This is a genomic window from Fusibacillus kribbianus (assembly GCF_030053595.1).
GTDB classification, from domain to species: Bacteria; Bacillota; Clostridia; order Lachnospirales; family Lachnospiraceae; genus Lientehia; species Lientehia kribbiana.
This window is the reverse complement of sequence record NZ_JASGBQ010000008.1, coordinates 1-56,762: the sequence shown is the minus strand read 5'-3', so window position 1 is coordinate 56,762 and position 56,762 is coordinate 1. Positions and strand designations below refer to the sequence as shown.

The following is a 56,762-nucleotide window of genomic DNA, read 5'->3' as shown; positions in this document are numbered from 1 at the left end:
GCTCGATGGTTCAACCTGATCGGGGAAATGAATGCCAATACGATCCGGGTTTATAAAATACAATCGCCATGGTTTTATAAAGCCTTTGCCCAATATAATGAAACTCATGAAAATAAAATTTATCTCGTTCAAGGTGTAGATTTTAGTGAGGATTTGATGTTTTCGGAAGAAAATTTGCTGAATCCGAAGCAGAAAAACAAAGTCTTTCAAGAAACCAAAAAGACAGTTGATGCATTACATGGGGAAAATATAACGTTTGATACAGACACAGGAAAAATGTATTACTATAGTAATGATGTTTCCGACTATGTATTAGGATATGTTTTAGGCGTGGAATGGGACGAAATGTTTGTAGATTATGTATGTCGTTTTAATGAAGGGATTGCGCCTTATCAAGGAACCTATATATCCAGTAGGCAGGAGGCAAATGCCTTCGAGATTTTCTTCTCTCAGTGGGGAGATTATCTTTTAAAATATGAAGATGAAACTTACGGAACCCAGAAACTTCTCTCCTTTGCCAACTGGCCGGAAACAGATCCACTGGTAAATGAGGTATCCCCCAAACTATCGGTTGCATCAGTTACAGAAAATACAGAAGCCTTTATTGACCTTGAAAATCTACAACTTTCCGATAAGGTGGAGAGTGGGATGTTCGCTTCTTATAATGTCTATCCCTACTTTCCTGCCAGCCTTCAGTATGGAAAATATACGGAGTATATTGATGACGAAGGTAATCGAAATCCCTATCGGAAATATCTGATGGAGCTTGTTGATCATCATTCCTGTCCGGTTATTATCACCGAATACGGAGTTCCTGCTTCCAGAAGCCCAGCATATAAAGATGTGTGGAGAAATTTATCGCAGGGTGGAAATAACGAAACCGAACAAGGTATTGCCTTGCTGAAGATGTATGAGGATATTCAGAAAGCGGGTTGCGCTGGAGGGATGGTATTCACATGGCAGGACGAATGGTTTAAGCGTTCATGGAATGAAAAAAATTTGTCCGATCCGGATGGCAGAGCAAGCTGGAGTAATGCACAGAGTATAGAGCAGTTTTACGGATTGCTTGCATTTGAGCCGGGAGATGGCAAGGTTGAAAACTATCCGGATGGAAAAATTTCAGAATGGTCGAAAGAAGATGTTGTATTAGAAAATAATGATACGAAACTCAGTATGAAATCGGATGAAAAATATATTTATTTTATGGTGCAGGGGTTATCTGATATTAAAAGTGGCAATTCTATTAATCTTGCACTGGATGTTCTGCCAAACGCAGGAACAACCTATACAGAAAACTTAGACTTTGCCATCCCGGTGGATTTTTTGATTCAAATCAATGCAGAAAAAGGCAGTAAGCTATTGGTTCATGACGATTCGGATTTGGCTGTTTATTCGATTGCAGTCAAAAACAAAAGTGCGGCAGTTGACGAAATTTATAAAAAAGCTGAGGAATTAATGCTGCCGTTGAAAAATAATACCGATACATTTCATGTTGCTTCCAGAGCAAGTGGCAGTGTAAATAACTTCCTTTTGAATGAAAAGCCTCTTGAAAAGGTTGGGATGTTAAAGCATGGGAACGCTAATCCGAACAGTGAGAATTATGATTCCAACGCAGATTACTGCATCAACGGTGATATCGTAGAGGTTAGAATCCCGTGGGCGCTTCTGAATTTTTATGACCCTTCTAAATGTATGGTAATTGATGATTATCACAAAAACGATTTTAATATCAAGGGTTTGAAAATCGAGGAGATTTATGCGGCTGTCTACTATGACAATCAGGAAAGCGTGACTGATTTCGGTACATATAAATTAAAAGGCTGGAAAACCCCGCAGTTTCATGAACGGTTAAAGGAATCATACTATCTGCTTCAAAAAGCGTTTGGAGGTGACTGATATGGTGATTCATAATTTTTATATGGTTATATTGTATACTCTATGTGGATATAGTTTACTTTGTTTATGTGTTAAATTGCTTTTGGATAGGAACAGAGAAAAAAAGGCAGAGAAAAAGAAAAAAATAATTTGTGATTTTTTCCTTTTTCGTTCCAAAAAAGAACCTGCAGAAGCATCCCTCATTATGAGGTTAGCACAGGACGATTTCCTGTTCGCTTATATCTGTGAATGTTACATAAAACTCAGTTCGCAATATACATTGCATAAACAACAAAAAATGTCAAAATATATGCAGTCTCTTATGGAATATAAAATTGACTCTCTGGTAAAAGAGGATGTGCAGACACGATGTTTGATTTTGAAATACCTATGTCAAATGGGAATTCATTCGGATACAATTAACCAATTCATCTATAAGTGCAGTCAGCAATCTAAGCTGGAACAGGCATGGGTAAAAGCAATTGGCCTAAGCGAAAATAAAGTTTCCGAAGAAGTTCCTGTAAAGGCTGTGTGTAAGGTGGGATAAAAAGATGATGCTGATTTATATGATACGTGTTTTATTTGTCTTGTTTTTTGTATATACAGTAATCTATCTTTTCCAAATGGGAATCAGTCTCTGTATCTCGATTTATCGCCTTGAAAAATATAAGAAAAATAAAACGCTTAATCGAGAACTATTTCCCACCGCATTTGCCAAACGGATTCCGGTTAGCGTTATTATTCCCGCATACAACGAGGCGGCTTGTATAACAGAAACAATCGAAGCTTTATTTGAGGAAGATTATCCGAATCTGGAAATTATTGTAGTAGATGATGGCTCAAATGATAACATGGAATCTCTTGTAGTAAAGAGATTCGGACTGATAAAAGAACCTGTTTTGTCTGAATTTGAATTGAAGGCAAAACCGATTCTTCGTCAATATCGAAAAGTATTTGATGAAAAAACGCTTATTTTTATACATAAGGAAAACGGTGGAAAATCAGATGCGCTTAACTGCGGACTAAATATTTGTCATAGCCCATACTGCGTTATGCTGGACGCTGATACAAAAGTTCAACGAGGCTCCATCCGCATAATGATGAGTTGCTTTTTGATGAATCCCAAAACCATTGTTTGTGCAGGTGCTGTTGGCAGTGAAAATTTGAAAAATTATCCAAAACTTACTTTTTTGAAGAAAGCACTGGTTGTTTTCCAAATATTAGAATATTATCGGACATTTTATATGCAAAGAATAATGTTCGATCATATCAATGCGAATATTATTGTCTCCGGTGCGTTTGCCATGTTTGATACTGATTTAGTGAAACGGGTTGGTGGCTACCAAGTAAATACAATTGGAGAGGACATGGAACTGACCATGCGTCTCCATGCGTTTTGTGCTTCACAGGGAAAAGAATATCACATCGCATATGCTCCGGAAGCAAAGTGCATGACGCAGCTGCCGTTTACATATAAAGACTACTATCATCAAAGGCGGCGTTGGCATATCGGGCTGCTGCAAAGTATGAAATTTCATAAATATATGCTTGGAAATAAAAATTATGGATGGGCTGGAATCACATCCGGTACATTTTTCATTTTGTATGAACTTCTTGCACCGTTTTTGGAGATCATTGGGGTGGCTACCTTAATCGCAGCCAATTTACTGGATATTTTGAATCTTCAATTCACCATACAGGCAACTATCCTATATACGTTGATTGTTATATGGATACAGGCAATTCTTGTAAGTGCTGTTAATTGGTATAAAGTGGAACCGATTAACAGCAAACAGCGATGGATTTTGTTTCTGATTTCTATATTTGAGATAGTATTTTTTCATCCGCTCAATATTGTAATAAAAATAATAGCGACAGCTATGAACTATTGGCACAGAAAAAGCTGGGAACATATTCAGCGTATTGAAACGAACCGGTAAAGACTTTTTGATTCTTTATCACATCCGCTCAGAGATTTCGAAGATAAGCTAAATAAAATAGCTATAAAAAATCCATCAGATTTCATTTTTCCTATTAGGATGAAGGCTTATGGATTATTTTATTTTTGGAGAATTTATGAGCTGTTTCATCGATTTTATAGATATAAATTTGTTGGAGAAATACACCTTGACAAATCTCGTCTCAAAAAAGGATACTCGAAACCTACGCAAAACAGAACGGCTTTACCAATCTGCGCTGGTACACCGACGACGGTTTTTCCGGCGCGAACTTCCAGCGGCCCGGATTTCAAGCCATGCTTGCGGACATTGAAGCCGGGAAAGTGGGTACGGTCATCGTCAAGGACATGAGCCGGTTAGGGCGAAACTACTTGCAGGTAGGGTTTTACACGGAAATGCTGTTCCCTCAAAAGGGTGTGCGTTTTATCGCTGTCAACGATAATGTGGACAGTGCCAGCGAGGGCATGGACAACGATTTTACCCCGCTGCGAAATCTGTTCAATGAATGGCTGGTGAGAGATACGAGCAAGAAAATCAAGGCAGTGAAAAAGTCAAAAGGCATGAGCGGCAAGCCTGTTACCAGCAAGCCGGTTTACGGCTATGTGATGGACGAGGACGAGAATTTTATTATAGACGAGGAAGCCGCCCCGGTGGTGCAGCAGATTTACCAGCTTTGCCTTGCCGGGAACGGCCCGACCAAGATTGCCCGTATGCTGACGGAGCAGCAAATCCCCACGCCGGGGACGCTGGAATATCAGCGGACAGGCAGCACCCGCCGTTATCACCCAGGCTATGAGTGCAAATGGGCGACCAACACCGTCGTTCATATCCTCGAAAACCGAGAGTACACCGGATGTCTGGTGAACTTCAAAACGGAAAAGCCTTCTTATAAGGTCAAGCACAGCATAGAGAACCCCGTCGAGAAGCAGGCCATTTTCGAGAACCACCATGAGCCGATCATCGACAAGGAAACATGGGAACGGGTGCAGGAGTTACGCAAACAGCGCAAACGCCCGAACCGCTACGATGAAGTGGGGCTGTTCTCCGGGATTTTGTTCTGCGCCGACTGCGGCCATGTGCTGTATCAGCAGCGGTATCAGAACAAAGACCGCAAACAGGACTGCTACATCTGCGGCAGCTACAAGAAGCGCACCCGCAACTGTACGGCGCACTTTATCCGCACCGATCTGTTGACCGCTGGTGTCCTGGCAAATCTCCGGCAAGTGACCGAATACGCAGCCAAGCATGAGAGCCGGTTTGTGAAACTACTTGTCCAGCAGAACGAGATCGGCGGCAAGCGAAAGACCGCCGCAGCCATCAAGCAGCTTGAACAGGCGCAGGAACGCATTTCTGAAATCAGCCGCATTATCAAGCGGCTGTATGAGGACAATGTAAACGGCAAAATCAGCGATGAGCGTTTCATGGAACTGTCGGCTGACTACGAAGCCGAGCAAGCGGAGCTGAAAAAGAGAGCCGCCGCCCTGCAAGCCGAACTGGACAAGTCACAGGCAGCTACCGTCAACGCCGAGAAATTTATGGGCATTGTCCGCAAGCACCTTGCCTTTGAAGAACTGACCCCCACTCTCTTGCGGGAAATGATCGAGAAAATTGTGGTGCATGAGTGCAGCTATGATGAGAACGGCACCCGCAGGCAGGACATTGAGATTTATTACAGCTTTGTCGGCAAGATTGACTTGCCCGAATAACCGCCCGACCTATCCGACACAATGGCCAAGTGTCGGATAGGAACGGCAAAATTTTTTGCACTTCTATTGCTTCTTTATCACACATAAGCAAAATCCCAGGGCATGAAGCAGTTCATGGCTAATTAAAGGGAACAAAAAGAAAGGAAAAGCCAATCCAGACGGTATCAGCGGCAGGCTACAAGAATAAATTGTGATTTCACAAGATTGGTGCTATAATAAGAGAAAAGTTCCTGCCGGGGCAGCCGCTCCGGTGGTATGGATAGAAAGGCAGGAAAACAATATGCACATCAGCTATAAACCACTCTGGCACACACTGTTAGAGCGCGATATGAGAAAAGAGGATTTAAGGCTTGCCGCTGGTATGACAACAAATATGATTGCCAACATGAGCAAAGAGGGAAAGCACATCAGCATGGATACATTAGCCCGTATCTGCGAAACGCTGAATTGTGAGATTACCGATGTGATTGAGTTAGTACCAGACGAGCCTGCTTCCACAGGAGGTAAGGAACATGAGCGAATTGAAACCAAGAATAAAAGAAAACGGAATTGATTATATCCTTGTTGGAGATTACTACATCCCGGACTTGAAGTTGCCGGAGGAACACCGCCCCATCGGAAAGTACGGACGGATGCACCGGGAATATTTAAGAGAAGTCTGCCCAGCCAGATTACACACATTGACCCTGACCGGGGAATTGTGGACATATCTTGCAGACCTGAACGAACAGGCACAGAAACGGTTAGACACCATCATGGAGCAGATGAAAGCTGCCGAGGGCGTGACCGAGGAATTGAAGCGTACCCGTCAAATGGAATGGGTGCAGCGTTGCAATAACATTCACAACCGGGCAGAAGAAATTGTTTTACATGAGATGATTTATTCATAACGGTATGGTAGAATGATTATTACAAATTAGAAGTTGTAAAGGAGACTTTGTATGGGTAGAAAAGAAATAACAACAAAAGAAGATTTAATGAAAGTAATAGAATTATTCGAAAATACTGGAATTACATACTGGTTGGATGGCGGATGGGGTGTAGATATTTTAGCTGGTAAACAAACAAGAATTCATAGAGATATAGATATAAATTTTGATGCTCAACATACGGAAAAATTGTTAAATGTGCTTTTGAATCTGGGCTATAAAATTGATACAGACTGGAAACCGGTTAGAATAGAGTTATATAGTGATGAACTTGGTTACTTAGACATTCACCCGTTCGTTTTAAGTGAGGACGGAACTTCAAAACAAGCTGATTTAGAGGGTGGCTGGTATGAGTTTGAAAAAGATTACTTTGGTAGTGCTTTTTTTGAAGGAAAAACAATTCCTTGTATATCCTTAAAAGGCCAAAGAGTTTTCCATTCAGGTTATGAATTAAGAGATAAAGATAAGCATGATATTTCAATTCTTGAAAGTTTATCAAAATAACATTGCTGTAATTTCTAAGATAAATTCCACTTTATCGCTTTGAAATTTTAACTGAATAAGTATAGCACCAACCGCTGCTACATGGAAGCAAACACAACCATGCAACAGCGGTTTTTCTTTACCGTTTTTTCCTTTGACTGATAGGAGTTCCTGTTTTCTTTGATTTTTGTAGAATCCGAATGAGCCAGCGAAATTCTTCGTCTGACAGATTTTTATAGTTGATGCCGAGCTGCTTGCAGTAAAGGACAACCAGCTTTTCATCCCGACTGCCCTTGAAATTTTCAACCGCTTCCAAATTTTCTTTCAATTCATCGGCAACGGTGGTCTGGGGCGCACTCTCGCTGTCCTTTTTGTGGGCTTCCCGAATATCCCGGATAATGAGATTGAGGTCATCAAGAACCATGTGGCTGAAATATTCATCATCGCTGATATGGGCGGCTTGCAGCACTTTCAAATGCGGGTCGTCTTCGCCGGGGCGATACCGTTCAATGATTTCATGCCGGACAGTATCGACAAGGGCGTTGAGGTTTTGAATCTGCATGGTGGCAATCCCATCTACATAAATCTCAATGTCCGCAAGAAACTTGATAAAGTCCTTATGAGTGGCAAGCTCACAGAGCAGACGGTTGTTAATCCGACCGCCTTTCAGAAGTGCCACCATCTCATCATTCAAATGCAGCTCTGTTAGTGGCGTGTTGATCTGCTCCCGGTTCTCTGTCCGGCACAGCAGATAATCAACGGAAACCCCATAGAAGTCTGCCAGCGTGATAAGGTTGCCATGATTGATTTCCTTATAATCCTCTTTTTCATAACTGCCAAGAGCTGATTTGGAAATGCCCGTCAGCTCTGATAATTCTTCCAGATTTAAGCCTTTGTCCTTGCGGAGTTCCCAAAGGCGTTCCTGTATGCTTGTCGCTCCTTTCATGGGCGCACGCTCCTTTCCGGCGGTTTCATTACTGCCGCTTAACTGGATTATATCATACTTTCCGCAATCGTGGAAATTTCTGATTTTTACCCTTAATTCCTACTTTGTGGACATACGGCACAGGGCACAAAAATGTTCTATGATACAGGTAGTTCATCGATGGATTATTCCAATCGAATGACCAGCCTGTGTGGGATATGCTTCCCCGGCGATGTAGCGCCATGACTTTTGGCAGGGATATGGAGGAACCCTGACCGAAACGAGCGTACCAAAGGGAGCAATACGCCGCTGTGAGATTCAGGGGAGGAACGACACCGGGGAGAACTGGCGAACTGATACCGAAATGATACCGAAACACGACAATCTGATAGGGGGATAGTCTACCCTATTGCTGATACTTCTGGAGATTTTAGACGGCTCTATGACCGTAATTTTGCCGAAAATCGCCCCGAAACTATACACTAAAACGGGAGGAAACGCAATATGCCGAGAATGAGCAAAAAGAGGAAGCATGAGCTTTCTTTTTACCTCAATGACCGGGGGCGTGTCACTTACAACGAATTATGCCGGAAATGCAAGCATGGGTGCAAGCAGAGCTTCCGGGCGGTTGTGGTTGACTGCCCCCGTTATTTATCCAAAAGAGCAAAGAAAAAGGAGGAACACACCGAATGAATTTTGAATTTATGACGATAGGCACACCGTTGCCGCCCTGTATGCCCTTTCCCAGAGCGTTGACAGGATTTCCAGTCAGCAGCACCGCAAAGGTCATGTACTGCCGGATGTTGGACGCTATGCTATCCAACGGACAGGAGGACGAGAACGGAATCCTGTTTATCTGCTTCCCTGTCACAGCCATTGCCGCAGTCCTGTCCCGCAGCCCCATGACGGTCAAGCGTTCTCTGAATGAACTGGAAACCGCCGGACTGATCATGCGAGTGCGTCAGGGCGTTGGAGAACCAAACAGGATTTATGTGCTGATACCGGGAAAGGAGGACGCTGCCCTTGCCTGATACCTCAAAGCTGGAAAAGCTCAACCGAGAGTTGGAAAAGAGTGAAAAGAAACTGCGGAAAGCCATCAATGATGAAAAGGCATTGCAGCACCAGCTAAAGCAGCTTACCCGAAAAGAACGGACACACCGGCTCTGTACTCGTGGCGGTATGCTGGAAAGTTTTCTGCAAGAGCCGGAACGCCTGACAGATGATGATGTCATGCTGTTGTTGACACTCATTTTTCACAGGCAGGACACGCAGGAACTATTGAAGAAACTGCTGGAACGTGAGAAGCCGGAAACCCCTTAGTTTACTAAGGGCGCAATTATACACCACCCAAAGGTTGGTGCATTGCGTTCTCCGAAGGCTCCTTGCCGGAGGGCTGTGATTTTTCGCAGTCATGGTCTGCTCCAAATCATACAGGGGACGCTACGCTTCCCCTGCGCTGGCTACCGCCAGCTACCCTTTTGTGGACTTGTCATCTGGGGACACCTTGCGTTGCAAGCTGTTCCCAGCCGACAAGTTTCATAAAATATGCTATCTTTTCGATAGGCAATAAAGTATAATAAAGTCAGCAATAAATCGGAATTTTACGGTCAGTAAGGAATGCGTAAAGTTATATGATTGTATTATAAGCGATTTGTTAAATTTTTATAACCACTTGTATTTGCCTGCGATTTATGGTATAATATTTTGAAATTTAGAAAGAGGTGGGAAGATGATTAACTTTTCTTGCAAATAAAATCAAAATATGCGGTAGTGCTATACTTTGGCATTATTGTGTCTATTGCAAGAAAGTTATATGTCTATCTTACTCAATATAGTGCTGTTGCCACTTTTGCTTAGTGGTGTTATTTTATGCTATGACGAGCTGCAAGGATAAACTTTCTTGTGGCTCTTATTTTGTTTTGGAGGTGCTTTATGAATAGTGCAGAACAGATAGTTACACATGATTCACTCCGTATAGTGTCGGTTCCTTTTGGTGAAATCTATACGTAGTAAACATTCACCGAACCGACTTTGTATCGTATGACATGCAAAGGAGGATAATATTTATGTCAATGATTAAAATTGAAAACCTTACGTTTTCATATCCGACAAGTTATGATAATGTTTTTGAAAATGTCAGTTTCCAGGTTGATACCGATTGGAAGCTTGGTTTTGTGGGCAGAAACGGACGAGGTAAAACAACCTTTCTGAATCTTCTGCTTGGGAAATATGAGTATAGTGGAAAAATCCTATCATCCGTACAGTTTGATTATTTTCCTTATCCCGTTTCAGATAAGAATCGTATTACAGAGGATATATTGCAGGAGATTTGCCCACTTGCGGAAGAATGGGAACTTATGCGAGAACTTTCTTATCTTGATGTTGATGTCGATGTGCTTTGGCGACCTTTTGAAACACTTTCCAACGGAGAGCAGACAAAGGTTTTGATTGCCGCTCTTTTTCTTAATGAAGGGCATTTCCTACTGATTGATGAACCTACCAACCATTTGGATGCCAAAGCGAGAAAAAGTGTGACGGCATATCTGAAAAAGAAAAAGGGATTCATCTTAGTTTCTCACGATCGTCGCTTTCTTGACGATTGTGTTGACTATATTCTATCGATTAACCGAGCGAATATCGAAGTGCAAAGAGGAAACTTTTCATCATGGATGTCAAATTTTGAGCGACAGCAAGAATTTGAACTGGCTCAGAACGAACGTTTGCAAAAGGACATCAGACGATTACAGCAGTCGGCAAAACGCGCTGCAGTATGGTCTGAACGTGTAGAAGCTTCCAAAATTGGGGCAGCAGATAAAGGTTATGTCGGTCATAAAGCCGCCAAAATGATGAAGCGTTCAAAATCTATAGAAGCGAGACAACAACAGACAATCGAACAAAAATCAGCATTGCTGAAAAATATGGAAACCGCAGAAGCCCTCAAGATACAACCGCTTAATTACCATACAGATTTGCTTGCATCATTATCGAATGTAGTAGTTTATTATGATGGCATTTCAGTTTGTGAACCCGTTTCGTTTGAAATAAGACAGGGAGAACGCATTGTGCTTGATGGAAAGAACGGCAGTGGCAAAAGTAGCCTGTTAAAGTTGGTAGTCGGGCAGTCCATAGATTATACGGGTACAGTAACACTTGGCTCTGGGCTTGTAATTTCTTATGTGCCACAGGATACATCGTATTTATGTGGAACCCTTTCCGAGTTTGCAGAAGAAAACAACCTTGATGAAAGTTTGTTCAAGGCAATTCTTAGGAAAATGGACTTTGAGCGTGTACAGTTTGAAAAGGATATTAAAGACTTTTCTGGCGGGCAAAAGAAGAAAGTCCTAATTGCGAAAAGCCTTTGTGAAAAGGCACACTTGTATGTATGGGATGAACCGCTCAACTTTATTGATGTGTACTCACGTATGCAGATTGAACAACTCATAACGGAGTTTGCCCCGACCATGCTCCTGGTAGAACATGACAGTGTTTTTCGAGATACTGTGGCAAGTAAAATTGTGAATATCTAAATTGGTTCTTCCGCAATTTTACGTTTTTCGCTTTAATAAAAATGGAGAATGCTGATTTACACTGGCATTCCAGTATTGAAAAATTACAAAATACGGATAATTGCGTAAGAACCTCTAAATTAAAATAATTGTATGGGTTAATTCCAGCTTTACAGAGACTCAAATTCTTTAGGCTACAATCAATAGCGGTGTAAACGAAAAAGCAGTCTTAAACTATAGAAAAACTGCCCTTTCGTTTGCACCGCGTTTGATTTTGCCAAAGTGAACAAAGTCGCGTCCGTGTAGCCGATATGTATGGATTTTCAATTCTTGCTTTTTTTATGAATACAAGTGAGATACAAGAATTCTCTGCATTGTTACATGGTGCTTTTGCAAAATCTTGGCACGACAAATAAACCTCATTGCTGAGGCTTTTTGAAATTATTTAGTTAGTCGATTCTAAATGCGCAAAGGTATTCTCTGCTGTGGTTTTCCAAGATGACCACCACAGCATTTGCAAACAGTAACCTTGATACCATAAAGGGTTTCAAGTATCTGAGGTGTTTCCATATCTTTCAGTCGTGATAGATACTGCTTACAACCAAGAAGATTCCGACATAATGCCAGATGCTTGGTCTTGCTTCGAGTACATAGTAATCCGTAGTGTCTTATTCTAACAAATCGTTTCGGCGGTACATGCATCAGGAATCTACGGATGAATTCAACTCCGGAAATGGTGAACTCTTTCCACTTACCTTTTTCACGATAATCTTTCACATAGTATGTAACAGTATTTTCGTCCATACGGATGATGCGGTGATTACTGATAGCGATTCTATGTGTGTACTTACCAAGATAGTTAATAACAGACTGGGCACCATTGAAGGTTTTCTTGCAGTGAGGAATCCAGTCTTTTTCATAGCAGGTGTTAAGAAGCTCTTTGAAGGCATAGTGGTTGAGATATTTTACACTGCTACCATGAAACTGAAGTTTATTTTCTTCCCATAAGATCTTAAGTTCATTCAGATATTTACCCCGGAACAACTTTGATAAAACTTTTACGGGAAGAAAGAATTCTTCACCTTTATCACGCCACTGATTTTTAGCAGTCAGACCACCACCAAGTAGAATGACATGAATGTGAGGATGAAAGTTCATTTCAGAGCCCCAGGTATGTAATACACAGATATATCCAACCTTTGCACCCAGATGCTTCGTGTCTTCTGTTAACTCATTGATTGTAGCTGACACAGAATGATACAGTGTATCGTATAGAAGCTGTTGGTTGCTGTAGATTAGTGGATTTAATTCTTGAGGTACTGTGAATACTATATGAAAATAAGGTGCATCCAATACATCTTCACGGCGTTTATCCATCCACATTTCTTTTGGTAAAGCCTGACACATGGGACAACATCTGTTACGACAGGAATTATAATGAATCTGGGTATGACCACAATCTTCACATATACTGATGTTAGCTCCATAGGCACCGGTCTTACAGTTGATGATACAGTTTGCGACCTTAGACTGCACCGGAGAAGGTGAGTATTTTTCAAGATATCCAGGATAGAATCTCAAAAAGATATCCTGTACCGTTGGTTTATCCAAGAGCTCCACCTTCTTCCTTGTCAAAAGGACTGACGATGCCAAGAACAGTTTTATTGCTCAAGTGCAGATAAATTTCAGTAGATTTAGGTGAACGATGTCCAAGTAATGATTGAATATATCGAATATCAACGCCATCCTCTAAGAGATGTGTTGCAAAACTATGCCTTAGACAATGGGAATGTACATCTTTGGGTAAACCTGCTTTTTTTACGGATTTACGCATTTCCAAACCAGTAGCTGAAGGAGTAAGATATTCACCTGTCCACTGATTCGGAAAGAGAATTCCTTTCGGCTTGCCACACTTAAACCAGTACTCAGTAAGAATGTCGAGAGCTCTTTTGGATAAAATAGCATAACGAGAGGAATGTGTTTTTGAATTGCGGATATAAATCTGCATATTTGTACGGGAAATGTCCTCATAGTTAAGGTGAATTACCTCCGATACACGTAATCCGGAAGAATACATAAGTGAAAACATTGCTTTATATTTTAAGTTAGGAGTAGCATCAAGCAGTCTTTCAACCTCTTCGCGAGTCAGTACACGTGGGATAGCATAGTCATTGATGGCTCTGGGAACAAGGTTATCATCCCAAAGTTTTCCTAAAACACGCTTATAGAAAAATACCAATGATCCATTTTTATTATTAAGTGTAGATGATTTATCGCCTTTGTCCTTTAAATATAAAAGGAAATCTCTTGCGTCTTCACAAGTGAGATCTTCAGGGTGTTTGTTGATAAATTTCAGAAAATCTCTGACATTATTTTTATAAGTTCGAATGGTGCCGGGTTTCAGATTTCTAAGCTTGCCAACATCTTCGATTTTATTAATATATGATTCGTACATAAAATAACCTCCATGAAATAAATGTGGTAATAACAATAGTAATTACCCATCATGGAGGTGCATTTGCAAAATAAAACTGCTTGTGTAAGCAGCCTAAAGATGATATTCTTTTCATAGGCAGTTGTCGGGACTAAGCCCGTGTTTGAAGTTTGTTATTGGTGGTACTTTAACAATACTATCTTGGGACAATCCTGTCACTGCCTTTTTTAGAAAAAGTAAAAAGCTGCGCCACAGCCTTGGCAGGCCATCGCGCAGCGATTTTGTTCAATTCCAGTTTGTAGAATTAAGAAAATCGTAATTTGTGGAGGTAAAATATAGATGAATCAAGGTAGAATTATTGTAATCACAGGTGCGCCGGGGACAGGAAAAACTACAACGGCATCTGCTGTTGCAAAAGAATCAGATTTGGAAAAGTCTGTGCATATGCACACAGATGACTTTTATCATTATTTGAGTAAAGGGGCAATACCACCGCATTTGCCAGAATCAAATGAGCAAAATTTGATTGTCATTGAAGCGTTTTTAGAAGCTGCGAAGCGATATGCTCGTGGTGGATATGATGTAATTGTTGACGGTATTATCGGACCGTGGTTTTTAAAGCCGTGGCAAAGTCTTGTTCGGGAACATTATGAGGTGCATTATATTATTTTAAGGGCAAGTAAGGAAGAAACCTTGAAGCGAGCTGTTGAACGCTCAAAGTTAGACCGAAAGACAAATATCGAATTGGTAGAAACCATGTGGGAGCAATTTTGCAATCTGGGAATATATGAATCGAATGTTATAGATACGACCACTTATTCCATTCAAGAAACTGTTTCCGCAGTACAAGAAAAAATCGCAAGTAGGGCAGCGTTGTTGTCTTAGATTGTTTTGGTGCAATTCCAGTTTGTTAGCTTTACATCGGGTCAACTTGTCCCGAACTTTTACAACTAAATACCCGCCGCTCACACAGTGGCACACCGAGCAGGAAATCTGAAAAAGGTCTCCTGCTTTTTTTCTGCCCAAAATGAGGTGGTAAAACGCCACCCCATCCACCAATTAGCGAAAGGAGGGACACGAAATGCCTTGTCCACACAACGAAATCACGATTGTTCAGCGCAGCCAGCGGCAGTCTGCGGTTGCCGCCGCTGCTTACCAAAGCGGCGAAAAGCTGTTCTGTGAATACGACCAGCAAGTAAAGCACTACCCGGAAAAGCGTGGTATCGTCCACAATGAAATCCTGCTCCCGGCAAATGCTCCACAGGAATATGCAGACCGCAATACTTTATGGAATGCCGCCGAAGCGGTGGAAAAGCAATGGAACTCCCAGCTTGCAAGGCGGTGGGTGCTTACCATTCCCAGAGAGATACCGCCCGACCAGTACGCTGTCCTTGTACGGGAGTTTTGTGAACAGCAGTTTGTTTCCAAAGGCATGATTGCTGATTTTGCCATCCATGACCCCCATCCGCCGGGACACAATCCCCACGCCCATGTCCTGCTGACCATGCGGGCAATGGATGAACATGGAAAATGGCTTCCCAAGAGCCGCAAGGTTTATGACCTTGACGAGAATGGGGAACGGATAAAGCTGCCGTCCGGCAGGTGGAAAAGCCACAAGGAGGATACGGTGGACTGGAACGACCAGAAGTATTGTGAAATCTGGCGGCATGAATGGGAGGTTATCCAGAACCGCTATCTGGACGCCAATGACCGCCCGGAGCGTGTGGACTTGCGTTCCTATGCCAGACAGGGGCTTGATATAGTCCCCACTGTCCATGAGGGGACTGCTGTCCGGCAGATGGAAAAGCGAGGTATCCAGACGAATATCGGCAACCTGAACCGGGAAATCAGAGCCGCCAACCGCCTGATGAAGTCCATCCGGCAGCTTATCCAAAACCTCAAAGGCTGGATTACCGAGCTGGGAGAAAAACGGAAGGAGCTGCTTGCACAAAAGGCGGCGGAGGAAGCGACACTTCTTCCCAATCTGCTGATGAAGTATATGGAGATACGAAAGGAAGAACGGAAGGACTGGACAAGGGCTGGACAGAACCGGGGAACTTCACAGGACTTAAAGGCAGTCAGCGAAGCCCTGTCCTATCTCCGGCAAAAGGGGCTTTCCACTGTGGAGGACTTAGAAGCGTTTCTGGAATCTTCCGGGAAATCAGCCGCAGATTACCGCAATCAGATGAAGCCAAAGGAAGCCCGGAGCAAAGTGATTGACGGGATTCTTGCCAGCCGGACAGACTGCAAGGAATGTAAGGCTGTCTATGAGAAGTACCAGAAGATATTTTTTAAGAAAATAAAGGGGAAATTCAAACAGGAACACCCGGAGGTTGCCCGGTATGAGAAAGCCGCTGACTACCTTGCCAAGCACCCGGACGATAAGGATAAAACGAAAAATGAGTTGCAACAGGAGCAGGAAACGCTTCTCAGCGAAATCGCAGAGCTGAAAGTACCACTGACCGAGGTACAGGAGGATTTGAAGAAGCTGCGGGACATCCGCTACTGGGTACGGAAAGCCACACCCGGCACAGAGGAAAGCAAAGAGCCGCCCAAGAAGCAGCCCATCAAAGAAGTCTTGCAGGATAAGACTGACGAGAAAAAAGCACAAAGAACCGCCCCGGCACAGGAGAAACACAGACAACAGGATATGGAACTTTAACAGGCACTTGCCATTTTCAATTAGAGAATGTCAGGTGCTTTTCTTATTTTCAAGGAGGGATAGATTTGAATGTATTCGAAGCTGTGAAGCAGTCCGTCACAACAAGACAGGCTGCGGAGTATTATGGAATCCATGTAGGTCGGAACGGGATGGCTTGCTGCCCGTTCCATAACGATAAAACCCCAAGCATGAAGCTGGATCGGCGTTACCATTGCTTCGGCTGCGGTGCGGATGGGGATGTGATTGATTTTGCCGCCGCCCTGTATGGGCTGGGAAAGAAAGAAGCCGCCGTACAGCTGGCACAGGACTTCGGGCTTTCCTATGAGGACTGGAAACCGCCGGGAAAGGTAAAAAAGCCCAAGACCCGGCAGAAATCCCCGGAGGAACAGTTTCAGGAAGCAAAGAATCGCTGCTTCCGTATTCTTGCCGATTATCTCCATCTGCTGATGGCATGGAGAACGGACTACGCCCCGCACTCCCCGGAGGAAGCCTTTCATCCCCGGTTTGTGGAAGCCTTACAGAAGCAAGCCCAAGTGGAATATCTGCTGGATGTGCTGCTGTTCGGGGAAACAGAGGAAAAAGCGGATTTGATTACGGACTACGGAAAGGATGTGATACAGCTTGAACAGCGAATGGCAGAACTTGCAGCCGCAGACGCAGCAAGAACTAAAAAACACTATGAACGCCATGCAGCCGCCCCAGAGCGTTGAGGAAATCAAGGCGGGGCTGGAAACCACCGAGAAAGGCGGTGTCCGTCAGAGCATACGGAACTGCCTGACCGTATTCCAACGTGACCCTCTGCTTTCAGGGGCTATCGCATACAACATCCTGACTGACCGCAAGGACATCATAAAGCCCATCGGTTTTCACAGAGAAAGCACCGCCCTGAACGATACGGACATGAAGTATCTGCTTCTTTATCTGGAAGAAACCTACGGGCTTACCAATGAGAAAAAGATTGATAACGCCATCGGGATTGTGGCGAATGAAAACAAGTACCATCCCATCCGGGACTATCTCAATACCCTTGTGTGGGACGGGACAGAGCGAATCCGCTTCTGCCTGCGGCACTTTCTGGGGGCTGACGCAGACGATTACACCTATGAAGCGTTGAAGCTGTTCCTGCTGGGTGCAATCTCACGAGCCTTTCAGCCGGGGTGCAAGTTTGAAATCATGCTCTGTCTGGTAGGCGGTCAGGGGGCTGGAAAGTCCACCTTCTTCCGGCTGCTGGCAGTCCGGGACGAGTGGTTCTCCGATGATTTGCGGAAGCTGGACGATGACAATGTGTACCGCAAGCTGCAAGGTCACTGGATTATTGAAATGTCGGAAATGATGGCAACCGCCAACGCCAAGAGCATTGAGGAAATCAAGTCATTTTTAAGCCGGCAGAAAGAGGTCTACAAGATACCTTATGAAACCCACCCGGCAGACCGCCCCCGTCAGTGCGTGTTTGGCGGCACTTCCAATGCCCTTGACTTCCTGCCCCTTGACCGTTCCGGCAACCGCCGCTTTATCCCGGTCATGGTGTACCCGGAGCAGGCGGAAGTTCACATTTTGGAGGATGAAGCCGCTTCCAGAGCCTATATCGGGCAGATGTGGGCGGAAGCGATGGAGATTTATAAAAGCGGCAGGTTCAAGCTGGCTTTCAGCCCCGCCATGCAGCGGTATCTCAAAGAACACCAGCGGGATTTTATGCCGGAGGACACCAAAGCCGGGATGATACAGGCGTATCTTGATAAATACACCGGGAGCATGGTCTGCTCCAAGCAGCTCTATAAGGAAGCCTTGAACCATGCTTTTGACGAGCCGAAGCAATGGGAAATCCGGGAAATCAACGAGATTATGAACCAGTGCATTTCCAGCTGGCGGTACTTCCCAAACCCAAGAATGTTTTCCGAATATGGCAGACAAAAGGGCTGGGAGCGTGAAAACCCGGCAACGGACTCCGGCAACCCGTCTGAAAAAACGATGGACGGTTTTGTGGAGGTCACAGAACAGATGGAGCTTCCATTCTGAAAAGGACAGCCCGTTGCACCCCCTGTTGTTATCCCGTTGCCGAGCCGGTTGCCGGGAAAAACCCCTTATTTCCGGGCTTTTCTCCCTTATAACAACCAAAACAACAAAAAAATAAAAGAAAAGTATAAATAGTAACCATCGCCAGATTGAGATTGTTTGCAAGGTCTTTTGAAGTCCGTTGCCGGACTTCGTTGCCGACACCCTCTGTCTGGCTATTTTCATGTATGGAGGATAACTGCCTATGGCAAAAAACAAAACAGAGATTCATGTGACCACTGTATTTGACGGGGAGCTTGACGCCACTGATGTGTTCGTCAGCCTGATTTCCCAGAAATACGGAAAGACAAATGCAAAAGAATATCTTGCTAAAAAGAAAGATATAGGCTATAATGAAGATGAGGTTCAAAAGAGCCAGATACCGTCTGGATTGTGTGGGTAAATGGCTATGATGAACGAAATGGAATACAGAACAATCGGTTCGGCACTTGCCGGGGGTTATCGTGCGGCGGTCTATTGCAGGCTGTCAAAGGACGATGACCTGCAAGGCGAAAGTGCCAGTATCGCAAACCAGCGTGATATGCTGGAAAAATACTGCGAAAAGCAGGGATGGGAGGTTGTGGCAGTCTATCAGGACGATGGCTTCACAGGTCTTAACATGGAGCGTCCTGACCTACAGAGAATGTTGAGAGCCATTGAGCGCAGGCAGATCAACCTTGTCATCACGAAAGACCTCAGCCGACTGGGGCGTAATTATCTGCAAACCGGGCATTTGATTGAGGACTTTTTCCCAAGAAACGGTGTCCGCTATATCGCCATGAATGACGGCATCGACACCCTGCGGGATAACAACGACATTGCCCCGTTCAAGAATATCCTGAACGAGATGTACAGCAAGGATATTTCCAAGAAAGTCCATTCCTCTTATCTTCTGAAAGCGCAGAAAGGACAGTTTACCGGGTGTCTTGCCCCGTTTGGGTATCGGAAAGACCCGGAGGACAAAAACCATCTGCTCATTGACGAGGAAACCGCCCCGATTGTGCGGCTGATTTTCGGATATGCCCTGAACGGTCATGGTCCGAACTATATCCGCAGACGGCTGGAGAAAGAAAAAATCCCCTGCCCTACATGGTGGAACCGGGAACGGGGGCTTCGCAATACCCGCACCAAATGGGAAAAGAAAGACCCAGAAAACGGGCGGTATATGTGGGACTTCTCCGTTATCAAAGACCTTTTGATGAATCCCGTCTACACCGGGGCGATTGCTTCCCAGAAAAAGGACTACCGCTTCAAAATCGGCACGATTGGGGAAAAGAAGCCGGAGGACTGGATTGTGGTGGAGGGACAGCATGAACCGCTGATTGACAGCATGAGCTTTGACATTGTGCAGAACAAGCTGAAATCCCGCCAGCGTCCGGGGCAGACCAATGAAATCAGCCTGTTTGCCGGACTGTTAAAATGCGGCGAGTGTGGGAAGTCGCTGACGGTACGCTACACAAACGCTAAACATCCCCAGCGGATTTACTCCTGCAAGACCTACAATGCCTTTGGAAAGAACCACTGCACCCAGCACCGGATTGATTATGACACCCTTTACAGCCATGTGCTGCGGAAAATCCGGGAATGTGCCAGAGCTGCCCTGATGGACGGGGAAGCGGTTGCCGACCGCCTGACCAATACCTGTGAAGCCGAGCAGCGGGAACAGCGGGAAGCAATGGAACGCTCCCTTACAAGGGACGAGGAACGGATTGAGGTTCTGGACAAAATGGTCATGCGGCTTTATGAGGATATGATTGCAGGGCGTATCAGTGAGCAGAATTTCAACACCATGCTGGAAAAGACACAGACCGAGCAGACGGAGCTTAAAACAAAAGTGTCCGAGGGCAGAAAGCGGCTGTCCGATGAAGTCCAGCTTGCCAATGATGCAAAACAATGGGTGGAAGCCATTCAGGAATACGCCAACATCACAGAGCTGGACGCAGCCACCCTCAACCGCTTAATCAAAGAAATCGTTGTGCATGAGCGCATTGACGAAGATAAAACAAGACACATTTCTATCGAAATTCATTTTAATCTCAAACCCATCCCGGAGGTGGAACAGGTCACTGCCTGACCTGTCCCGCCGGGACGGTTCTCTTAACAACACCATATAGATTTTTTGTACGCCGCCGCCCGCCATCGAGCAGAGTTTTTACACCTAATTGGGGATGAAACAGCTCATGGCGGGCGGCGGCGTTGCCCTTATCGGCATGACCCTTGTACCGCTGCTTTCCGGGCTGTTCGGTTAAGATAAGCGGGTAAAGGCTTATGCAGAGCATACTTGACGCGATTAACGAATGGATAAAGGAAATCCTTATCGGAGCCATAAACGGTAATCTGTCATCTATGTTCGGGGACGTAAACGAAAAAGTCGGCACTATCGCCGCAGAGGTAGGCAGGACCCCGCAAGCGTGGAACGCAAACGTATTTTCCATGATAAGGACGTTATCGGAAAACGTGATTGTCCCGATTGCGGGGCTTGTCATTACCTATGTCCTATGCTACGAGCTAATCAGCATGGTAACGGAAAAGAACAATATGCACGATATTGACACGTTCATGTTTTTCAAGTGGATATTCAAGGCGTTTGTCGCAGTCTATCTTGTTACGCACACCTTTGATATTACTATGGCGGTGTTCGATATGGCGCAACACGTTGTTTCCGGCGCGTCGGGGGTAATCGGCGGCAACACGAATATAGACGTTGCCGCCGCCCTTGGCTCCATGCAGGACGGGCTTGAAGCAATGGAAATCCCCGAACTGCTCTTACTTGTCATGGAAACAAGCCTTGTGAGCTTGTGCATGAAAATCATGTCCGTATTGATAACCGTTATCCTCTACGGCAGAATGATAGAAATTTACCTTTACTGTTCGGTATCGCCTATCCCGTTTGCAACAATGACAAATCGAGAGTGGGGACAGATAGGAAACAACTACCTAAAAGCCCTGTTCGCTATCGGTTTTCAAGGCTTTCTGATTATGGTATGCGTCGGCATTTATGCGGTTTTGGTAAACAGCATGATTATAGCGGATAACCTGCACAGCGCGATTTTCTCCCTTGCAGCTTACACCGTTATTCTCTGCTTCTCCCTGTTCAAATCCGGCGCACTGGCAAAATCCATATTCAACGCACATTAAAAGACCGCGGGGCTTTTCCCCGCAGAAAGGAGGTTTACGCTTGGCGTATGTACCCGTACCGAAAGACTTATCCAAAGTCAAAACAAAGGTTGCTTTCAACCTTACAAAACGGCAAATCATTTGTTTTGCGGTTGCCCTTATCTTAGGACTTCCGCTTTTCTTTTTGCTCAAAGACAGCGCAGGCACAAGCCTTGCGTCGGTGGTAATGATTGCGGTCATGCTGCCCTGTTTCCTGTTCGCCATGTATGAGAAACACGAGCAGCCCCTTGAAGTGGTGGCAAAGCACATCATACAGACAAAATTCATTGCCCCCAAAGAGCGACCCTATCAGACACAGAATTTATACGCCGTATTGGAACGGCAGAGAAAATTGGAAAAGGAGGTATCAGAGATTGCAAAAGGAACCTACAAAAAAGGCAGCGGGAAAAAGAAACGCCGGGGCTAACCCGCCCCGCAAGCTCTCCCGCGCCGAGAAAAAGCAGATTGCCGAGGTTATCCGGCAGGCAAAGGGCGACGGGAAAGCCCACACCGCGCAGCAGACAATCCCCTACCTTACCATGTACCCGGACGGGATATGCAAGGTATCGGAAAAGAAATACAGTAAATCCATTGCCTTTGAAGATATTAACTATCAGCTTGCACAGGCAGACGACAAGACCGCCATTTTTGAAAACTGGTGCGATTTTCTCAACTACTTTGACGCTTCCGTTTCGGTGCAGCTTTCTTTCATCAATCAAGGGACGCAGCGGGAGCAGGCAGAGAAAGCTATCAATATTCCCGCGCAGGACGACGCTTTCAACTCTATCCGCACCGAGTATTCGGATATGCTGAAAAATCAGCTTTCCAAAGGCAACAACGGGCTTGTGAAGCACAAGTACATCACATTCAGTATCGAAGCAGACAATCCGGCGGCGGCAAAAGCCCGCCTTTCCCGTATTGAAACCGACGTGCTGAACAATTTTAAGGTACTTGGCGCGTCTGCCCGACCTATGACGGGCTATGAACGGCTGAACGTGCTGCATGGCGTATTCCACCCGGAGGGCAAGCCGTTTTCCTTTGATTTTTCATGGCTTGCCCCGTCCGGGCTTAGTACAAAGGACTTTATCGCCCCGTCCTCTTTCCATTTTGGCGAGGGACGCTATTTCCGCATGGGTAGAAAAATAGGCGCGGTATCATTCCTTGAAATCCTTGCGCCGGAACTGAATGACCGTATGCTTGCCGACATTCTGGACTTGGAAACGGGCGTTATCGTCAATCTGCATATCCGCAGTATCGACCAGACCGAAGCAATCAAGACTATCAAGCGGAAAATCACAGACCTTGACAAGATGAAGATTGAGGAACAGAAAAAAGCAGTACGCAGCGGCTATGACATGGATATTATTCCCTCTGACCTTGCCACTTTCGGCAGCGAAGCGAAAAATCTCTTACAGGATTTGCAGAGCCGAAACGAGCGTATGTTTCTTCTTACGTTCCTTGTGGTAAACATGGCGGACACGAAGCGGAAACTGGAAAATGACATTTTCGCAGCGGCGGGCATTGCACAGAAATATAACTGCGCTTTGACGCGCCTTGACTATCAGCAGGAAGCGGGGCTTATGTCCTCTATCCCTCTTGGGGAAAACCTTATCCCTATTCAAAGAGGGCTGACGACAAGCAGCACCGCTATTTTTATCCCCTTTATCACGCAGGAGCTTTTCCAGACAGGCGCAGCCCTCTATTACGGGCTGAATGCTCTTTCAAACAACATGATACTCTGCGACCGCAAGCAGCTTAAAAATCCGAATGGGCTTATCTTGGGAACGCCGGGAAGCGGGAAATCCTTTGCAGCGAAACGGGAAATGACAAATGCTTTCCTCATTACGGACGACGATATTATCATCTGCGACCCGGAAGCCGAGTATTTCTCCCTTGTGCAGCGTCTGAACGGTCAAGTTATCCGTTTGTCGTCTACGGGCAAGGGCATTGACGGGAAGCCCCAGTATGTGAACCCTATGGATATTAACCTCAACTATTCCGAGGACGACAGCCCCCTTGCGCTGAAATCTGATTTTATCCTGTCCTTGTGTGAGCTTGTCATTGGCGGCAAGGAGGGCTTGCAGCCGATTGATAAGACGGTCATTGACCGCGCTGTAAGAAACGTGTACCGCCCGTTTTTAGCAAACCCCGACCCGGCAAATATGCCGATTTTGGGCGACCTCTACGACGAGCTTTTACGGCAGCCGGAGCCGGAAGCGGCGCGGATCGCGTCGGCGTTGGAGCTTTATGTATCGGGAAGCCTTAACGTCTTTAACCACAGGACGAATGTAGAGCTTTCAAACCGCCTTGTCTGCTTTGATATTAAACAGCTTGGAAAGCAGCTTAAAAAGTTGGGTATGCTCATTGTGCAGGACCAGGTATGGAACAGGGTAACGGTCAACCGGGCAGAAAAGAAATCCACACGCTACTATATGGACGAATTTCACTTGCTTCTGAAAGAGGAACAGACCGCCGCTTACAGCGTGGAGATTTGGAAGCGTTTCAGAAAGTGGGGCGGCATACCCACAGCCATTACGCAGAACGTTAAAGACTTACTTAGCAGCCGCGAAGTGGAAAATATCTTTGAAAACTCTGATTTTGTCCTCATGCTCAATCAAGCGGCAGGCGACCGGGCTATCCTTGCAAAGCAGCTTAACATTTCCCCGCAGCAGATGAAGTACGTTACCCACACCGAAGCGGGCGAGGGACTTATCTTCTACGGAAACGTGGTACTGCCCTTTGTAGACCGCTTCCCGAAAGATACCGAGCTTTACCGGGTAATGACGACGAAGCCGGAGGAAGTGGGCGAAGCATGACAGAGGAATTAAAGACGGACATTATCATCAACCGGGACGCGCTCTTTGCTCTTAGGGAACTGCCCGACGAAAGCGTGAATTGCTGCGTAACAAGCCCGCCCTACTATGCACTTAGGGACTACGGGCTTGACGCACAAATTGGGCGGGAGGACACGCCGGAGGAATACATAGAAAGGCTTGTTGCCGTATTCCATGAGCTAAAGCGCGTCTTGCGTTCCGACGGTACCTTTTGGCTGAATATCGCAGACACCTATTGCGGCACCGGGAACAAAGGTTACTATGCCGACCCAAAGAACCCGAAAGGCAGAAACGGACAGCAGACTGCGAAAAATGCCCGCGCTCCCGGCTGCAAGCAAAAGGATTTAATCGGTATTCCGTGGCTTTTAGCCTTTGCCCTACGCGCTGACGGGTGGTATTTACGGAGTGATATTATCTGGCAGAAAGAAAACCCTATGCCGGAAAGCTGCAAAGACCGACCGAGCCGCTGCTATGAACATATCTTTTTGCTTACAAAGTCAAAGAAATATTTTTATGACGCTGCCGCCATTGCGGAGCCTATCGCTGCCACAACAGCGGCGCGTTACCGCACCGGGCGGGGCGCGGGACACAAGTATGCTGATGAAGTACCCGGACAAGGGAAAGTACAGGGTATCAACCGCACAAGAAGCGGCGGCTACTATGACGAAGCACTTATACCGACCATGCGGAACAAGCGGGACGTGTGGCTTATCAACACGGTACCATACAGCGGCGGGCATTTCGCCGCCTATCCTCCGAAGTTAGCGGAAACCTGTATCAAGGCTGGCTGTCCGAAAGGCGGCGTTGTCATAGACCCCTTTTTAGGCAGCGGCACAACGGCGGCAGTCGCAAAAAGCCTTGACCGACACTATATCGGTATCGAACTGAATATTGAGTATTGCGCCCTTGCAAGGGCGCGGATTGGAGGTGTGCAGCCATAAAACAATATAAGCCGCGTGATAAAATCACGCAGAAAATGACCCGCGACGGACTTATCGAGGTCAACGAAACCAAAGAAACCGCCGAGCGTGTAAGCCGCCGGGAACAGGAAGCGGATTTTTCAAAACCGCAGGAGCAGCCCGCGCCGCAGGCTGCACAGGAAGCGGCGGCGCAGAACGTGGCAGAGCTACCCCCTGTTTCTCCTGACGCTTCCCCGCTTCCTCTTGCGCCAGAGCTTCCCCACAGGCAGGACACCGCTACCGCCGAGCGCGTCATGGAGCGCGTTGGCGCAGCCCAGACCCGGAAAGCGAGTAAAAAGGCAGCGCAGAAAGCACAGCGCGACGCTACGGTAAAAGAGAAATCTTCCCGCTTGCAGTTTACCGAGGAAGAATTAAATACGCCGGAGCTTGAAACGTATATCAAAAAATCCGATAAAGCCGCCGACCGTCTGGACGCGGCAAAGGCAGCTATCCCCAAAGAAAAGAAACTTGTAGGGGAACGCACCTTTGACGAAGCCACAGGAAAGGCAAAGACCCGCTTACGCTTTACCGAGCAGGAAAAGCCGATAAATGGCGGCAAAGCCCACCCTAACCCGCTATCCCGCCCCGCGCAGGAAGCGGGTATTTTCGTCCACAACAAGATACATTCCGTTGAAAAGGATAATTCCGGCGTGGAGGGAGCGCATAAATCCGAGGAATTAGCGGAGAAGGGCGCAAAGTACGGGACGCGGAAAATCCGGGAGGGCTACCGCAGCCACAAGCTGAAACCCTACCGGGCGGCGGCAAAGGCTGAAAAAGCAGCGGAGAAAGCAAACGTCAATTACCTGTACCACAAGACGCTGCATGAGAACCCGCAGCTTACAAGTAACCCCCTATCCCGTTTCATGCAGAAGCAGCAAATCAAGCGGCAGTATGCTAAGGCAGCAAAGACGGGCGGCGCAGCTACCGCAAAGAAAGCCGCCGAGAATACCCGCAAGGCAGCGAAGAAAACCGCCGAGGAAACAAAGAAAGCGGTTGCTTTTGTGGGGCGGCACCCGGCGGGCGTTGGTATCGCCGTTGCCGCGCTGCTCTTATTCATCATGGTATCAGCGGGACTTTCTTCCTGCGGGGCTATGTTTTCCGGCATGATGAACGGCGTTCTTGGGACGTCCTACACGTCGGAGGACAGCGACCTTGTGGCAACGGAAAACAACTACGCCGCAAAGGAAACCGAGCTTCAGCAGCGGATTGACAATATCGAGCGCGACAATCCCGGCTATGATGAATACCGCTACGACCTTGACAATATCGGGCATAACCCGCATGAACTGGCTTCTTACCTTACCGCCCTTTTGCAGAGCTACACGCCCCAGAGCGCACAGGCAGAGCTAAACCGCGTCTTTGATAAGCAGTACACCTTGACACTGACGGAAGAAATCGAAGTGCGCTACCGCACCGAAACCCGCACCGACACATGGACGGACGAGGACGGGAACAGCCACAGCGATACCTATACTGTTGAAGTACCCTATAACTATTACATTCTCAATGTCAAGCTGACAAACAGACCGATTAACAGCTTTGTATCGGAGCTTTTGACCGCAGAACAGCTTGAAATGTACCAGGTGTATCTGGAAACAAGCGGCAACAAGCCCTTGATTTTCGGCGGCGGTTCTCCCGACGTTTCCGCGTCCGAGGATTTAAGCGGCGTACAGTTTGTAAACGGGACGCGCCCCGGAAATACCGCGATTGTAGATATAGCGAAGCGGCAAGTCGGCAACGTGGGCGGGCAGCCCTATTGGAGCTGGTACGGCTTTAACAGCCGCGTGGAGTGGTGCGCCTGCTTTGTGTCGTGGTGCTACGGGCAAATGGGCTTATCCGAGCCGCGTTTTGCCGCCTGTCAATCACAGGGTATTCCGTGGTTTACTTCACGCGGGCAATGGGGAGCGCGGGGCTATGAGAATATCGCACCCGGCGACGCTATCTTTTTCGACTGGGACTTAGACGGAAGTGCAGACCATGTAGGGCTTGTTATCGGCACAGACGGAAGCCGCGTCTATACCGTCGAGGGCAATTCCGGCGACGCCTGCAAAATCAAAAGCTATCCCTTAGACTATGCCTGTATCAAAGGGTACGGGCTGATGAACTGGAACTAACCGCAAAAATGAAAGGAGTATTGACATTATGGCAATGAGTAAGATTGAACGTATCGACCGGGAAATCCAGAAAACCCGCGAGAAAATCACAGAGTATCAGAACAAGCTGAAAGGACTGGAAGCGCAGAAAACTGAAGCGGAAAACCTTGAAATCGTACAGCTTGTGCGCTCCATGCGCTTAACCCCCGCAGAGCTTAACGCTATGCTGTCCGGCGGCGGGATTCCCGGCATGGCTGCCGCCGTTCCCGAAGAAACCACAGACTATGACGAAGAACAGGAGGACACCGAGAATGAATAAGAAAATCCTTAGAACGCTGACCGCATTTTGCGCCGCCCTTATGCTCATGGGCGGCTTTTCCGTTACTGCTTTTGCACAAACGCCGGAGCAGCCCGCCGCTGACGCGACCAACGACAGCGGCGTTATCTATGAGGAACCCGAAGAAACCGCACCCCTTACGCCGGAGGGGAACGCGACCCTTGTTGACGATTTCGGCGGCAATAAGCAGCTTATCACAGTTACGACCAAAGCCGGGAACTATTTTTATATCCTCATTGACCGGGACGACGAGGGCGAAAACACCGTCCATTTCTTAAATCAAGTGGACGACGCAGACCTTTTCGCGCTCTTGGAGGACGGGGAAAACAGCGAAGCGCAGACCCCCGCTGTCTGCACCTGTACGGAAAAATGCGAAACCGGGAAAATCAATACGTCCTGCCCGGTATGCTCTACCAACATGACCGCTTGCAGCGGCAAAGAAGCCGAGCCGGAGCCGGAAGAACCTACCGAACAGTCGCAGGAAAAAAGCAATACCGGTGGGCTTGTGCTTTTCCTTGTCGTGGCACTTCTTGGCGGCGGGGGCGCGTTCTATTACTTTAAGTTTATGAAACCGAAGCAGAGCGTCAAAGGCGGCACCGACCTTGAGGACTTTGATTTTGAGGACTACGACGAGGACGAGCCGGAGCCGGACGACGCAGACGGGGACGCTTCCGAAGATGATACGGAGGACGAGGACGCATGACCCTGTTTACCGACAATCCCTTTGAAAAGATGATGATACAACGACCATGCGGGCGGCGCGACAATACGCCGCCTGTTTTCAAATCCCCGGCCTGCGCTTCCTGCCCCTATAAAGGGCAAGCCCCTTGTGTGGGCTACTGTCTGAAACAGGTACAGGAGAAACAGGGCGCGGAGCCGGAACGCGGAAAGGAGGAACTTTAATTGATTTTAGTTATCGCTGAAAAGCCGAGCGTGGCGCAGACTATCGCCGCCGCGCTTGGGGCAAAGAAGAAACAGGACGGATATATCGAGGGAAACGGCTACCTCATTTCATGGTGCGTCGGGCATTTGGTACAGCTTGCCGACGCTGCCGCCTATGGGGAGCAGTACAAAAAGTGGAGCTATGACAGCTTGCCGATTTTGCCGCAGAAATGGCAGTATACCGTTTCCGCAGATAAGGGAAAGCAATTCAAAATCCTAAAGGAGCTTATGCACCGCACCGACATTTCCGAAGTCGTCAACGCCTGCGACGCGGGACGTGAGGGAGAACTCATTTTCCGTTTTGTCTATGAAGTCGCCGGGTGCAAGAAGCCTATGCGCCGCTTGTGGATTTCCTCAATGGAAGAAAGCGCAATCAAGGCGGGCTTTGAGAACTTAAAGGACGGGCGGGACTATGACGCGCTCTTTGCGTCTGCCCTCTGCCGCGCAAAGGCTGACTGGATTATCGGCATTAACGCCACCCGCCTTTTCTCCTGCCTGTATAACCGCACCTTGAACGTGGGGCGCGTCCAGACACCGACCTTAAAAATGCTTGTAGACCGGGACGCTGCTATCAGCACTTTCAAGAAAGAAAAATATTACCATGTGCGGCTTGATTTATCCGGCGCAGAAGCCGCAAGCGGGAAGATCTGCGCCGCAGAGGAAGCAAAGGAACTGAAAGCGGCCTGCGAAGCGTCGCGGGCTGTCTGCACTTCCCTTGTGAGGGAAAAGAAAAGCGCAGCCCCGCCGAAGCCCTTTGACCTTACCTCTTTGCAGCGGGAAGCAAACCGTATTTTCGGCTATACCGCGAAGCAGACACTTGACCTGGCGCAAGCCCTGTATGAAAAGAAGCTGCTTACTTATCCGAGGACGGACAGCAGCTATCTGACCGACGACATGGAGGAAACAGCGGCAAAGGTTATCGCCCTGTTATGCGGGACGCTGCCCTTTATGGAGGGCATGAGCTTTTCGCCGGAGATTGCAAGGGTGCTGAACAGCAAAAAGGTATCAGACCACCATGCAATCATTCCTACTATGGAGCTTGCAAAGACCGACCTTGCCGCGCTGCCGGAAAGCGAAAAGAATATCCTTACCCTTGCGGGGGCGCGTCTTTTGTTCGCTACTGCCGCGCCGCACATCTTTGAAACGGTTACGGCGGTTTTCTCCTGCGCCGGAGCCGACTTTACCGCGAGGGGAAAGACGGTGCTTGCGGGCGGTTGGAAAGACCTTGAACGCCGCTACCGGGCAACGCTGAAAAACAAGCCCGAAGCAGACGACGAGGACAGCGCAGACGGAACGCTGCCGGAGCTTGCCGAGGGACAGAGCTTTGATAATCCCGCAGCAAAGGTAACGGAACACGACACAACGCCCCCGAAGCCCCACAATGAAGCGTCTTTGCTTTCGGCTATGGAACGCGCCGGGAATGAGGACACCGACCCGGACGCAGAGCGCAAAGGGCTTGGAACGCCCGCCACCCGCGCCGCTGTCATTGAAAAGTTAGTGAGCAGCGGTTTTGTAGAGCGCAAGGGAAAGCAGCTTATCCCCACAAAAGACGGGAATAACCTTGTGTGCATTTTGCCGGACAATCTTACTTCCCCGAAGCTGACCGCAGAATGGGAAAACAATCTGACGCAGATAGCAAAGGGAGCAGCCGACCCCAACGAATTTTTATCCGGCATTGAAGCTATGGCGCGGGAGCTTGTGAAATCCTATCCATTCCTTTCCGACAGCGACAAGGAGCGTTTCAAAACGGAAAAGCCGGAAATCGGCAAATGCCCCCGCTGCGGTTCCCCCGTCCATGAGGGCAAGAAAAACTACTACTGCTCTAACCGGAACTGCGCTTTTGTCATGTGGAAAAATGACCGTTTTTTTGAGGACAGGAAAGTAGCCTTTTCCCCGAAGATTGCCGCCGCACTTCTGAAATCCGGCAAAGTGAAAGTCAAAGGGCTGTACTCTCCCAAAACAGGTAAAACCTACGACGGAACGGTTATTTTAGCCGATACGGGCGGGAAGTATGTCAACTATAAGATTGAGCTACCGAAGAAGAAATAACTTGAATAGCAAGCATAAGATTGCGTTTTATTAGGAAAACACACTGTCAAAAGGATTTTATGCTTTGGCGGGGGTCAGCCCGCCTCGGCGGTGTCAGTGGTGTTGATTTCAATGTACTCGGCAATCCGGCGGAACTCGTCCGCAAACTTAAAGTGAACACTAATATTGCCGTTTTCGTAAACCTTGATATGGTCTACCAGCTCAATCAGAATTTCGCGGGTCAGCTTTTCGATGTTCTGATATTTTGCAAAAGCTACCAGCGCGGGATGCTGCTGGTCAACGCCGTTTGAGAGCTGTTTCCGTTCAGCCGTCAGCCGGGCCAGCAAATCCGAGAGCTCGGCGGCCTGCCTCTCATAATCGGCTTTCATTTCCCGGTATTCCTGCTGGGAGATTTCCCCGTCTTTCCAGTCTTGATACAGTGACTGCTTGTAGCGGGTTATCCGGGTCAATTCCTTTTCCTTTGCGGCTATCTGGTCGTTAAGGCGGTGGGATTGACTTTTTTTCAGCGGGGCCGTGTTGATATGGGCTATCATTTCCGAATAGGAAACGGCGGTTCCCACTTGATACTGGATAGCGAACAGGACGGCGGCCTCCAGACGGTTGTGCTTGATAGAGTGCATGGAGCAGGCTGTCCGGGAGCGTTTCTTGTAAGTGGAGCAGGAATAATATACATTCTTCCCGCTCTGGCTCCGGGTCACGGCCTTGCCGCAGTCAGCGCACCTCAGAAAGCCGCTGAACAAATGGAGCTCCCGCTTTTTAGGGGCCGTCCGGGTGTCACGTTTCAGAAGTTCCTGCACCCGTTCAAAGGTTTCGTGGGTGATGATGGCCTCGTGGGTATCGGGGACGCGCACCCATTCATCCTCCGGCACTGCCTCTATCTGGTGTACCTTGTAGCTTTTCACCCGGCGGCGGCCCTGTACTAAATCCCCGGTGTAAATGGGATTTCTGAGAATATCCGTTATAATCTTGTTCCCCCACATGGGAGCGTCCGATATAGCCGGGGAGTAGGGCAGGCCCTTTAGCTTTCGGTATGCCGTGGGGCTGGGTACGCCGTGGTCGTTCAGATACATCACGATTTGAAGTTTGGCCGTACCTTGCAGGCACATCTCATAAATCTTTTTGACGGTTTCAGCGGCCTCCGGGTCAACGATTAGCTGGTGCTTGTCCTTGGGGTCTTTTATGTAGCCGTAAGGGGCGAAAGAGCCGATGTACTGGCCGTTGCGCCGCTTATAATCGAAAACCTGCCGGATTTTCTTTGAGGTCTGATAACAATACTGGTCATTCATCACGTTTGTTATCGGAACGATGATGCTGTTCACGCTATCCGGGTTTAGGTAGCTGTCCACGCCCTCGGCCAAGCTGATAAAGCGGACGCCCATCTGTACAAACAGGTTGTCAATCAGACTGCCAGCGTCACTGTAATTCCGAGCGAAACGGGAAAGGTCTTTCACCACAACGCAGTTGATTTTCCCGCTCATCACATCCCCTAAAAGCCGCTGGAAACTTTCGCGTTCCGTATCGGTTCCCGTGTGACCGTCATCCACATACTCAACATAACTTTCAAACTCGTCAATGTGGTTATGGTGAAAATCGCCCAGAATGTCACGCTGGTTTTTCACGCTGTTGCTGTCGTCAAGCCCCCGGTTGATTTTCTGTAAGTCCTCGCGGGAAAGCCGGATGTAGCCGCCCATTTTCCAGAGCCGGGCTGTATAGGTAGGGGTCAAAGTCTGCTGATACCCTCTGTTTTTTGTTCGTGCCATTGTTCCTCCTTCCCTATCACATTACACTTATATTATAACTCTGTCCGGGGGTATCAACAAGGATGTCGATGCCTCGGGACATTTTGTCTCGAAGTGGGAACGGGCCGCAACAGCAGTCACAGCCCGCTCTTCTGCCGGATAAGAAAGGCGGTCAGCGTATCCTGGAGGGAGGGGCCGCCCTCGGCAAATTCGATTTTCACGCCAACGCCGCCCACGCTAAAGCAGTACGGATTGACGGCCCGTTTCACGAACCGGGCCAGCCGCTCCTCCCGGGGGAGGGTGCGGTCAAAGGCCATACCGCTCACGTCAGCCAGCGCATCCGCGCTCACCGCGCCGATGTCCACGCTTTTCATTTGTTTCAGCTCTTGTGCGGTCAGTCTCACGGCAAAACCTCCTTTTGCGTTTTGGGTTGTGGGGAAACGCGAAAGGACAGCACCGCGAAAGTGCTGCCCTTTGGCCTGTCCCCACCTTGGGACAAATTGTCTCGAACTTGCTTGAAAGAGGAAACGCCGGGCCCGTATGTTTGGCCCGTCAAAAGACAGCAGGTAGCGGCCCGGCGTTCCCTTGTTTTGTGCGGCGGCCCCAAGCGGCAAGCGGCCAGCTTGTCCCTCGCGGATTGTGGCCGTGGGGCTGGCAGGCTCCCCACTCGCGGCGGTGGTGTTGGTCGCTCGTCCTCCCGTGGGAGAAGTCACAGCGCACCCGCCGCCCGGCTCCCCGCATTCACTCGGGGCCGCCCGCTATTCAGTTGTGGAGAAGAAAAAACTTCCTCTCATATACCACCAGAAAAGTGGAGCAAATGGAGACGGCAATCAGAAATTTTTTTGCAGATATTTTTTCATCTGCGCGATGCCGCTCAGGACAGAGCGACGCACCGCGCTCTTATCCACGCCCTCGGCCTGGGCAATCTCCCGGTAGGTCATGCCGAGGATAAAGTGGGCGTCCACCCGGCGGCCCTGGGTTTCCGGCAGGCTGTTCAGTGCGTTCCACAGACGGATAAACCGCTCCTTGAGCTCCAGAACCTCGTCCGGGGTGAGCTCGTGCAGGCAGGCGGAATACTCAATGCCGTCATCCGCATCCAGAGAGTAGTACGCCTTGTTGTAGCGGGCCCGCTCGGTATAGGCCGCCTCATAGCGGACGCTGGCCCGGAGCGCCTCAGCCACATCGTCAGAAACTTCCATGTATTCGTCCTGGGTGTACCAGTAGTAAAAGTCGCGCAAGTTGATGATAGTCATTGTATGTACCTCCATATCGTTTTTTGTTGTTGGATTGCCGGGAAACGATATGGAGGGCGGCGGGGAGCGGCACCCGGGGGAGCCGCCCCGCACCTTGGGACTGTTTGTCCCGAAGTGGAGCCGACAAGAAACGACAACGCCCGCACAGCGTTGTACTGTGCGGGCGCATGAAATGACATAATTCCTTATGTACTGGCAAATTTCGCATCCCTGGCCGGAATTACCCGGTGGCGGAGCTATACTTTTTTTGACAGATTAGACAGAGTGGAAATCAAAAAGGACATAACGATACCTCCCAGATACCGCCATGTCCTTAAAAAAGGGTGTCTTTAATAGACTCTCCGTATCTTGATTTTAAACGAAAACGGCGGCTTGAAATTGTTATTTCAAAACCGCCGCAAGGCCACTATATTTTGTTTAGGCGCATAGGTAATCAGCCGCCATAACAACGGTTTTTTTATATGCCGTTATTGTGGAGGATTATTTTTTAATCATTTTAACCATGCGAATAATCTAACTTGTGTTTTCTGCTTATCGCATTTTCAATGGATTTTCTTAAAAAGTTTACCAACAAAATTGTTTTTTCTTCGGACATTATCCAAGTGTCTGGACTTTTCCCTATATAGATATTTAGTGCCAATTCCATTAAAGGCGCTAAATCTTGAGGAAGTTTTGGCAAAACCCATGTAGCCGCATAATCTTTAGAACAAATATTATTTGTTGATACAGTAAACCACATTCTTGCTAATGTCAAAAGAACATTTCTTTCATCACCATGTATAGTTGAAATTAGTTCTGGCAGAGAGACTTTTATTGCTTTCATAACTTTATTTTTAGGTATATGCGGAATTATTCCACTTATATCGTTCCCTCTAATCAAAACACTGTATTTACGTGCCTGCCATAATAAAATAGTCACATCCGGGTCGCGGTAAGCTGTGGGAATTTTTCCGCTTTCCAATTCTGGCCTCAGCCATTCCCCATACATATAGTCGCATTTAGGAGGGAATTGAAATGGAAAAATATCTTTTTGATTGATAACAGTTACCTCTAATGGTCTCTTATCAATGTTTCCAACATTTCCAGAAAGCTCCAATAACCGTTTCGTTAATTCGACTCTTATTTTATCGGATAAAGTTTTTTTGCATATTACAAGAATATCTATATCACTATTAGGGCGTAATTTGCTTTGTACAGCAGAACCATATAAATATATACCTGCTAAATCCTGACTACATAATTCACATATAATATCTGCAACTTGAATTGCCTGTATTGGAATATCCACAAGTTTTGTTGAGTTATTCATTCAAGCCCTCCTGCTTGTTATAATAAGCGTATGGCATCAAAAGCTAATAATAAAGCCGTATTTACGCTTTCTTTGCCCCAGTTTCTTTTTTGATACAGATTGCAATTTGCAAGTGAATCTGCCGAAAAAAGAAGTGTTGCCCAAACAACATTTCTAAATTCAGCGCAAGCCGCTAATGCAGCGCACTCCATTTCCACAACTTGACAGCCTTCTTGTTTTCGATAAATAACCATTTCTTTTGTTTCACGAAAAAAACCGTCTGTTGTCCAGGATTTCACTTGCATAAAGTCTATGCTATTATTTATCAATGCCGTTTTTAGTGCATCTATCCCTTTGGATGATATATGTATTTCTCGTGATGGTGGTAGGTAATGGTAGGATGTTCCCTCGTCCCTTAATGCTGATATAGGGATTAAAAATTTGTTTTCAGGGATATCAACTAATGTTCCACAAGACCCCGTTGAAATAATCTTTGTAGCTCCTCTATGAATAAGATATTCCATAAGCTGCACCGCAGCAGATGCTCCTGCCGGAGCTTGGCAAAGTGCTATTTTCTCTTTTTTAAATTCAACCTCATAAATAGGATATATTTTTGTTACACTCTCAAAATTATCTATCTCTTGTCCATTGTGATTTTTTACAAAGTATTCAATTTCTTCTTGTAAAAAAGCAAATATCAATTTTTGTGGAAATAAGCCGGTTTTGTTAGAACAAGGGTTTATTATACTTGTTGCTGTATAATCAAATTCCAGAATAGGATATTCATTTTTATTTATAGGCATATATAGACCTCCTTTAAATACAATTTATCACAATTCAATTTATTAAAAAACCTCACGAACAACTATAATTAAAAGGGAACCGACTATTGCAGTTCCCTTTTAATGTCATTCTTTTATATTCCGCAAAATCCTTTGAATACTTTTTTCAGTAAGAAAATATTTTTCAGCCAATGAAACAATGGACATTCCATTTATCCAATCTTGATAAATTGCTTGATTGCGTATTCTAAGAACCCCTTTTGTGTCCGTGTTATCTCCCCATTTTTTCTTTTTTTTAGAACACCTGGGAATATAAATGAGTTGACCATCTACATATTTTTGAATTTCTAACAATAACTCATCTGGCAAAACATCTGTCGCCTTAATATAGCCCACTGCTAACCTCCTAAAAATAGAATTTAGGAAATAGCAAAGGCTATTACTTTTTCAGTTTGTGCAATAGCCTTTGCTATGCACAGACCATTTCAAGTAGATTCATATGTGTTCTCCTCCTATACTGGATTTCATTATAGCAAGCATCTAAATATAAAACAAGTATTATATAGCCTAAAAGTGGCACAAAATAGTCGGTAAAATAAAAATCGTTCACATACTGTTAGGGGAGCGCACAAACGGCAAGCAATTCGGGTGTGGCCACACTCCGAAATTTTTGCTGGGCCGGGGGCCCGCAAAAATGCTTGTTGGGGAGCCTCCCCAAACCCGGCTCTTTGGGACAAAATGTCCCAAAGAGGTTGGCTGCGTCACCGCCGCTATCGCGTCTGTTCCTTATCGTCCCGCCCGTCCGTCAGTCCGAGCAGATGGTCGATGTTGGCCTTGACCGCCACGGCCTGCCGCATATCCCGCTGGGCCTGCCGGTACTCCGCATAGAGGGCCTTTTTCCTGTCTGCCAGCTCCCGCCGCTGTTTTTTCAGCGCATCCATTCTGGGGAGCTTTTCACAGCCTAACAATTCATTCATAGCGGCCCGGGCCGCCCGGTAGGTGGCAAGCTCCGCCTCGTGCTCGGCCAGATACTTTTTTGAGTACCGGGCCGCCTTGTAGCCGTCAAACACGGGCCGGGCCTTGGCATAGTCCACCACGGCCCCCATCAGCCCGGAGACTTTGGAGAGGGCGGCCTCGGTGGTCTGGAGCTCCCCGGCCAGCGCGTGGGCCCGGTCAACCGCCGCCGTGGTCTTTGCCGCCAGCGCGTCATAGTTGGTCAGATTGTTCTCCTGCAGGAACTGGAGGGCGGCGGCCATCTGCTTTAGGTTGTAGACTTTCGCCCACCGTTCATAAGCGGGGCCCTTGCCCTGGGCCATGCGCTGTTGAATGTCAATGATAAGGCCCACCTGCCGGGGCGGGGGCGGCGCGTCCTTGGGGAGCTCCGGGAGGGGCCGCTCCCCGGCAATCACCGCCTGGATGTCCTCGGGGTCAAAGCCCGCGCCGAGGGTGGATGCCCGGAGCCGGGTGTACTTGTCCTGCCCCGGAGCGAGGAACGACACCACGCCGCCCCGCCCGCGCTTGACGGCAAAGCCGGACTCCTCCATCAGCCGGAGGAACGCGGCAAAGTCGGCGGGCTTTTTTTCAAGGGCCGCGATAATCGCCAGCCGCACCCGCTGCTGGGCGGAGAGCGGCTTTTCCCCTACCCACTGGCCATAATGCAGAAAACGGCCCTTGCTGTGCTGTTTGGGATTTTGTATCACGGACAAATCATGCTCCAGACATACCCGGTCGGACAGCCGCCGGAGGGCAAAGCTGGAGCCGATGAAGTTATGGAATTTCCGGGAGCAGTCAAAGGCCGTGGAGTTGAAATAGATGTGGTTGTGGATGTGGCCCTTGTCGGTATGGGTGCAGACGAAAAACTGGTACTTGCCTTTCGTCCAGCGCATCGCCGTTTCATAGCCGATTTTGTTTGCCTCGTCCGCCGTCACCTCGCCGGGCGGGAACGCCTGCCGTATCTGGAAGAACAGGGCCCCGCGCTCCACAGGCCGGGCCGTGGCCGCCTGGTATTCGCTTTTCACCAGCAGAAACTCGGCGGCGGCTGTGGCCGGGTCGCAGAGGTGGGAGGACACGGCCCCCAGCTTTTTGGGATTGAGCCCATAGGCAAACCGCTCCTCCATCGTCTGGACGGCGCTCAGTCCTGCCGCCTGCTTGTAGGGCCGGATGTAGGTCGTGGCCGTGGTAGCACCTCCTCTCGTTGGGACTTTGGGACAAAATGTCCCGAAGTACGAAAAGCCGGGGAGCGGCACAGCACCGCTCCCCAGCAGGTCACAGCTCCACCAGCGCGGAAAGCTGTTTCAGCAAATCAGACAGAGGGCCCCACAAGGCGGAGTAGTCCCGCTGGAGGGCCGATATTTCCTCGGGGTAGATGCCCCCGTAGGTGTTGGCATGGATAGCCACTTGATTGAGATTGTTTGAGCACCGCCGCTGGAGGGACACCAGCTCCCGGACGGGGGCAAGGTCAATCTGGAGCACATAGCCGCAGAGGGCCATCCTCCGCATATAGGCCCCCATGTTGCGGATGCCCGCCTGGGCCATGCGTTCCCGGATAAGCGCCTGCTCCTCCTCGGACACCATCACATGGAGATGGACGGGGCGGCGGCGCTTTTTTCCGGCCATGCCTACCTGCCGCCCCGGTCGGGCGCGTCCCGCTTGGGCGCGGAGGGGGCCTGCCGTTCCCCGGCCAGCCTTGCAGCCTCTTTCATCTGCTCGGCAATCGGGCGGGGCCTGCCCTCCCGCAGTAGGCCGGACACCTCCGGGGCGGGCCGGAGCTCATAGTCCGCCGCCTGCTTTTCCGTCAAGGGCTTTGTGTAGGTCAGATGCCCCCACGCAAGGAACGCACCGCCCTCCACGGGTACGCGCCTGTCATAGTTTACGATCTCGTCCGGCGCGTTGCCCGCAGGCTTGGGGAACGTGCCGATGTCAACGGGCCGCTGGGTGGAGTAATACTTGTAAAGGCCGGGGGCCTCAATCTGCGCCACCTTGACGGAGAACTGCTGCTGGTAGTTTTCCACCCGCTCCAGCAAGTCCCGCTCCAGCGCGGCCCGGTCACTGCCATAATGCCCCCACTCATACTGCCTTACGCCGTGTTTGTCATCGTAGCAGGCCCACGTCACAAAGGGGGACGGGGCCGTGGGATGCTCGCCCAGCGCAAAGCCCCGGCCATTCTCCAGCATGACGGCCGTTAAGATTGAATAGCCTTGGTTTTTGTCCATAGGAACCTCCTCTCAGATGTTAGCTTTTGGGCCGGGAAACGGGGGCCGGGCATAGGAACATACCGGGCCCCCATGAACCGCGCCCGGAAAGCCTTGATACAAGCGGGTTTTCAAGCGGCAAAAGCTAACAGTCCAGCCGCCTTTTCCGCATATAGTCGCGCTGGCGTTTCCGCCGCGCATTTTCGGCGCAGGCCGCCGAACAGAACGCCTTTTTCCCCTCCGGCGCAAAGAGCCGCCCGCAGACGGCACAGGGCCGCAGGTCGGGGGCCGGGCCGTCCGTCAGCGCGGCCTCCAGCGCCGGATTTAAGGGGAGCACCGCCTCCCGGAAGTATCTGCAATAGGCCCCCGTCCAGCACTTCCCCAGCATATAGCACTCACAGTCCAAAGGCAAGCATCCCATTTCCCGGTCATAGTTGGCGCACCATTTTGTGACAAGGGAGCGGATGGCCGCCTTTTCCTCACGGGTCAGCTCGCGCAAAAGCATCACCTCCCGCCCGGCCTGCTCAAAAGGGACTGAAAGCAGGAGCCGCAGGGGATGCCCCGCCAGTAGGGACAGCCACAGCACCGGGAGCCCTCGGGGGGCTTATCCGGGCGCGGGGGCTGGGGGCGGGGACGGCGTTTCATTTCCCGTTCCAAAGGGTTCGCTGTGAAATTCATTCGCCGCCCTCCGTTTCTTCCCCGTCCTCATCCCACGGGGGGAGGTCGTCATATTCACCGCCGCCATAGTCCTCGCCGTATTCCTCCGCCTCGTCAAAGTCCTCGCCGGGCGCGGCGGCCTGCTGTTTCGGGCGGTAAATCTTGAAGTACCACCCGGCCCCGCCGCCGAGGGCCAGCACCGCCAGCACTAACAAGAGCGTCCCCGCCCCGCCGGATTTTTCCGGCTCGGGCTCGGGTTCCTCCGGCTCGGTGGTAGGTTCGGGCTCCGGCTCCGGGAGCGGTTCGGGTACGGCCTCCGGGGAGGGCTCCGCAAGGGCCATCAGGTCGGCCACGGTGACGGCGTTTAAGAAATACACGTTCTCCGTCTCCCGCTGGCGGTCAATCACCAGATAGAACACGGACTCGTCCGCCGCCATGATGGTGAAAAATTCCTTGCCGTCCTGGTCGGTGGCGTTATCCACCATCGTCCCCTGGCCGTCCGGGGTGAACGGGTTGGGCTCCGGCTCCGGGGTGGCCGGGGGCTCGGTGGGCTCCACCGGGTCAAGCCCCTCCCACGATGTACCGCCCGTACCGTCCTCCCATTCCTCGCCGCCCCCGGCGTAGGCCGTGGTGGTGATGCCGCACATCAAAAAAGCGGCGCACAGAGCCGCCGCCACTACACGATATTTTTTCCTTTTCATTCCGCGTCCTCCTTTTCCGGCCCGGCGGACTTCGGGACATTTTGTCCCAAAGCGTCCCCGGCCTTGATGCGCTGGAGCACCAGAGGGAGCTCCTCAAGGGAAATGCTCATGCCCCGCACGATGTCCACGATCTCCTCGTTCTCGGCCTCCTTGTGTTTCTGTTCCAGCTCTTTCAGCCGGGCCTGCTGGTCGCTGATTTTGGCCTTGACCTTTTCCATCTCGGCCATGATTTTTGCGCTTTTGCTGATTGCCATTGAAAACCTCCTTTTCATGGTAAACGCCCGTAGGCGTAGAAGTGCGCCTGCCAGTAGCTGCTGTTTAGGTTGGCGTAGCTGATAGGGTCGCCACAGTGTATCATCATCCCGTCCCCCACATAGATGCCACAGTGGGAGACGCCCGGCGTGTCATAGGTTCCCTTGAAGAAAACAAGGTCGCCGGGCCGGGGCGAGCCTGTCCGGGTGCAGATGTTGTAAAGCCCCTGGGCCCCCAGCCGCCCCACGTTCCAGCCGGAATGGTTGACTACCCAGCTCACAAAGCCGGAGCAGTCAAAGGACGTGGCCGGGGAGCTCCCGCCCCATACATAGGGATAGCCGAGGTATTTCTCCGCCTCGGAGAGCATCGCCGCGAATGTTTCATCGGACAGATACGCCTCCGGCACGTCATAGTCCGTGGGCGGGTTGGTGTACCTGCCCACATAGGACGAGCCGGGAAAGAGGTCGGGGCGGTTCCCCAGCGTAGCCATGTAGAGGGAGTACCGGGAAACCTTGTCCTCCCCCATGATGTAGACGGGGAGATGGGATAGGTTAAAGTTATCCAGCGTCACATAGCAGATGTAGTAATCGTAGGGCACCTGCACCGTGTATTCATAGTCCTCGGTGGAGCTCTCCCCGGTCACGGGGTCGGTGACGGTTCGCGTCCCCGTCCTTGTTTCCGTCCGGTAGCGCACCTCATGCACCACGTTCTCGGTCAGCGTGTACTGGCGGTCAAAGAGCATCTGCAACGTAGGCTGGGCCTGTGCCAGCGTCCACTCCCCCTCATGCCATGCGCTCAGAATGGAAACCAGCACATAGGGGTCGTGTTCGATGGCGTCCAAATCGTAATGGTACTCGTCATAATCGTGGGTGCTTTCGTAGGTATCCAGATAATGCTGGAGCTCCGCCTCCAGCGAACAGTAGGCGGACTCGGCCCCCCGCATATCCCCGTCCTCGGCGGGGTAGGTGGTGGCCCCCACCGCGCCTGCGGCGGCGTTCCCCAGAGAGACGAGGGAGGACGCGCAGGACTGGAGGGAGAGGACGAGCACCGCGCAGGCCAGCGCGATAAGCACCCCCACGGGATGCCGTTTCACAAAGCCCACGGCCCGCTCCGCCAGCTTTTCCGTGGCGGCGGCGGTCTTTTCGGCAGCCTTTGCCCCTTGTCTGGCGGTCTGTTTCGCCGCCTGCCGCGCTTGTTTGGCGTACTGCTTTTTCAGCTTTTGCTTGTGCCAGTAGCGGGTGACAACATTCCTTGCAAGCTCCGGGTTCTCCTGGGCGGCCACCCGGAACTGGTAGTCCGCCCGGGCCTTGATGTACTGCGCCTCCGCCTTATGGACGGCCCGGGCCGGGTGCTCCCGGATGCGCTTTCTTGCGTACCGCGTCCCCTGCCGGAGGACGGCCTCGCCCACCAGCTCGGAGCGGTGGGCCCCCTCGGTTCCCACGTTTTCATGCTCCACCTCGTAAATCTTGCCATGCACAAAGCCGTGGGCGCTCCACCCGGCGGCCCCCAGCGCCCGGCGCACCGGGCCCCTGGGCTTGGGCGGCTTTTTGCCCTCCAGCTTTTTCCGGGCCCGGTTCAGCTTGTCCTCCCGCGTCTCCATGCGGAGCTTGGATTTGCTGATTTTTTCCTGTTCGCTTTCCATGCGGAACTTGGATTTTTTGTTTTTCAAGCCTTTCGGGGGCTTTGGGACATTTTGTCCCGAAGTGCCCTTGTCCCCGGCGGGCCCGGCGCTATTCGTTCCTCTGGTCATTGGCTATGTCCTCCGGGCGGGTGGTGAGCAGGTTGTAAATCTCACCCTTGGGGAAACGGTCAACAAAGGGTATCGTCACATTCCCATAGAACAGCAGGCCCTCGCCGGAATTGCTGTGGGTGATATAGGAAAGCTGATGCTCGGAAATGCCGAGCTGTTTTGCGATGATGGCCCGGTCGCTTTGGGCCTGGGAGAGCAAAACGAGGAAGTCGGTGTTATCCAGTATGTTCTCAATCTCCCGGCTGGCCAAAAGGTCTTTCACGTTCTGCGTGAGGGCCGAGGGCACACAGCCCTTTTTGCGGAGCATCTTCCACACCGCCACAAAGTAGCTGGCGGTCAGTGGGTCGCGCAACAGGATGTGGAACTCGTCAAAGTAGCACCATGTCGCCGCGCCGTTCTGGTAGTTGGTATTCACCGCCGAAGTGACAAACTCGTTGGTGACGTGCATCGCAATCTTGCGGAGGTTCTCCCCCAGCCCTTTTAAGACGATGCACACCACCCGGGAGCTCAAGTCCACGTTGGTCGGGCGGTTGAAAAGATTGAGGGAGCCCGTACAGTAGAGCTCAAGGGCGGTCGCCACGCGCTTTGCCTCCGGCTCCGGCTGTTTCAAGAGCTCCTCGTACAAATCCTGGAGCAAAGGCATTTTTGCGCCCTCCAGCCCCAGCGCAAGCTCCCGGTACACCAGCCGCACACAGCGGTCGATGACGGTTTTCTCTATGGGTTGCAGTCCGTCCTTGCCGCCCACCACCAGCTCACACAGCGAAAGAAGAAAATCCGCTTTCATGGAAAGGGGGCTGTCCTCGTCATTCATGCCCATTTCAATATCCATCGGGTTGATGTGGTGGGGGCTGTCCGGGGCAATCTCTATCACCTGCCCGCCCAGCCGCCGCACCAGCGGGGAATATTCCCCCATCGGGTCAACGATAACGATGCGGTCTTGGGTGGCAAGAAAGACGTTTATCAATTCCCGCTTGGCGGCAAAGCTCTTGCCGGAGCCCGTAGAGCCGAGGTACATCCCATTCGCGGATTTCAGCTTTTTCCGGTCAGCCATGATGACATTGTGGGAAAGGGCGTTCATGCCGTAGTAGAGGGCCTGCCCGCCCATGCGGAGCTCCCGGGTCATAAAGGGAATGAAAATCGCGGTGGAGCTTGTGGTCATGCCCCGCTGTATCTGCACGTCATTGTAGCCGAGGGCCAGCGAGGACATAAAGCCCTGTTCCTGCTGCCAGTCCAGCCGCTTTAAGGCGCAGTTGTATTTCTGCGCGATGCCGGAGACGGTGAACACGTCATTCTCCAGCCGCTGGCGGGTGGGGGCGAGGTTGATGACGGTGAACGTCAAAAGGAACATCCGCTCATTCCGGGACTGCAAATCCCCCAACAGCTCCGCCGCGTCCTTGGAAAAGGTGATAAGGTCGGGGGGAAGTATATCCATGTCATACCCGGCGCGGACGGCCTTTTTCTGCTCCTCCACTTTCATCTTGTCGATGTCCGAGATTTTTCCCTTGATGGTCTTTATCGCCTTTAACTGGTCAACGGTCTGGATGTGCATGGTGACGGTGAGCTCCGCGTCCAGCTCCAGAATTTCCCGCAAAAGGCGGTCGGAGAGCTCGGACGCCAAAATCTGGAGATAGGACGCCGCGCCCCAAAAGCCGCCCACACGGAAGAACCGGGAGCCCCTAAAGTCAAAGCCGCCGCTGGGGGTGATGAAGTCCTTTGTCCCCATACCCGTCTTGGAAATATCCGCCCAGCTAAAGCGGAACGGCTCCCGCCGCCCGGGGTGCATCTGGCCGTGTAAGAGGGCCAGCCGCTCCCGCCCGTCCAGAGAGGACGAGGGAACGCCCAGCCGGTGGAGGTTCCCCATCACGTCCGCCTCCACCCGGTCAAGCCGGGGCCGGGCCTCGGCAATCCCCCCGGCGGGCACGCCAAAGGTGATATATTTGGAGCGTTCAATGCCGTTGTTGGAGCGGGCAATCTGCCGTTTGAGCATCCCCACGAACTCGCCCCGGATGCTGTCAAAATCGTCCGCCTGGGCGGGGATGTTCACCTCATAGCGGCTGGTGGAGTGGGAGCGGCGGTTGATAAAGGAGAGCTGGACGGGGAGGGCGCTGTCGAAGTAGTTGAGGAACGCGCTCCAGCCGCTGAAAATCGCGGACTGATCCTCGGTGGATGCTACGGAATAGTTGATGTCCTCATATTCCACGGTCTTTGTGTAGAGCCCGCCGGGGAGCTGGCACACGCCGTCCGGGTGCATCGCCACATAGGGGATGGACTGCTGGGCGGAGAGGGCCGCCCTATTGCCGCGCCTGTTTTTTCGGTTTTCCATTCACTGCCTCCTTTCCCGCCCCGTCCTGCCCGGTAAAGGGCGCGTAGATGTTCCCGGTCTTGTAGGGCCTCACGCCGGGCCGCAGGTACTTGGCCCGGATGATGTTCTTCACCACCTTTTCCAGCGGCAGGCCGTCTTTCTCGTACATCGCCAGCAGAAACGCCGGGAGCATGATGCCCAGCATCAGGAACAGCGCCGCCGTGTTCCCCAGCCCGTTCCGGGCCAGCAGGTAGGAGGGGACTCCCACAAGGGCCGCGCCGCCGAAACACACAAGCTGGCGTTTCGTGAGGTTGAAAGCGATTTTTGTCTTGATTTTCGATAGGTCGTTAGGTACATTCACATAGGGCATTTTTAGCCTCCTTTCCTTTGGGACAAAATGTCCCGAAGTCCCGCCGTAGGTTCCACCTCGTTCCCCCACACGTCCCAGCCGGGGGCCGTCTGGCGGGCGAACAGCTCCACGCGGGGCACGTCCCCCATAAGGGCCACGATTTTCTCCCGGGCCTCGTCCGGCTTTTTGCTGTGGCCCTCGATAGGGGAGATGATGAACTGGTGGACGTTGGGGGCCTTGCGCCGGGGATGCCCCCGGGTCGCCAGCAGGCACACCTCCGCGTTGGCCCGCGTCCAAAAGCCCAGCCCGTAGAACCAGCTATCCGCCTTTTTGTTCTTTTTCAGCCAGACAAAGCCCACGGACTTATACTGAAAGCCCCACGCCTTGATAAGCCGCAGGGCCTCCGGGAGCTGGGGGAACGTGGCCCACAGAAAAAGAACGCTGTCCGGGGCCGCCAAATCCGCCACGGGCAACGAGCATAATTCCTCAATCCCCATTGTGGGGTAGTGCCGCTCCGCCGCGCCCTGTAAGCCCTTTTGGGCGTACCGCCACGGCGGGTCGGCGTATATCACGCTGTATTTACCGATAGTCACACCCCCTTTCCGCCAGCGGCCACCGCCGCCCGCGCCTGCATGATGCGCTCCGTGGCCGGGCCGTAAAAGGCCGGGGCCGTCTCGAAACAGATAAATTCCCGGCCCGTATTGACGGCGGCCACCGCAGTCGTGCCGGAGCCCGCGCAGATGTCCGCCACCACCTCGCCGGGGGCGGTGTAGGTCTTGATAAGGTACTCGCACAGCTCCACGGGTTTTTGGGTGGGGTGGACGGTATGGGCCACGGTCTGGAATGAAAGCAGGTTCCCCGGGAACCGCCGCCCGTCCTCCGAGCCGCTGCCGGAGCGGACGAACTTCCCATAGTTGGGGCTCTGGTCGCGGTGGGATGCGATTTTCTTATAGGGCTTGCCCTGTTCAAACTGCGGGTTGTAGAGGGGGAGCTTTTGATAGAACACCAAGATGTTCTCCGTCTTTTTCAGCGGGGCGCGGCGGGCGTTCAGAAATCCCGTACACCGGCTCTTGTACCACACCCATTCATAGCGGAGCATGGGGAGGTTGGACGCGCCCAGCACCTTGTCATAGGGGCACTGTGCGAAGAACAGCACCGCCCCGGAGGGCTTGACGGCCCAGCGCACCGCCTCCCACAGCTCCGGGAGCGGCAAGGGCACGTCCCAATAGTTGCGGGTCGTGCCATAGGGCGGGTCGGTCAGGAGCATATCGACCGAGTGCTCCGGGAGGGAGCGCAGGCCCGCGATGCCGTCCATAAGGTAGAGCCCGGAGGGTTCCGGTCTGAGGTTTGGGACATTCTGTCCCAAAGCCGGGCTATCTGCCATCCCGCCCCTCCTTTCCCTTTGCCGGGGCGGAGCGGGCGGCATTTTTCTGCGCGGCCTCCTTTCCCGCCTTATCCATTTGCTCCCGGATAGGCGCGGGGCGCACCGCCTCGGCCCGGGCCAGCAGTTTCTCCACCGCCATGTTGTAAGCCTGCACCCCCGCCGCGTTCAGCCGCTCCTGGGTGGCCCGGTCGTTGATACGCACCGTGGCCCGGTAGCCCGACCTGCTGGTGGGGTCGGGTTTTGAGGGAGCGCCCAAAAAGACGCCGTTCTGCCCGTTCACCACCTTGAAGTCGTCCACCACCACGCCGCCGAAGTTGACGCTGGCAAAGCCTATCAGCTTATTCTGCGGCTCAATAGGCCGCACCGTCACCTCAATGGGGATAGTGGCCTCCTGCAAAGCAGCATCCACCCGCATCTTCACCGCCTCGTCAATGGTAACGCCCTTAACTTCCGCAAGCTCCGCAATCGGAGCCTCCAACAGCCAGCGGCGCTCCTCGGCGGCAATCTGCTCCGGGGTCAATAATACATCTTCATTCAAATCCTGTTCCTCCTTTCCGGGGCGGGGGATGACCGCCCCGCCCGTATAGTCGTAGCCTGCCGCGTGTATCGCGGACAGGGTTTCAGCAGATACGCTCCCGCCCAAAAGCAAGTCCGTATCCGCCATGAACGCCAGCATATCCCGCTGGCTAAATTCCTCCGGGAGCTTGCCGCCCCATGCCCGGCGCATCTCACCCTCCGGGCCTAACTTGTACCGCCTCGGCACAGCGCACCTCCTCTCCGGGCCTTTGGGACAGATTGTCCCGAAGTGCCGCTAAATCAGTGGGCCCCGAAGATGCTGCGGGCGATTGTCCCGGTCTTGAACAGCATGAAACAAAGGAGCACCGTATAGCCCACGGTTCCCCATATCGCGCCGATTGGGTCGCCCCCGGCGGCGATGCCCTGCACCAGCACCGCATAGATGCCGACACAGACTAAAATCAGCATCCCTTGAAAGCCCACGGCGAAAAGGGATTTTAGGTAGTTCTGGCCCATGCCGCCCACCTCCCGGTTGGAGAGGGTCGCCACGGGGATGGGCGCAAGGCTGGTCAGCAGGTATATCTCAATCATCCTGCCGTACACCAGCACGAAGATGATGATGCCCAGCGCCTGCATGGTGAGCCCGATGACCGAGGACTGGAGCCACAGCCCCAAAAGGGGGCCCAAGTCCATCCCCTCCAGCGTGGTCTGGAGGTTATTCAGCATATCCGGCGAAACCGCCGTGGAGCCCCGGATAAGCCCGGCAGAGCGGGAAATCACGTTCTGCGACACATCAAAGACGGCCATCACGATATTGAACGTGTTGGAAAGTATCAGCACAGCGCACGCGGTCTTGAACATCCATTTGTAGAGGTTCGCCACGTCAACCTCGTGCATATTGTTCTTTTCAAGGAGCATCTGGATAAGCTCATAGGTAGCCACAAAGGTCAGCACCAGCCCGGCGATGGGTAAAATCACCGTCTCGGAAAGCTGGCGGATAAGGGAGAACACCCCGGCGTTCCATGCCGCCGGGGTGGTTCCCACCTGCGCCGCAATCTCTCCGACCTGGGCATTGACGGTATCAAAGAGCCCCTCAAGGTTCCCCATGATGCCGCCAATCAGCAGCTCTTTCAGCCAGTCCGTGAGCCAGTCGGTGAGAAAGTCCATAAGCCGCCGCCCTTAAAACAGGCCCGACAGCAAGGGGATAAGGGTCGTGCCGATGACGATGATGCCGCCGCCCGCCATAAGCTGTTTCATGCCCTGGCTCTTGGAACCGGGGTTGTCCGAGCCGTAGCCCTCCAGCAGGTTGACAACGCCCCAAACGCCGAGGCCCGCGCCCAGCGCGATAACGAGGGTCTGCAAAGTGGTGATAGCGGATGCGAAAAATGCCATATAGTCCTCCATTTCTCCGGGGATTATCCCCGGGCACAAAAAAGCCGCCATATTCAGCGGCAGGTGACGCTTTGGGACGTTTTGTCCCAAAGTTTATACAAAAGCGTCCGGGTCGTCCAAATCGTCATAGTTGAGGATGTCCTCGTCCTCGTCTATGGGCGTTTCGTCCGGCACAGCCGCCTCGTACACGGTGTACTGCTCATTGGGGTTGAGCGTTTTCATGCGGCGGTCGATAAGCCGCTCCAGCGAAAAGGCGTTCTTCTTTTTATCCGCCTCCGCCGTGTATCGGTAGTTTGGATGCAGTTTCAAGTCGTACTTTTTGGAATAGAACGGCGGCAGGCCCCGCAGTTGCAGGATGCACCTGTCGCCGGGCATGGTGGCAAGCTCGGCGGGGGTCATAAGCTCCCGGCCCAGCCGCTGGGTGTTCTGGTTGTAGCTTTCAGACTGCCCACGGGAGCGGCCCTCGGTCTGCATGGAGATGGTCGCTTTCCCCAGCCAGTTCTCGGAAATTTCCTTGATGGTGCTGGCCTCCCGGCCCCCGAGGAATACCACGCTGTCCATGTTGCCGAGTATCGTCTCGGCGTTCTTGTCGTAGATGGCCTTACATTGGGCTAACTGCTGGTAGAACAGCGTCAGGCTCACCTCCCGGGAGCGGATGACCGCCACCAGCTTTTCGAGGTTCGGCACCTGCCCGGTGTTGGCGGCCTCGTCCCACAGCACCCGCACATGATGGGGCAGGCGGCCCCCGTGTACGTTGTCCGCCCTTTCACAAAGCAGGTTGAACATCTGCGAAAAGGCAAGGGCCACGATGAAGTTATAGGTCGTGTCGGTATCGCTGATGATGAAGAACGCCGCCGTCCGTCTGTCCCCCATTTTGTCAAGCTCCATCTCGTCATAGCTCATAATCTCCCGGAGCTGGGGGATGTCAAAGGGGGCCAGCCTTGCGCCGCATGAAATAAGTATGGAGCGGGCGGTCTTGCCGCTGGCCAGCTTGTACTTTTTGTACTGCTTGACCGCGAAACAATCCGGCTTGCGCTTTTCCAGCCCGGCGAACATATAGTCCACCGCGTTCATAAAATCGTCATCGTCCTCCTTGACCTCCATGCCGGAAATCATGTCAACGAGGGTGTTCATGTTCTTGTCCTCGTCCGGGCCCTCGAAAATGATATAGGCGATAAGAGCGCAGTATAGGAGCGTTTCTGATTTTGTCCAGAACGGATCTCCCTCCTTGCCCTCGCCTTTGGTGTTGGCAATCAAGGTGTTGACGAATTTCAGGATGTCGGCCTCGTTGCGGATATAGGCCAGCGGGTTATAGTGCATGGAGCGGGAAAAATCAATGCTGTTGAAAACCTTGATTTTATAGCCCTTTTTCTTTTGCAGGAAATACCCCGCCTGCTCCAGCACCCCGCCCTTGGGGTCTACCACCACATAGGAGGAATGGGCCTGCAAAAGCTGGGGCGTGAGCCAGAACCGGGTCTTGCCGGAGCCGGAGGAACCGACCACACAGCAATTCAAATTCCGGGCGTTGGCGGGGACGGCGGGCCGGGTGTTGGTGGTGAGAAATTCCGTCCCGGTCAGAATGATATTGTTCTCAAACTTAGGGTCGGTAAAAGGCTTGATGTCCTTTTCCGTCCCCCAGCGGGCGGAACCATACTCCTCGTCCCGGCGATACTTTTGGGCTTTTTTGCTTTTCTGGTAGATTATCAGCCGGATTGCAACGGCCCCCACGATGCCCGCCAGCCAGTCAAAGGGATTGAGCCCCGGCGCGAAGTCGGCAAAGGCCGGGCCGAGGGCCGCCACCATCCCCACCAGCTTGTGGGCCAAATCCGCCCCCGCCGCCAGACGGTAGGCCGTCCCCACCTTTAGGCAGGCCCAGCCGATGAACAGATAGGGCAGGTTCGGCAATAGGTACTTTTTCAGCTTATCTGTCCTCATGGGCGGCCTCCTTTATACGTTCTTTCTTGTGGGCGGGGTTATGCAGTATCTCGGCGGCGGCCCGTCTGAGCTGTTCCCGGATGGGTACGCGGTCAGTTTTGGCCTTGTTCAGCACCCGGCGGGAATACTCCCCGAAACAAGCGGTGATAGCGTCCGCCTGCCCGCTCTTGAAGAACAGCAGGTACTTGTCCGGCCCGGTCTTGTAAAAGGCATAATCTACATTCCACTTCCGGGCCACCCGGTCAAACTCTTTCGGGGCCCCGGTGAGCTCGATGCTGTTGGTGGCCGCGCCGTGGGCCATCAGCTTTTTCACGGACTGCCTGCCGTGGGGCGTCTGGTGGGCCCGGCGTTCCTTTTGTATCTTCCGGCCAGCCGCCCGGAGCACATAGGCCAGCCCCCGGGCCGTCAGCTTTCCCGTCCGTATGGACAGCGCGATGGTGCGCCGGGAAACATCCTCGTCAATCAATCAAAACCGCCTCCTTTCATGGTGGATAGGCCCTCCGGCCTTTGGGACAAAATGTCTCGAAGTCACCGCCCCTCCCGGCCCGGCTCCGGGCGGCCCCGGTCAGCCGCAGAGGGAAAGCGGTCAATCACTTCCTTATAGGCGGCCATCTGCTCCCGGATGGAAAGCTGAGGGAGGGCAAAAACCTTGTGCTCCTTGGGGATGTCCTCTATCCCGTGGTAGATTTCTTTGAGGTCATCAGTCCGCACGATATAGCCTCCGCTGGAAAAGTGGCCGTCCTCGTTGATGGAAACGTCCCGCCCGTATGCCTCATAGTCAACATAGTCTTTCAGCTCGGCGGGTATCGCCAAATCCTCCGCATAGCAGCGGCCCAAATCGTCCTCACTTTCAATATCCGGGTAAAATTCAAAGCAATCCAGATTTTCCGCAAGGTTGATAATGTCCGCCAAGCCGGAGGTATGTGTCCCCATGCTGAGGGCCGCGCCGAATTTCTCAAAATCGTCCGGGGCCATTTCCGAGAGCAGGCAGGCCAGATGGTTCAGCTCGTCCAGACTTTCATATTCCCCGAGACAGCCCGAAAGCTCCGGGAGGATGCCGCCGAAGTCATAGCTGGCGATGAAAATTTCCTCGTAGCGTATGCCGTCCACGCCAATCTCCTTTAGGAGCGCCTGCACTGCCTGGGGGCTGGCGGGGAACGAAAGCGGCTCCCCGGCCAGCACTCCCTCGTTGTATTTCCCGAGGTTGGCAACGTGCGCCTCGAACAGCGCGGCCACGTCAGCGGCGGCCCTGGCCCTTGACGGTCAGGATGCCCTCAAGGGTGGTGGCGGTGATGCCCAGCCGCTGGGCCACGGCGATGTCGTTCTTCATGGACTCGGTGACGGTATGCCCGCACACCACCAGCACCCGGGAGCGGCGGAGCAGGTCGCGGCCAATGTCGATGCTGCTCTTGTGCTCCTCGGGAACCGCGTCATTGAGGAAAAGGGGCAGGAACAGCGCCGGGCAGATAGGGGCAAAGCCCGCATCATAGACCGCCCGGCAGTACTGCGCGGCCAGCTCCGCATTTTCCGTGTCGCCGCCATACCAAGCGGCGGTGATGTAAGCAAGGGGTCGTTTCATAGTCGTTTACCTCCGATATTTTGATAGTTGTCGTTCAACCCTATCCCCCCGCCCTTTCCCATTCATGGGAAAGGGGGCGGCTCTGGAGGATATATCCCCCGCCGCGCCGGGAGGGGTGGCACAGCCGGGGCGGGCCGTCAAGGGCAAGCCGCCGCAAGCGGCGGGCGTTCCGCCCCTTGACTGCCCGCTCCCGGCTGTGCTCAGTAGTAGGCGGCGACGGGGGATATACCACCAGAGCCCCTCTCTAAAAGAACGCCATGCAAGGCGCGGGGGAGGGGCGCGGGAAAAAGAAAGAGCCTTGGGACAAAATGTCTCAAGGCTTACTTTTCCCGGCTGGTCTTTTTCTCCGGCGCGGTGCGCTCCGGGGGCTGTTTCTCTTTCCACGCATCCAGCAGGGACATAATCTGGTCTTTCATCTCCCGGGGCGTGGCGTCCTTGCCGAAATACTTGTTCAGTTCAGCGGCGGAAATAATCACCTTGTCTACCTCCTTTTTCTCACGGCTCAAAATGCCGTCAATCACATCGCCGTTCAGTTTCCCGTCCTTGTCCAGCTTGCGGAGCTCCTGGGCCTGGGAGAGCGAGGGGGACGCCTGCTCGCCCTCAATGGAAACGGCGATGAACCTCTGGTTCTTGGGCTTGATGAACGAGATTTCCACGGCGGGGGTGAAAGACAGCTTTTTCTCGTTCACCATAGACTGGAGCTCCGGCACGAGCTCGGTCAGCCGGATATACCGCTGCACCTGCTTGTAGTTCATGCCGTTGCGTTCCCCCACGATTTCCGTGGAGCGTTTTCCCACGTCCCCGGCGGCCACGCCCTCCAGCTTTGCCCCCTGGTGGCTGATGGCCTCCACCTGCATCTTCAGCGACTGCGCCTTTTCCATCGGCAAAATCTTTTCCCGGTGGCGCAGGTTGTCGTCCGTCATAGCGAGGATGGCCTCGTCATCCGTCATGTTGCGGACGATACAGGGCATATTTGCGAACCCGGCCAGCTCACTGGCCCGCTGGCGGCGGTGGCCCGCGATGATTTCATAGCCGCCGCCCTCGCGGGGGCGCACCAGCGCGGGCTGGTGTACGCCGTTGTCCTTGACGGACTCCACAAGCCCTTTCATTTCCGCATCGTCCCGCACCCCAAAGGGATGGTCTTTGAACGGGAACAGCTCCGAAAGGTTGAGATATACAATCTCTTCCTTTTCGGCGCGGGTCGCGTCACGGGGCTGGGGCGGCACTTCCGGCGCAGGCGGGGGAGCGGCGGGGGCCTCTTCCGTGCCCTTTACCGTTGCGGCCTTTCCGCCCTTGCCTTGGAACATTTTGTCTCGAGGTGGGGACGGGGGCTTGTCCGTGGCCGCCTTGTCAGCCTTGGCCGGGCGGCCACGGCGGGCCCCCGTCCCTCCCGGTTCGCCGGGCCCCGCCTTTTCTTCCTTGGGCTTGCGGCCCCGCTTGACTTTGGGCTTTTCCGGCTCGGGCGCTTTTTCCCCGGCGGTCTTGCCCTCTTTGGCGGGCCCCTTTTTCTCAGCGGCCTTTTCCTCCGGGGCCGGGGTGGGCGGCTGTTCCGGTTCGGGCGGCTCGTTCTTTTCCACCTCCGCACGTTCCGCCGCCCGGCGCTCCGCCATCAGCTTTTCGATCTGGTCAGCGGAGACATTCACCTCGCCGGGGGCCCCGGCGGGGGCATCCTGGGCGGGCGCGTCCCCGGCGGCCTGCTCGGGAGTGTTCTCCGGGGCCGGGGGCTCCGGCGCGGGAGCGTCCTGGGCAGGAGCACCCTCGGGGCCAGCATCGAACAAGCTGGGCTGGGGATTTTCTTCCTGGCCTGTGTTCAGTTTTTCGTCTGCCATTCGTTACCTCCTTTTTTAATTTCGTGAATGTTGCACAAATCTTGCGCTAAAAGTTTGTTACTATTTTTTCGCCTCCCTCCCGGCTATCCACGCAAAAAAGCCGCCCGTTTTTTCATGCCGGACGGCTTTTTGCGTAATGTGATAGCTCTGATTAAATTTTTTTGTGGGTGTAGGCTCCGAAAAGCCTTGATATTACAGTGTTCCTAATAGGAGACATTCATATGCTTGCTATGAAAGTTTTTCCTTATTCCCTACTACAACGGAAAGCCCCGTTTTGCCAAACTTACGCAAAAGAAAAACGCTGCAATCTCAAAAAGATTACAACGCTTCCTAAGCCTATTCAGTTTTCGTTTTCGACTTCTGCAATTTCTTTCGCTGTTGCGGTAACAATCCGTATGCCCTTATCGCTCATGCTGTCAAGCAGCGTGTCGAGCTGCCGCCTTTGCGTCGATTTTTCCGCTGTCTTATCCGGGAAAAAGAATTGGTCTACGGATATGTCATAACGGGTTACAAGCTCATAAAAGATTTGCAGGCTTGGCTGTTGCCCTTTGTTTTCAATATTCGCAAGGTAGCGAGGGGAAATGTTCATTTCGTCGCTTACTTTCTTGCGGCTTTCATTTCTGCCTGTCCGCGCTGCTTTTATGGCTTGCCCGAAAGCTGCAAAGTCATACAAAGGTACTGGTCTTTTTGCCATAATAATTCACCCAACTACATTTTACTGTTCCTTTCTTTGCTTGGATATGCTTACACAGTACCTACTATTAGCCAAATTAATTCATATTATTGCCGGATAAAAACATATTGACAAATTTCAATTTGTGTATATAATAGTTTATAGAAGCACGTCAACAGGAGGTGAGATTATGGAACTTGATGAAAAAAAAATACCAACGATTTTCAAAGCATTTTGTGATGAAAACCGTGTTAAAATTTTGAAACTATTGCTTACAGGAGAGAAGTGTGCTTGTGTACTATTAGATGATATGCACATTACGCAACCAACGCTTTCCCACCACATGAAAATACTTTGTGATTCTGGTATAGTGATAGGACGCAAAGAGGGGAAATGGATGCACTACTCTATTTCAGAGAATGGCGTGCAGTATGCAATAGATTGTCTACAAGCGCTTATGATTACAAGTGCAGCATTTGAAAATAAGTCGTGTTGTGATAGGTAAGTTTACTTACTTTTCCGCACGACTTATCAAAACATCAACATATAGACAAATTTCAATATTTCTATTTCAAGGAGGCTATTTATGGATATGCTAAAAACAGGTTGGAACTTCTTTCAAAATGAAGTTTTAGGTATGGCATGGCTTAATCGTCTAATAGGTAATTTAATTAACGCTTGCGGATTAGACGCAACGAGCAAAATCGGTGGTAGTATTCAATTTTTTGTTTACGACACAATCAAAATCATGGTGTTGTTAGGGGTTCTGATTTTAATTATTTCATATATTCAAAGCTATTTCCCGCCGGAACGGACAAAGAAAATTCTTGGAAGGTTTCATGGTATCGGCGCAAATATAATTTCTGCGCTCCTTGGTACGGTAACGCCTTTTTGTTCTTGTTCTTCCATTCCTCTGTTTATCGGTTTTACAAGTGCAGGTCTGCCGCTTGGAGTTACTTTTTCTTTCCTGATTTCTTCTCCAATGGTTGACCTCGGTTCGCTTGTTCTGCTAATGAGTATATTTGGGTGGAAGATAGCCGTTGCTTATGTCGTGCTTGGGCTTGTGATAGCCGTTGCAGGTGGTACATTGATTGAAAAACTACATCTTGAAAGCTACGTTGAGGATTTTATAAGGGGTGGAAACAGTCTTGATGTTCCGCAGGAAGAACTACACTTCAAAGACCGTATCAAATACGCATGGGAGCAGGTTTTAGCAACAGCAAAAAAGGTTGCCCCCTATGTACTGATTGGCGTAGGTATCGGTGCATTTATCCATGATTGGATACCCGAAGATTTTATTGTCAAAGTGCTTGGTACGGGTAATCCCTTTGGCGTAATCCTTGCGACGATTGCGGGCGTTCCCATGTATGCGGATATTTTCGGCACAATTCCGATTGCAGAAGCCCTACTTGCAAAGGGCGCACAGCTTGGCGTTGTCCTGTCCTTTATGATGGGCGTTACCACGCTTTCGCTCCCGTCCGTAATCATGTTGCGAAAGGCAGTTAAGCCGAAGTTGCTCGGTATCTTCATTGCAATTTGTACCATAGGAATTATTCTTATAGGCTATTTTTTCAATGCAATTTCTTACTTGTTAATATAAGCGAATATAAAATTTTTTGGAGGTAATTATTATGACATTATTTGGTTTTGGAAAGAAGAAAGAAAAAGAAATAAACGCTCCTGTTTGTACTTGCAATGGTAACTGTTCCGTGTCTGAAACAGTTGAACCGGAAAATTTGAATAACTGTTGTCAAGACATACAAGGCAGAATTTGCTGTATCAAGGTATTAGGTTCAGGGTGTTGTCATGCTCTTTATGAGAACACACAATCCGCCGTTAAAGCAATGGGGATTTCCGTAGAAGTAGAATATATTACGGACTTGAAAAAGGTTATGGAATATGGCGTTATGAGTGTACCTGCTCTTGTTGTCAACAACAAAGTAGTATCTACGGGGAAAGTGCTGAAAACAGAAAACGTGCAAAAACTGTTACAAAAAATCGTTTCCGAAAAATAAATTTAATATCAAATTTACGCCTTATTATCAATAATTCAAATAGCGATTTAATGCTATGTAAAACAACAAAACTGCCGAATGTAGGCAGATAAAACGGCGGTTTTGAAATATTTACTCAAAACCGCCGTTTTCTTTTTGTGTCACAGTAAAAATAAAGGGGCTGTAAAATAAGTCCCTGATTAAGAAGCGCCAACTCCGGCAAATGTCGGTTTTGGCGTTTCTTTGTATGAATTTTTCTATTTCTGAGCAAGTCTGCATCTTTTGGTATAAAAAAT

59 protein-coding genes and 2 pseudogenes (1 of these 61 running past the window's edge) are annotated in these 56,762 nt (G+C 50.8%); 32 read left to right on the top strand and 29 right to left on the bottom strand.

The genetic code is table 11. The annotated features are described in order from the left end of the window. The 9 genes and pseudogenes from QJ036_RS06585 to QJ036_RS06550 all read left to right on the top strand — a co-directional run. A protein-coding gene (locus tag QJ036_RS06585) for a hypothetical protein (RefSeq protein WP_283230623.1) crosses the window boundary here: on the top strand, positions 1 to 1,896 show its 3' portion. The gene continues 243 nt to the left of window position 1, outside the view; the window shows 1,896 of its 2,139 coding nt (coding positions 244-2,139); the start codon falls outside the window, past its left edge; the stop codon is at positions 1,894 to 1,896. Between the two features lies 1 nt (position 1,897). After that, positions 1,898 to 2,422, top strand: a complete 525-nt coding sequence (locus QJ036_RS06580; protein ID WP_216402210.1) for a hypothetical protein — start codon at positions 1,898 to 1,900, stop codon at positions 2,420 to 2,422. A gap of 4 nt (positions 2,423 to 2,426) precedes the next feature. After that, positions 2,427 to 3,815 carry a glycosyltransferase family 2 protein gene (locus tag QJ036_RS06575; protein WP_283230622.1) on the top strand — a complete coding sequence of 463 codons (1,389 nt, stop codon included), beginning with the start codon at positions 2,427 to 2,429 and terminating at the stop codon, positions 3,813 to 3,815. Between the two features lie 109 nt (positions 3,816 to 3,924). Beyond that, positions 3,925 to 4,146, top strand: coding sequence for a hypothetical protein (locus QJ036_RS14225; RefSeq protein WP_283230621.1), 222 nt, complete (start codon positions 3,925 to 3,927; stop codon positions 4,144 to 4,146). Further along, positions 4,067 to 5,539, top strand: a complete 1,473-nt coding sequence (locus QJ036_RS06565; RefSeq protein ID WP_081293820.1) for a recombinase family protein — start codon at positions 4,067 to 4,069, stop codon at positions 5,537 to 5,539. The genes QJ036_RS14225 and QJ036_RS06565 overlap by 80 nt, the downstream gene beginning before the upstream one ends. A gap of 21 nt (positions 5,540 to 5,560) precedes the next feature. Next, positions 5,561 to 5,623 (top strand): annotated as a pseudogene (locus QJ036_RS14385) (Maff2 family mobile element protein); the annotation flags it as partial. Positions 5,624 to 5,819: 196 nt separating this feature from the next. Continuing rightward, positions 5,820 to 6,092, top strand: coding sequence for a helix-turn-helix domain-containing protein (locus tag QJ036_RS06560; RefSeq protein WP_002584334.1), 273 nt, complete (start codon positions 5,820 to 5,822; stop codon positions 6,090 to 6,092). Further along, positions 6,052 to 6,429 (top strand): TnpV protein, encoded by a 378-nt coding sequence (locus QJ036_RS06555; protein WP_002584333.1) that lies wholly within the window; start codon positions 6,052 to 6,054, stop codon positions 6,427 to 6,429. The genes QJ036_RS06560 and QJ036_RS06555 overlap by 41 nt, the downstream gene beginning before the upstream one ends. 51 nt (positions 6,430 to 6,480) lie before the next feature. Beyond that, on the top strand, positions 6,481 to 6,972 hold the full coding sequence (locus QJ036_RS06550) for a nucleotidyltransferase domain-containing protein (protein ID WP_002584332.1): 492 nt from the start codon (positions 6,481 to 6,483) through the stop codon (positions 6,970 to 6,972). Positions 6,973 to 7,090: 118 nt separating this feature from the next. Here QJ036_RS06550 and QJ036_RS06545 read toward each other — a convergent pair whose 3' ends face one another. Beyond that, a complete protein-coding gene (locus tag QJ036_RS06545) occupies positions 7,091 to 7,897 on the bottom strand; it encodes a helix-turn-helix domain-containing protein (protein ID WP_002584331.1) in 807 nt (268 codons plus the stop codon). Between the two features lie 483 nt (positions 7,898 to 8,380). Between QJ036_RS06545 and QJ036_RS06540 the strand changes: the two genes are divergently transcribed. The 4 genes from QJ036_RS06540 (at position 8,381) to QJ036_RS06525 (ending at position 11,403) form a co-directional block, all read left to right on the top strand. After that, positions 8,381 to 8,569 (top strand): hypothetical protein, encoded by a 189-nt coding sequence (locus tag QJ036_RS06540; RefSeq protein ID WP_002584330.1) that lies wholly within the window; start codon positions 8,381 to 8,383, stop codon positions 8,567 to 8,569. Continuing rightward, on the top strand, positions 8,566 to 8,907 hold the full coding sequence (locus tag QJ036_RS06535; RefSeq protein ID WP_002584329.1) for a DeoR family transcriptional regulator: 342 nt from the start codon (positions 8,566 to 8,568) through the stop codon (positions 8,905 to 8,907). The genes QJ036_RS06540 and QJ036_RS06535 overlap by 4 nt, the downstream gene beginning before the upstream one ends. Beyond that, the gene (locus tag QJ036_RS06530) at positions 8,900 to 9,196 is read left to right on the top strand and encodes a DUF3847 domain-containing protein (RefSeq protein WP_002584328.1); all 297 of its coding nucleotides are present in this window, start codon (positions 8,900 to 8,902) and stop codon (positions 9,194 to 9,196) included. The genes QJ036_RS06535 and QJ036_RS06530 overlap by 8 nt, the downstream gene beginning before the upstream one ends. Before the next feature lie 746 nt (positions 9,197 to 9,942). Beyond that, a complete protein-coding gene (locus tag QJ036_RS06525) occupies positions 9,943 to 11,403 on the top strand; it encodes an Lsa family ABC-F type ribosomal protection protein (protein ID WP_283230620.1) in 1,461 nt (486 codons plus the stop codon). Between the two features lie 438 nt (positions 11,404 to 11,841). Here QJ036_RS06525 and QJ036_RS06520 read toward each other — a convergent pair whose 3' ends face one another. Both QJ036_RS06520 and QJ036_RS06515 read right to left on the bottom strand, forming a co-directional pair. Beyond that, positions 11,842 to 12,993 carry an IS91 family transposase gene (locus QJ036_RS06520; protein ID WP_283230619.1) on the bottom strand — a complete coding sequence of 384 codons (1,152 nt, stop codon included), beginning with the start codon at positions 12,991 to 12,993 and terminating at the stop codon, positions 11,842 to 11,844. Continuing rightward, positions 12,986 to 13,837: a tyrosine-type recombinase/integrase gene (locus tag QJ036_RS06515; RefSeq protein WP_178856110.1), complete on the bottom strand. Its 852-nt coding sequence runs from the start codon at positions 13,835 to 13,837 to the stop codon at positions 12,986 to 12,988. Before QJ036_RS06515 ends, QJ036_RS06520 begins: the two co-directional genes overlap by 8 nt. 318 nt (positions 13,838 to 14,155) lie before the next feature. Between QJ036_RS06515 and QJ036_RS06510 the strand changes: the two genes are divergently transcribed. The 16 genes and pseudogenes from QJ036_RS06510 (at position 14,156) to QJ036_RS06435 (ending at position 30,900) form a co-directional block, all read left to right on the top strand. Beyond that, a complete protein-coding gene (locus tag QJ036_RS06510; protein WP_002584326.1) occupies positions 14,156 to 14,701 on the top strand; it encodes a P-loop nucleotide/nucleoside kinase family protein in 546 nt (181 codons plus the stop codon). A 196-nt stretch (positions 14,702 to 14,897) separates the two neighbouring features. Continuing rightward, entirely contained in the window at positions 14,898 to 16,478 is a 1,581-nt protein-coding gene (gene mobQ, locus QJ036_RS06505) for a MobQ family relaxase (protein ID WP_002584325.1), read from the top strand. Positions 16,479 to 16,543: 65 nt separating this feature from the next. Beyond that, positions 16,544 to 17,188 carry a CHC2 zinc finger domain-containing protein gene (locus QJ036_RS06500; protein WP_002584324.1) on the top strand — a complete coding sequence of 215 codons (645 nt, stop codon included), beginning with the start codon at positions 16,544 to 16,546 and terminating at the stop codon, positions 17,186 to 17,188. Continuing rightward, positions 17,157 to 18,494 carry a virulence-associated E family protein gene (locus QJ036_RS06495; RefSeq protein ID WP_002584323.1) on the top strand — a complete coding sequence of 446 codons (1,338 nt, stop codon included), beginning with the start codon at positions 17,157 to 17,159 and terminating at the stop codon, positions 18,492 to 18,494. The genes QJ036_RS06500 and QJ036_RS06495 overlap by 32 nt, the downstream gene beginning before the upstream one ends. A gap of 241 nt (positions 18,495 to 18,735) precedes the next feature. Continuing rightward, entirely contained in the window at positions 18,736 to 18,933 is a 198-nt protein-coding gene (locus QJ036_RS06490) for a hypothetical protein (protein ID WP_002592708.1), read from the top strand. Further along, the gene (locus QJ036_RS06485) at positions 18,934 to 20,604 is read left to right on the top strand and encodes a recombinase family protein (RefSeq protein ID WP_002584321.1); all 1,671 of its coding nucleotides are present in this window, start codon (positions 18,934 to 18,936) and stop codon (positions 20,602 to 20,604) included. It abuts the gene before it with no gap. A 91-nt stretch (positions 20,605 to 20,695) separates the two neighbouring features. After that, positions 20,696 to 20,779, top strand: a pseudogene (locus QJ036_RS06480) (Maff2 family mobile element protein); the annotation flags it as partial. 19 nt (positions 20,780 to 20,798) lie between these two features. Beyond that, complete coding sequence (locus tag QJ036_RS06475; protein WP_070470234.1) at positions 20,799 to 21,668, top strand: VirB6/TrbL-like conjugal transfer protein, CD1112 family; 870 nt, start codon at positions 20,799 to 20,801, stop codon at positions 21,666 to 21,668. Between the two features lie 40 nt (positions 21,669 to 21,708). Beyond that, positions 21,709 to 22,113, top strand: a complete 405-nt coding sequence (locus QJ036_RS06470) for a PrgI family protein (protein ID WP_070470232.1) — start codon at positions 21,709 to 21,711, stop codon at positions 22,111 to 22,113. Continuing rightward, complete coding sequence (locus QJ036_RS06465) at positions 22,061 to 24,502, top strand: VirB4-like conjugal transfer ATPase, CD1110 family (protein WP_283230618.1); 2,442 nt, start codon at positions 22,061 to 22,063, stop codon at positions 24,500 to 24,502. Before QJ036_RS06470 ends, QJ036_RS06465 begins: the two co-directional genes overlap by 53 nt. Beyond that, positions 24,499 to 25,461 carry a DNA-methyltransferase gene (locus tag QJ036_RS06460; protein WP_070470229.1) on the top strand — a complete coding sequence of 321 codons (963 nt, stop codon included), beginning with the start codon at positions 24,499 to 24,501 and terminating at the stop codon, positions 25,459 to 25,461. The genes QJ036_RS06465 and QJ036_RS06460 overlap by 4 nt, the downstream gene beginning before the upstream one ends. A gap of 35 nt (positions 25,462 to 25,496) precedes the next feature. Then, on the top strand, positions 25,497 to 27,593 hold the full coding sequence (locus QJ036_RS06455) for a CD1108 family mobile element protein (RefSeq protein ID WP_256138893.1): 2,097 nt from the start codon (positions 25,497 to 25,499) through the stop codon (positions 27,591 to 27,593). Between the two features lie 28 nt (positions 27,594 to 27,621). Continuing rightward, positions 27,622 to 27,891 carry a DUF4315 family protein gene (locus tag QJ036_RS06450; protein WP_070470223.1) on the top strand — a complete coding sequence of 90 codons (270 nt, stop codon included), beginning with the start codon at positions 27,622 to 27,624 and terminating at the stop codon, positions 27,889 to 27,891. Further along, entirely contained in the window at positions 27,884 to 28,612 is a 729-nt protein-coding gene (locus QJ036_RS06445) for a DUF4366 domain-containing protein (RefSeq protein ID WP_070470222.1), read from the top strand. Before QJ036_RS06450 ends, QJ036_RS06445 begins: the two co-directional genes overlap by 8 nt. Next, on the top strand, positions 28,609 to 28,812 hold the full coding sequence (locus tag QJ036_RS06440) for a hypothetical protein (protein WP_070470217.1): 204 nt from the start codon (positions 28,609 to 28,611) through the stop codon (positions 28,810 to 28,812). The genes QJ036_RS06445 and QJ036_RS06440 overlap by 4 nt, the downstream gene beginning before the upstream one ends. Continuing rightward, positions 28,813 to 30,900, top strand: coding sequence for a DNA topoisomerase 3 (locus QJ036_RS06435; protein ID WP_070470214.1), 2,088 nt, complete (start codon positions 28,813 to 28,815; stop codon positions 30,898 to 30,900). 74 nt (positions 30,901 to 30,974) lie between these two features. Here QJ036_RS06435 and QJ036_RS06430 read toward each other — a convergent pair whose 3' ends face one another. The 26 genes from QJ036_RS06430 to QJ036_RS06305 form a co-directional block, all read right to left on the bottom strand. Continuing rightward, on the bottom strand, positions 30,975 to 32,660 hold the full coding sequence (locus tag QJ036_RS06430) for a recombinase family protein (RefSeq protein ID WP_283230617.1): 1,686 nt from the start codon (positions 32,658 to 32,660) through the stop codon (positions 30,975 to 30,977). Between the two features lie 116 nt (positions 32,661 to 32,776). Beyond that, positions 32,777 to 33,043: a DUF6870 family protein gene (locus QJ036_RS06425; RefSeq protein WP_283230616.1), complete on the bottom strand. Its 267-nt coding sequence runs from the start codon at positions 33,041 to 33,043 to the stop codon at positions 32,777 to 32,779. A 426-nt stretch (positions 33,044 to 33,469) separates the two neighbouring features. Continuing rightward, positions 33,470 to 33,892, bottom strand: a complete 423-nt coding sequence (locus QJ036_RS06420; RefSeq protein ID WP_283230632.1) for a sigma-70 family RNA polymerase sigma factor — start codon at positions 33,890 to 33,892, stop codon at positions 33,470 to 33,472. Positions 33,893 to 34,388: 496 nt separating this feature from the next. Then, a complete protein-coding gene (locus QJ036_RS06415; RefSeq protein WP_283230615.1) occupies positions 34,389 to 35,201 on the bottom strand; it encodes an aminoglycoside adenylyltransferase family protein in 813 nt (270 codons plus the stop codon). Positions 35,202 to 35,218: 17 nt separating this feature from the next. Beyond that, positions 35,219 to 35,983 carry a nucleoside phosphorylase gene (locus QJ036_RS06410; protein ID WP_283230614.1) on the bottom strand — a complete coding sequence of 255 codons (765 nt, stop codon included), beginning with the start codon at positions 35,981 to 35,983 and terminating at the stop codon, positions 35,219 to 35,221. Positions 35,984 to 36,088: 105 nt separating this feature from the next. Then, on the bottom strand, positions 36,089 to 36,358 hold the full coding sequence (locus tag QJ036_RS06405; protein ID WP_283230613.1) for a CD3324 family protein: 270 nt from the start codon (positions 36,356 to 36,358) through the stop codon (positions 36,089 to 36,091). Positions 36,359 to 36,732: 374 nt separating this feature from the next. Further along, positions 36,733 to 38,079 (bottom strand): relaxase/mobilization nuclease domain-containing protein, encoded by a 1,347-nt coding sequence (locus QJ036_RS06400; RefSeq protein ID WP_283230612.1) that lies wholly within the window; start codon positions 38,077 to 38,079, stop codon positions 36,733 to 36,735. A gap of 148 nt (positions 38,080 to 38,227) precedes the next feature. Beyond that, positions 38,228 to 38,578 (bottom strand): plasmid mobilization protein, encoded by a 351-nt coding sequence (locus tag QJ036_RS06395; protein WP_083863831.1) that lies wholly within the window; start codon positions 38,576 to 38,578, stop codon positions 38,228 to 38,230. Positions 38,579 to 38,580: 2 nt separating this feature from the next. After that, a complete protein-coding gene (locus QJ036_RS06390) occupies positions 38,581 to 39,174 on the bottom strand; it encodes a defense against restriction DarA-related protein (RefSeq protein WP_283230611.1) in 594 nt (197 codons plus the stop codon). A gap of 124 nt (positions 39,175 to 39,298) precedes the next feature. Further along, on the bottom strand, positions 39,299 to 39,658 hold the full coding sequence (locus QJ036_RS06385) for a cysteine-rich VLP protein (RefSeq protein WP_283230610.1): 360 nt from the start codon (positions 39,656 to 39,658) through the stop codon (positions 39,299 to 39,301). Positions 39,659 to 39,827: 169 nt separating this feature from the next. Next, positions 39,828 to 40,511, bottom strand: coding sequence for a CD1107 family mobile element protein (locus tag QJ036_RS06380; RefSeq protein WP_283230609.1), 684 nt, complete (start codon positions 40,509 to 40,511; stop codon positions 39,828 to 39,830). Next, positions 40,508 to 40,765, bottom strand: a complete 258-nt coding sequence (locus QJ036_RS06375) for a DUF4315 family protein (protein ID WP_044919934.1) — start codon at positions 40,763 to 40,765, stop codon at positions 40,508 to 40,510. Before QJ036_RS06375 ends, QJ036_RS06380 begins: the two co-directional genes overlap by 4 nt. Before the next feature lie 14 nt (positions 40,766 to 40,779). Next, positions 40,780 to 42,513, bottom strand: a complete 1,734-nt coding sequence (locus QJ036_RS06370) for a C40 family peptidase (protein WP_283230608.1) — start codon at positions 42,511 to 42,513, stop codon at positions 40,780 to 40,782. Next, positions 42,494 to 44,836, bottom strand: coding sequence for a VirB4-like conjugal transfer ATPase, CD1110 family (locus QJ036_RS06365; RefSeq protein ID WP_283230607.1), 2,343 nt, complete (start codon positions 44,834 to 44,836; stop codon positions 42,494 to 42,496). The genes QJ036_RS06370 and QJ036_RS06365 overlap by 20 nt, the downstream gene beginning before the upstream one ends. Next, a complete protein-coding gene (locus tag QJ036_RS06360; protein ID WP_283230606.1) occupies positions 44,805 to 45,185 on the bottom strand; it encodes a PrgI family protein in 381 nt (126 codons plus the stop codon). Before QJ036_RS06360 ends, QJ036_RS06365 begins: the two co-directional genes overlap by 32 nt. Before the next feature lie 2 nt (positions 45,186 to 45,187). After that, the gene (locus QJ036_RS06355; RefSeq protein WP_331487505.1) at positions 45,188 to 45,751 is read right to left on the bottom strand and encodes an MT-A70 family methyltransferase; all 564 of its coding nucleotides are present in this window, start codon (positions 45,749 to 45,751) and stop codon (positions 45,188 to 45,190) included. A 2-nt stretch (positions 45,752 to 45,753) separates the two neighbouring features. Further along, positions 45,754 to 46,548 carry a DNA-methyltransferase gene (locus tag QJ036_RS06350; protein WP_283230604.1) on the bottom strand — a complete coding sequence of 265 codons (795 nt, stop codon included), beginning with the start codon at positions 46,546 to 46,548 and terminating at the stop codon, positions 45,754 to 45,756. Further along, complete coding sequence (locus QJ036_RS06345; protein WP_283230603.1) at positions 46,538 to 47,275, bottom strand: septation protein SpoVG family protein; 738 nt, start codon at positions 47,273 to 47,275, stop codon at positions 46,538 to 46,540. The genes QJ036_RS06350 and QJ036_RS06345 overlap by 11 nt, the downstream gene beginning before the upstream one ends. Before the next feature lie 89 nt (positions 47,276 to 47,364). After that, positions 47,365 to 48,231, bottom strand: a complete 867-nt coding sequence (locus tag QJ036_RS06340) for a VirB6/TrbL-like conjugal transfer protein, CD1112 family (RefSeq protein ID WP_283230602.1) — start codon at positions 48,229 to 48,231, stop codon at positions 47,365 to 47,367. Positions 48,232 to 48,243: 12 nt separating this feature from the next. After that, positions 48,244 to 48,456, bottom strand: a complete 213-nt coding sequence (locus tag QJ036_RS06335) for a Maff2 family mobile element protein (protein WP_016316823.1) — start codon at positions 48,454 to 48,456, stop codon at positions 48,244 to 48,246. Positions 48,457 to 48,549: 93 nt separating this feature from the next. Further along, on the bottom strand, positions 48,550 to 50,391 hold the full coding sequence (locus QJ036_RS06330) for a VirD4-like conjugal transfer protein, CD1115 family (protein ID WP_283230601.1): 1,842 nt from the start codon (positions 50,389 to 50,391) through the stop codon (positions 48,550 to 48,552). Next, positions 50,378 to 50,854 carry a PcfB family protein gene (locus QJ036_RS06325; RefSeq protein WP_334305448.1) on the bottom strand — a complete coding sequence of 159 codons (477 nt, stop codon included), beginning with the start codon at positions 50,852 to 50,854 and terminating at the stop codon, positions 50,378 to 50,380. Before QJ036_RS06325 ends, QJ036_RS06330 begins: the two co-directional genes overlap by 14 nt. Positions 50,855 to 50,919: 65 nt before the next feature. Next, the gene (locus tag QJ036_RS06320; RefSeq protein ID WP_283230600.1) at positions 50,920 to 51,627 is read right to left on the bottom strand and encodes an antirestriction protein ArdA; all 708 of its coding nucleotides are present in this window, start codon (positions 51,625 to 51,627) and stop codon (positions 50,920 to 50,922) included. Position 51,628: 1 nt separating this feature from the next. Continuing rightward, complete coding sequence (locus tag QJ036_RS06315) at positions 51,629 to 51,970, bottom strand: DUF7768 domain-containing protein (RefSeq protein WP_016316827.1); 342 nt, start codon at positions 51,968 to 51,970, stop codon at positions 51,629 to 51,631. Between the two features lie 320 nt (positions 51,971 to 52,290). Continuing rightward, positions 52,291 to 53,799 (bottom strand): ParB/RepB/Spo0J family partition protein, encoded by a 1,509-nt coding sequence (locus tag QJ036_RS06310; RefSeq protein WP_283230599.1) that lies wholly within the window; start codon positions 53,797 to 53,799, stop codon positions 52,291 to 52,293. 340 nt (positions 53,800 to 54,139) lie between these two features. Further along, on the bottom strand, positions 54,140 to 54,493 hold the full coding sequence (locus tag QJ036_RS06305) for a helix-turn-helix transcriptional regulator (RefSeq protein WP_070470197.1): 354 nt from the start codon (positions 54,491 to 54,493) through the stop codon (positions 54,140 to 54,142). A 169-nt stretch (positions 54,494 to 54,662) separates the two neighbouring features. Between QJ036_RS06305 and QJ036_RS06300 the strand changes: the two genes are divergently transcribed. The 3 genes from QJ036_RS06300 (at position 54,663) to QJ036_RS06290 (ending at position 56,487) form a co-directional block, all read left to right on the top strand. Continuing rightward, a complete protein-coding gene (locus QJ036_RS06300; protein ID WP_070470194.1) occupies positions 54,663 to 54,977 on the top strand; it encodes an ArsR/SmtB family transcription factor in 315 nt (104 codons plus the stop codon). An 81-nt stretch (positions 54,978 to 55,058) separates the two neighbouring features. Next, on the top strand, positions 55,059 to 56,072 hold the full coding sequence (locus QJ036_RS06295) for a permease (RefSeq protein ID WP_070470191.1): 1,014 nt from the start codon (positions 55,059 to 55,061) through the stop codon (positions 56,070 to 56,072). Positions 56,073 to 56,103: 31 nt separating this feature from the next. Then, positions 56,104 to 56,487 (top strand): thioredoxin family protein, encoded by a 384-nt coding sequence (locus QJ036_RS06290; RefSeq protein WP_070470188.1) that lies wholly within the window; start codon positions 56,104 to 56,106, stop codon positions 56,485 to 56,487. Positions 56,488 to 56,762 lie beyond the last annotated feature (275 nt).

Excerpts from the sequence above, each read along its gene's own strand:
- QJ036_RS06340 (WP_283230602.1), bottom strand. The coding sequence starts at position 48,231 with ATGGACTTTCTCACCGACTGGCTCACGGACTGGCTGAAAGAGCTGCTG.
- QJ036_RS06395 (WP_083863831.1), bottom strand. The coding sequence starts at position 38,578 with ATGGCCGGAAAAAAGCGCCGCCGCCCCGTCCATCTCCATGTGATGGTG.
- QJ036_RS06450 (WP_070470223.1), top strand. The coding sequence starts at position 27,622 with ATGGCAATGAGTAAGATTGAACGTATCGACCGGGAAATCCAGAAAACC.
- QJ036_RS06360 (WP_283230606.1), bottom strand. The coding sequence starts at position 45,185 with ATGCCCTATGTGAATGTACCTAACGACCTATCGAAAATCAAGACAAAA.
- QJ036_RS06390 (WP_283230611.1), bottom strand. The coding sequence starts at position 39,174 with ATGGACAAAAACCAAGGCTATTCAATCTTAACGGCCGTCATGCTGGAG.
- QJ036_RS06290 (WP_070470188.1), top strand. The coding sequence starts at position 56,104 with ATGACATTATTTGGTTTTGGAAAGAAGAAAGAAAAAGAAATAAACGCT.
- QJ036_RS06305 (WP_070470197.1), bottom strand. The coding sequence starts at position 54,493 with ATGGCAAAAAGACCAGTACCTTTGTATGACTTTGCAGCTTTCGGGCAA.
- QJ036_RS06295 (WP_070470191.1), top strand. The coding sequence starts at position 55,059 with ATGGATATGCTAAAAACAGGTTGGAACTTCTTTCAAAATGAAGTTTTA.
- QJ036_RS06560 (WP_002584334.1), top strand. The coding sequence starts at position 5,820 with ATGCACATCAGCTATAAACCACTCTGGCACACACTGTTAGAGCGCGAT.
- QJ036_RS06350 (WP_283230604.1), bottom strand. The coding sequence starts at position 46,548 with ATGGCAGATAGCCCGGCTTTGGGACAGAATGTCCCAAACCTCAGACCG.
- QJ036_RS06375 (WP_044919934.1), bottom strand. The coding sequence starts at position 40,765 with ATGGCAATCAGCAAAAGCGCAAAAATCATGGCCGAGATGGAAAAGGTC.
- QJ036_RS06460 (WP_070470229.1), top strand. The coding sequence starts at position 24,499 with ATGACAGAGGAATTAAAGACGGACATTATCATCAACCGGGACGCGCTC.
- QJ036_RS06385 (WP_283230610.1), bottom strand. The coding sequence starts at position 39,658 with ATGCTTTTGCGCGAGCTGACCCGTGAGGAAAAGGCGGCCATCCGCTCC.
- QJ036_RS06510 (WP_002584326.1), top strand. The coding sequence starts at position 14,156 with ATGAATCAAGGTAGAATTATTGTAATCACAGGTGCGCCGGGGACAGGA.
- QJ036_RS06535 (WP_002584329.1), top strand. The coding sequence starts at position 8,566 with ATGAATTTTGAATTTATGACGATAGGCACACCGTTGCCGCCCTGTATG.
- QJ036_RS06330 (WP_283230601.1), bottom strand. The coding sequence starts at position 50,391 with ATGAGGACAGATAAGCTGAAAAAGTACCTATTGCCGAACCTGCCCTAT.
- mobQ (WP_002584325.1), top strand. The coding sequence starts at position 14,898 with ATGCCTTGTCCACACAACGAAATCACGATTGTTCAGCGCAGCCAGCGG.
- QJ036_RS06490 (WP_002592708.1), top strand. The coding sequence starts at position 18,736 with ATGGCAAAAAACAAAACAGAGATTCATGTGACCACTGTATTTGACGGG.
- QJ036_RS06430 (WP_283230617.1), bottom strand. The coding sequence starts at position 32,660 with ATGGCACGAACAAAAAACAGAGGGTATCAGCAGACTTTGACCCCTACC.
- QJ036_RS06300 (WP_070470194.1), top strand. The coding sequence starts at position 54,663 with ATGGAACTTGATGAAAAAAAAATACCAACGATTTTCAAAGCATTTTGT.
- QJ036_RS06415 (WP_283230615.1), bottom strand. The coding sequence starts at position 35,201 with ATGAATAACTCAACAAAACTTGTGGATATTCCAATACAGGCAATTCAA.
- QJ036_RS06310 (WP_283230599.1), bottom strand. The coding sequence starts at position 53,799 with ATGGCAGACGAAAAACTGAACACAGGCCAGGAAGAAAATCCCCAGCCC.
- QJ036_RS06525 (WP_283230620.1), top strand. The coding sequence starts at position 9,943 with ATGTCAATGATTAAAATTGAAAACCTTACGTTTTCATATCCGACAAGT.
- QJ036_RS06540 (WP_002584330.1), top strand. The coding sequence starts at position 8,381 with ATGCCGAGAATGAGCAAAAAGAGGAAGCATGAGCTTTCTTTTTACCTC.
- QJ036_RS06475 (WP_070470234.1), top strand. The coding sequence starts at position 20,799 with ATGCAGAGCATACTTGACGCGATTAACGAATGGATAAAGGAAATCCTT.
- QJ036_RS06485 (WP_002584321.1), top strand. The coding sequence starts at position 18,934 with ATGGCTATGATGAACGAAATGGAATACAGAACAATCGGTTCGGCACTT.
- QJ036_RS06380 (WP_283230609.1), bottom strand. The coding sequence starts at position 40,511 with ATGAAAAGGAAAAAATATCGTGTAGTGGCGGCGGCTCTGTGCGCCGCT.
- QJ036_RS06545 (WP_002584331.1), bottom strand. The coding sequence starts at position 7,897 with ATGAAAGGAGCGACAAGCATACAGGAACGCCTTTGGGAACTCCGCAAG.
- QJ036_RS06365 (WP_283230607.1), bottom strand. The coding sequence starts at position 44,836 with ATGGAAAACCGAAAAAACAGGCGCGGCAATAGGGCGGCCCTCTCCGCC.
- QJ036_RS06455 (WP_256138893.1), top strand. The coding sequence starts at position 25,497 with ATGACCCGCGACGGACTTATCGAGGTCAACGAAACCAAAGAAACCGCC.
- QJ036_RS06445 (WP_070470222.1), top strand. The coding sequence starts at position 27,884 with ATGAATAAGAAAATCCTTAGAACGCTGACCGCATTTTGCGCCGCCCTT.
- QJ036_RS06410 (WP_283230614.1), bottom strand. The coding sequence starts at position 35,983 with ATGCCTATAAATAAAAATGAATATCCTATTCTGGAATTTGATTATACA.
- QJ036_RS06495 (WP_002584323.1), top strand. The coding sequence starts at position 17,157 with ATGAACGCCATGCAGCCGCCCCAGAGCGTTGAGGAAATCAAGGCGGGG.
- QJ036_RS06550 (WP_002584332.1), top strand. The coding sequence starts at position 6,481 with ATGGGTAGAAAAGAAATAACAACAAAAGAAGATTTAATGAAAGTAATA.
- QJ036_RS06335 (WP_016316823.1), bottom strand. The coding sequence starts at position 48,456 with ATGGCATTTTTCGCATCCGCTATCACCACTTTGCAGACCCTCGTTATC.
- QJ036_RS06420 (WP_283230632.1), bottom strand. The coding sequence starts at position 33,892 with ATGACTATCATCAACTTGCGCGACTTTTACTACTGGTACACCCAGGAC.
- QJ036_RS06575 (WP_283230622.1), top strand. The coding sequence starts at position 2,427 with ATGATGCTGATTTATATGATACGTGTTTTATTTGTCTTGTTTTTTGTA.
- QJ036_RS06440 (WP_070470217.1), top strand. The coding sequence starts at position 28,609 with ATGACCCTGTTTACCGACAATCCCTTTGAAAAGATGATGATACAACGA.
- QJ036_RS06555 (WP_002584333.1), top strand. The coding sequence starts at position 6,052 with ATGAGCGAATTGAAACCAAGAATAAAAGAAAACGGAATTGATTATATC.
- QJ036_RS06370 (WP_283230608.1), bottom strand. The coding sequence starts at position 42,513 with ATGACCAGAGGAACGAATAGCGCCGGGCCCGCCGGGGACAAGGGCACT.
- QJ036_RS06580 (WP_216402210.1), top strand. The coding sequence starts at position 1,898 with ATGGTGATTCATAATTTTTATATGGTTATATTGTATACTCTATGTGGA.
- QJ036_RS06315 (WP_016316827.1), bottom strand. The coding sequence starts at position 51,970 with ATGAAACGACCCCTTGCTTACATCACCGCCGCTTGGTATGGCGGCGAC.
- QJ036_RS06400 (WP_283230612.1), bottom strand. The coding sequence starts at position 38,079 with ATGGAGGAGCGGTTTGCCTATGGGCTCAATCCCAAAAAGCTGGGGGCC.
- QJ036_RS06345 (WP_283230603.1), bottom strand. The coding sequence starts at position 47,275 with ATGCGCCGGGCATGGGGCGGCAAGCTCCCGGAGGAATTTAGCCAGCGG.
- QJ036_RS14225 (WP_283230621.1), top strand. The coding sequence starts at position 3,925 with ATGGATTATTTTATTTTTGGAGAATTTATGAGCTGTTTCATCGATTTT.
- QJ036_RS06515 (WP_178856110.1), bottom strand. The coding sequence starts at position 13,837 with ATGTACGAATCATATATTAATAAAATCGAAGATGTTGGCAAGCTTAGA.